The 57,671-nt window shown below is 70.3% G+C and carries 39 protein-coding genes; 26 read left to right on the top strand and 13 right to left on the bottom strand.

What is annotated here, in order from left to right; translation table 11 throughout:
* Positions 1-185: 185 nt before the first annotated feature.
* The 3 genes from ACI2K4_RS02180 to ACI2K4_RS02190 all read left to right on the top strand — a co-directional run bounded on the left by ACI2K4_RS02180 (position 186) and on the right by ACI2K4_RS02190 (position 2,811).
* Positions 186-596: a hypothetical protein gene (locus ACI2K4_RS02180; protein ID WP_404508049.1), complete on the top strand. Its 411-nt coding sequence runs from the start codon at positions 186-188 to the stop codon at positions 594-596.
* A 239-nt stretch (positions 597-835) separates the two neighbouring features.
* Positions 836-1,438 (top strand): hypothetical protein, encoded by a 603-nt coding sequence (locus tag ACI2K4_RS02185; protein WP_404508050.1) that lies wholly within the window; start codon positions 836-838, stop codon positions 1,436-1,438.
* 419 nt (positions 1,439-1,857) lie between these two features.
* Positions 1,858-2,811, top strand: coding sequence for a cyclase family protein (locus ACI2K4_RS02190; RefSeq protein WP_404508051.1), 954 nt, complete (start codon positions 1,858-1,860; stop codon positions 2,809-2,811).
* Positions 2,812-2,939: 128 nt separating this feature from the next.
* Here ACI2K4_RS02190 and ACI2K4_RS02195 read toward each other — a convergent pair whose 3' ends face one another.
* Positions 2,940-5,759: an alpha-amylase family glycosyl hydrolase gene (locus tag ACI2K4_RS02195; RefSeq protein WP_404508052.1), complete on the bottom strand. Its 2,820-nt coding sequence runs from the start codon at positions 5,757-5,759 to the stop codon at positions 2,940-2,942.
* Positions 5,760-5,911: 152 nt separating this feature from the next.
* Positions 5,912-6,946 carry a LacI family DNA-binding transcriptional regulator gene (locus tag ACI2K4_RS02200; RefSeq protein ID WP_404508053.1) on the bottom strand — a complete coding sequence of 345 codons (1,035 nt, stop codon included), beginning with the start codon at positions 6,944-6,946 and terminating at the stop codon, positions 5,912-5,914.
* Positions 6,947-7,160: 214 nt separating this feature from the next.
* Here ACI2K4_RS02200 and ACI2K4_RS02205 point away from each other — a divergent pair, with 214 nt between their 5' ends.
* The 19 genes from ACI2K4_RS02205 to ACI2K4_RS02295 all read left to right on the top strand — a co-directional run bounded on the left by ACI2K4_RS02205 (position 7,161) and on the right by ACI2K4_RS02295 (position 34,784).
* A complete protein-coding gene (locus ACI2K4_RS02205) occupies positions 7,161-9,074 on the top strand; it encodes a glycoside hydrolase family 127 protein (protein ID WP_404508055.1) in 1,914 nt (637 codons plus the stop codon).
* Positions 9,075-9,150: 76 nt separating this feature from the next.
* Entirely contained in the window at positions 9,151-10,443 is a 1,293-nt protein-coding gene (locus ACI2K4_RS02210; RefSeq protein WP_404508056.1) for an ABC transporter substrate-binding protein, read from the top strand.
* A gap of 59 nt (positions 10,444-10,502) precedes the next feature.
* Positions 10,503-11,459, top strand: a complete 957-nt coding sequence (locus ACI2K4_RS02215) for a carbohydrate ABC transporter permease (RefSeq protein WP_404508058.1) — start codon at positions 10,503-10,505, stop codon at positions 11,457-11,459.
* 14 nt (positions 11,460-11,473) lie between these two features.
* Positions 11,474-12,283 carry a carbohydrate ABC transporter permease gene (locus tag ACI2K4_RS02220; protein WP_404508060.1) on the top strand — a complete coding sequence of 270 codons (810 nt, stop codon included), beginning with the start codon at positions 11,474-11,476 and terminating at the stop codon, positions 12,281-12,283.
* A 182-nt stretch (positions 12,284-12,465) separates the two neighbouring features.
* Positions 12,466-14,952: a beta-L-arabinofuranosidase domain-containing protein gene (locus tag ACI2K4_RS02225; RefSeq protein WP_404508061.1), complete on the top strand. Its 2,487-nt coding sequence runs from the start codon at positions 12,466-12,468 to the stop codon at positions 14,950-14,952.
* Between the two features lie 38 nt (positions 14,953-14,990).
* Entirely contained in the window at positions 14,991-16,472 is a 1,482-nt protein-coding gene (locus ACI2K4_RS02230; protein ID WP_404508062.1) for a glycoside hydrolase family 43 protein, read from the top strand.
* 80 nt (positions 16,473-16,552) lie between these two features.
* Positions 16,553-19,870 (top strand): MGH1-like glycoside hydrolase domain-containing protein, encoded by a 3,318-nt coding sequence (locus tag ACI2K4_RS02235; protein WP_404508063.1) that lies wholly within the window; start codon positions 16,553-16,555, stop codon positions 19,868-19,870.
* A 141-nt stretch (positions 19,871-20,011) separates the two neighbouring features.
* Complete coding sequence (locus ACI2K4_RS02240) at positions 20,012-20,293, top strand: hypothetical protein (RefSeq protein ID WP_404508064.1); 282 nt, start codon at positions 20,012-20,014, stop codon at positions 20,291-20,293.
* Between the two features lie 49 nt (positions 20,294-20,342).
* A complete protein-coding gene (fdh, locus tag ACI2K4_RS02245; protein ID WP_404508065.1) occupies positions 20,343-23,597 on the top strand; it encodes a formate dehydrogenase in 3,255 nt (1,084 codons plus the stop codon).
* Between the two features lie 3 nt (positions 23,598-23,600).
* The gene (locus ACI2K4_RS02250) at positions 23,601-24,593 is read left to right on the top strand and encodes a 4Fe-4S dicluster domain-containing protein (protein ID WP_404508066.1); all 993 of its coding nucleotides are present in this window, start codon (positions 23,601-23,603) and stop codon (positions 24,591-24,593) included.
* Positions 24,590-25,645 (top strand): NrfD/PsrC family molybdoenzyme membrane anchor subunit, encoded by a 1,056-nt coding sequence (gene nrfD / locus ACI2K4_RS02255; protein WP_404508068.1) that lies wholly within the window; start codon positions 24,590-24,592, stop codon positions 25,643-25,645. The genes ACI2K4_RS02250 and nrfD overlap by 4 nt, the downstream gene beginning before the upstream one ends.
* The gene (locus ACI2K4_RS02260) at positions 25,642-25,800 is read left to right on the top strand and encodes a hypothetical protein (RefSeq protein ID WP_404508069.1); all 159 of its coding nucleotides are present in this window, start codon (positions 25,642-25,644) and stop codon (positions 25,798-25,800) included. The genes nrfD and ACI2K4_RS02260 overlap by 4 nt, the downstream gene beginning before the upstream one ends.
* Positions 25,801-25,932: 132 nt before the next feature.
* The gene (locus tag ACI2K4_RS02265) at positions 25,933-27,165 is read left to right on the top strand and encodes an acyltransferase family protein (RefSeq protein WP_404508070.1); all 1,233 of its coding nucleotides are present in this window, start codon (positions 25,933-25,935) and stop codon (positions 27,163-27,165) included.
* Positions 27,166-27,278: 113 nt separating this feature from the next.
* On the top strand, positions 27,279-28,754 hold the full coding sequence (locus ACI2K4_RS02270) for a M28 family metallopeptidase (protein WP_404508072.1): 1,476 nt from the start codon (positions 27,279-27,281) through the stop codon (positions 28,752-28,754).
* 191 nt (positions 28,755-28,945) lie between these two features.
* Positions 28,946-29,140, top strand: a complete 195-nt coding sequence (locus tag ACI2K4_RS02275) for a hypothetical protein (RefSeq protein ID WP_404508073.1) — start codon at positions 28,946-28,948, stop codon at positions 29,138-29,140.
* 11 nt (positions 29,141-29,151) lie between these two features.
* Positions 29,152-29,382 carry a DUF559 domain-containing protein gene (locus ACI2K4_RS02280; protein ID WP_404508074.1) on the top strand — a complete coding sequence of 77 codons (231 nt, stop codon included), beginning with the start codon at positions 29,152-29,154 and terminating at the stop codon, positions 29,380-29,382.
* A 160-nt stretch (positions 29,383-29,542) separates the two neighbouring features.
* Positions 29,543-33,253: a M12 family metallo-peptidase gene (locus tag ACI2K4_RS02285; protein WP_404508075.1), complete on the top strand. Its 3,711-nt coding sequence runs from the start codon at positions 29,543-29,545 to the stop codon at positions 33,251-33,253.
* 263 nt (positions 33,254-33,516) lie between these two features.
* Positions 33,517-34,308, top strand: a complete 792-nt coding sequence (locus ACI2K4_RS02290) for a hypothetical protein (protein WP_404508076.1) — start codon at positions 33,517-33,519, stop codon at positions 34,306-34,308.
* A complete protein-coding gene (locus ACI2K4_RS02295) occupies positions 34,305-34,784 on the top strand; it encodes a rhodanese-like domain-containing protein (RefSeq protein ID WP_404508078.1) in 480 nt (159 codons plus the stop codon). The genes ACI2K4_RS02290 and ACI2K4_RS02295 overlap by 4 nt, the downstream gene beginning before the upstream one ends.
* 48 nt (positions 34,785-34,832) lie before the next feature.
* Here ACI2K4_RS02295 and ACI2K4_RS02300 read toward each other — a convergent pair whose 3' ends face one another.
* Positions 34,833-35,894, bottom strand: a complete 1,062-nt coding sequence (locus tag ACI2K4_RS02300) for a winged helix DNA-binding domain-containing protein (RefSeq protein ID WP_404508080.1) — start codon at positions 35,892-35,894, stop codon at positions 34,833-34,835.
* 290 nt (positions 35,895-36,184) lie between these two features.
* Between ACI2K4_RS02300 and ACI2K4_RS02305 the strand changes: the two genes are divergently transcribed.
* Positions 36,185-37,753 carry a condensation domain-containing protein gene (locus ACI2K4_RS02305; protein ID WP_404508081.1) on the top strand — a complete coding sequence of 523 codons (1,569 nt, stop codon included), beginning with the start codon at positions 36,185-36,187 and terminating at the stop codon, positions 37,751-37,753.
* Positions 37,754-37,824: 71 nt separating this feature from the next.
* Here ACI2K4_RS02305 and ACI2K4_RS02310 read toward each other — a convergent pair whose 3' ends face one another.
* Positions 37,825-38,253, bottom strand: coding sequence for a hypothetical protein (locus ACI2K4_RS02310; protein ID WP_404508082.1), 429 nt, complete (start codon positions 38,251-38,253; stop codon positions 37,825-37,827).
* Positions 38,254-38,481: 228 nt separating this feature from the next.
* On the opposite strand from ACI2K4_RS02310, the gene ACI2K4_RS02315 reads away from it, so the two are divergent.
* On the top strand, positions 38,482-40,437 hold the full coding sequence (locus ACI2K4_RS02315; RefSeq protein WP_404508084.1) for an amino acid transporter: 1,956 nt from the start codon (positions 38,482-38,484) through the stop codon (positions 40,435-40,437).
* 163 nt (positions 40,438-40,600) lie between these two features.
* Positions 40,601-40,933, top strand: a complete 333-nt coding sequence (locus ACI2K4_RS02320; protein WP_404508085.1) for a YkvA family protein — start codon at positions 40,601-40,603, stop codon at positions 40,931-40,933.
* Positions 40,934-40,984: 51 nt separating this feature from the next.
* Here ACI2K4_RS02320 and ACI2K4_RS02325 read toward each other — a convergent pair whose 3' ends face one another.
* The 9 genes from ACI2K4_RS02325 to ACI2K4_RS02365 form a co-directional block, all read right to left on the bottom strand.
* Positions 40,985-41,191, bottom strand: coding sequence for a hypothetical protein (locus ACI2K4_RS02325; protein WP_404508087.1), 207 nt, complete (start codon positions 41,189-41,191; stop codon positions 40,985-40,987).
* 645 nt (positions 41,192-41,836) lie between these two features.
* A complete protein-coding gene (locus ACI2K4_RS02330; RefSeq protein ID WP_404508088.1) occupies positions 41,837-42,004 on the bottom strand; it encodes a hypothetical protein in 168 nt (55 codons plus the stop codon).
* 297 nt (positions 42,005-42,301) lie between these two features.
* Positions 42,302-43,789 carry a hypothetical protein gene (locus tag ACI2K4_RS02335; RefSeq protein WP_404508090.1) on the bottom strand — a complete coding sequence of 496 codons (1,488 nt, stop codon included), beginning with the start codon at positions 43,787-43,789 and terminating at the stop codon, positions 42,302-42,304.
* A gap of 115 nt (positions 43,790-43,904) precedes the next feature.
* Positions 43,905-46,745: a PQQ-dependent sugar dehydrogenase gene (locus tag ACI2K4_RS02340; RefSeq protein WP_404508091.1), complete on the bottom strand. Its 2,841-nt coding sequence runs from the start codon at positions 46,743-46,745 to the stop codon at positions 43,905-43,907.
* A gap of 78 nt (positions 46,746-46,823) precedes the next feature.
* Positions 46,824-48,953 (bottom strand): ThuA domain-containing protein, encoded by a 2,130-nt coding sequence (locus tag ACI2K4_RS02345; RefSeq protein WP_404508093.1) that lies wholly within the window; start codon positions 48,951-48,953, stop codon positions 46,824-46,826.
* Positions 48,954-49,111: 158 nt separating this feature from the next.
* Positions 49,112-52,240: a glycosyl hydrolase family 95 catalytic domain-containing protein gene (locus tag ACI2K4_RS02350; RefSeq protein ID WP_404508095.1), complete on the bottom strand. Its 3,129-nt coding sequence runs from the start codon at positions 52,238-52,240 to the stop codon at positions 49,112-49,114.
* A 482-nt stretch (positions 52,241-52,722) separates the two neighbouring features.
* Positions 52,723-52,944 carry a helix-turn-helix transcriptional regulator gene (locus ACI2K4_RS02355; protein WP_404509157.1) on the bottom strand — a complete coding sequence of 74 codons (222 nt, stop codon included), beginning with the start codon at positions 52,942-52,944 and terminating at the stop codon, positions 52,723-52,725.
* Positions 52,945-53,397: 453 nt separating this feature from the next.
* Positions 53,398-54,183, bottom strand: coding sequence for a DeoR/GlpR family DNA-binding transcription regulator (locus tag ACI2K4_RS02360; RefSeq protein WP_404508097.1), 786 nt, complete (start codon positions 54,181-54,183; stop codon positions 53,398-53,400).
* An 86-nt stretch (positions 54,184-54,269) separates the two neighbouring features.
* On the bottom strand, positions 54,270-56,672 hold the full coding sequence (locus ACI2K4_RS02365) for an ATP-binding cassette domain-containing protein (protein ID WP_404508098.1): 2,403 nt from the start codon (positions 56,670-56,672) through the stop codon (positions 54,270-54,272).
* Positions 56,673-56,746: 74 nt separating this feature from the next.
* Here ACI2K4_RS02365 and ACI2K4_RS02370 point away from each other — a divergent pair, with 74 nt between their 5' ends.
* Entirely contained in the window at positions 56,747-57,535 is a 789-nt protein-coding gene (locus ACI2K4_RS02370) for a TetR/AcrR family transcriptional regulator (protein WP_404508099.1), read from the top strand.
* The last annotated feature ends 136 nt before the right edge of the window (positions 57,536-57,671 follow it).

Raw genomic sequence — 57,671 nt, forward strand, 5'->3', positions numbered from 1 at the left:
GTTACCGGGGGTCTTCCTTCCCCGGCACCCCGGGTTGCCCCCCCGGCCACGCCCCCGTTGTGGGGGGCTCCCCCCTCGTGCGTAAACCCCGGCCCCCGGGGGGGGCCCCCCCCCCCCCCCGGCCCCCCCCCCCGCCACGGTCTTCTCGGGCGATCCCGTTGCCCCGCGCACCTACTGTCGTCGATATGTCTACGTCAAGCGCCACCCCGGACCGTGCGCTGATCTCGGCCGTCGCGGTCTCCGGTCTGCTCTTCGGCTGGCTCGCCTTCCGGATCTTCGATGCCCGCGACCAACTCTGGCACTACGGCGTCGACCGCACCCTGGCCGGCGCGGCGGCCGGCTGGCTCGCGGTGGTCACCGCGCTCGCGTACGTGGTGCTCGCGGTGTTGACGGCACGCCGGTTCGGCCAGATCCGCTCGGTCGCGCTGGCCCTGCTGGTGCCCGCCGCGATCTGCGCGGCGTACACGATCATGCTCGGCGGCGCCAACAACGGGAAGGTCGGCTTCTCAAGTGCCTCGTTGATCCTGTTCGCCCTGCTCAGCATGGCCGCCGCCGGGAACGCCACGGTACGGATCATCTCCTACGCCCGGCAGTGACCTGCGGATCGGGGCGCATGCCGGTCCTGGGCACGGCGTCACGGTCCTTACCCACGCCCTGCCACCGCCCGCACCTGGAACCAGCGGCTGCGGGTCGGCGACCTGATCGGGATCACCGCCACCGAACACCCCTGGGCCCTTGCTCGGGGTGCCGGCCCCGCGTGTCAGGCGCCGGGGTGAACCGGTTCGGTGCGTACGCCGTTGGGTCTACAGATCGGCTCACGCCAAAGGAGATCGACATGCCGTCCACTCCGTCGCAAAATCCGCAGCAACCGTCCTACGACCGGCAGATCCTTGAGAGGCTGCGGAGGCCGATACCGGATCCGCAGATGACGCGAGACAGGGAGCAGTTGGAGAGAAGTCAGACGAGCGAGCGCCTGGATCTGTTCAACCGGCAATACAAAGAGATGCGGGACATGCACGCAGATCACGAGTTCGCTCGTCGTGACCCGCCTGCGCAGGATATGGACCCTCAGACGCGGGACGAGATGCTCGACGGCGAGGCTCTTGAGAAATTCGGCCGGGACGACCAGCAGGTCGAGCAGCAGGAGGCTGCGCACGGGCGGCAGCAGGAGGAGTTCCTCCGGCGCGCGGCGATGGGCGCCGAGCAGCGGGAAGAGCTGCTCGCGCGCGGACTGCCGACGGCGATGGCAAAGGTGGTATCCGGTCTTCGGCAGGCGTACTCCGAGGAGCATCAGCGACGGTCGGCCGCCGCGACGCTGACATCGGGCCACACGACGGTGGCGGGCCGCACGGGAGTAGCGCGTGCCGGATCGGGCGGGCCGTCACATCTACCCGCAGCCAAGCAGCAGTCGCAGGCTACCCCAACTCGCCGGTCCTAGCCTGGATGAATCACGCTGATCATCAACTAGCGGATCTGACCGGCGCGTAGATGGAGGCAATGCCCCGCTGGCAAGGGTTATTCAACTCAAAGCCGGTAGCGCCCTTCGGAAGGACGGGCCCGTCAGGGGAATGTTCCGAGCCTGTCTTGCATCTGCTTGTGCCGGCTTCGTAAGGGCATGTCTTGTCCTGGAGATAATCGGGACGACTACGAACCATCATGGGCAAGGGAGGTAGAAGAGATTGAACACAGAAGAAAACTAGGCGCCCTTTTCAGAGGAAGGATCGTGTGTAACTTCTGACCCCTCACAAGGGTCGAGAGAGCCCCCGTTCGAGGACGGGGTTCTTCCTTGCCGTTCGGAGAGGGCGGGATAACCTACCTGCGGTGCTTCGAACGCCGACCGGAGGAGTCGATGCTGGGATGACGGCAGGGCGAACGTTGCCGACGCAGGACGACGTGCTCGGGTATTTTGACACGCTGTCGAACTGGGGACGGTGGGGCGACGACGACGAACTCGGAACCCTGAACCACATCACCGACGACGTCCGGCTGGCGGCGGCTCGGGCCGTGCGCCACGGCAGGAGCGTGTCGTGCGCGTGGGAGGTCGCCGTACCGCAGGAGATGGAGCGGGCGACGACGACCTGCCCGTGCGCGGCCGACATGCCGGGCGCCGAGAACATGCCGTCCGCCTTCCACGCCGACCGACGCTGGGGCTTCTCGTCCGAGCGGCTGGGCATCGCGTTCCACGGCAACACCGTCACCCACGTCGACTCGCCGTGCCACCTCTTCTGGGACGGCAAGATGTACAACGGGCGGTCGCATTCGCTGGTCGACGCCGCCACGGGGTCGACGTGGGGTGCTGTCACCGCGGCGGCGAACGGGATCGTCACCCGTGGTGTCCTGCTGGACATCGCGCGGGTCCGTGATGTGCCCTGGTTGGAACCGGGGCAGGGGGTGTTTCCCGAGGATCTGGAGGAGGCCGAGCGTCGCCAGGGTGTGCGGGTGCGGCCCGGCGACGCGGTGCTCCTCCGGACCGGCTACGGCCGCGCCCGGCACGAGGCCGGCGCGGCCGTCGGTTTCACCCAGGCCGGCTGGCACGCGTCCTGCCTGGCGTGGCTGCACGAACGCGGGGTCGCGCTGATCGGCGCGGACACGCCCCAGGACGTTCAGCCGTCGGGGTACGACGCCGTGTTGATGCCGGTTCACGCCGTGGGTCTCGTCGCGATGGGGCTGTGGCTGCTCGACAACTGCGACCTGGAGTTGTGCGCGACAACGGCGGCCGAACTGGGCCAGTGGGACTTCCAGCTCGCGGTCGCCCCGGTTCGCTTCGCCGGCACCTCCGGCAGCCCGGTCAACCCGATCGCCACGTTCTGACCCGAGCCGCCTTCGGCGCCTCCGGGGCCGCGTCATCGTAGGTTGAGCCAATCCGCTCGACATCCCGCGACCGTCGGGGCCGACCACGTGGGACGGCCCCGACGGGCGGTGCCGGGAGAGCGACGTGCTCAGCGCCCGGCCGGCGGGGCCGAGTAAACCGTCGGGTCGCCCTGGACGATCCAGACCTGGGGCCGGTCGATGGGTACGAACGAACGGTCGCCGCCCGGCTCACGGGTCGACGGCACGCTGTCGCCGTTGGGCAGGTGCACGATGAAGTTGACCGGGCGGGTGTCGGTGACCAGCGGGATGTCGTACTCGGCCCAGCCGTTCTCGATCCGGGTCGGCGGCAGCGGTCGGTCCCAGCCGATGCCGGCCAGGGTCGCCGGGTCGACCGCATCACCCCACAGGTGCAGCCCCCACTGGTCGTAGTCACCGGCCGGACGCAGGTAGTGCAGGGTGGCGGTGGTGATCGGTGGTCCGGCCGCCCGGAGCCGCCGGGTGGCGCTGGTGACCCTGGTCCCGTTCGGCTCGGTCAGGATCGCCCGGTACTCCACGATGGTGTCGGCGGCCAGGTCCAGCGGGGTCAGGTCGTCGAAGACGGTGTAGACCGGCGACGAGGCGTCGGTGCCGACCCGTTGCCACGGGCCGTCGCCGACCCGGCGTTCGACCGCCACCACGTGCGTCGCCCGGTCCGGGTCGGCAACGGTACGCACCTCGACCCGCCCGCGTACGCCACTGCCCTCGGCCGGCGCGGTGATGGTCAGTGCCGGTGCGGGAACGGTGGTGGCACGTACCCGGGTTTGCGCGGTGTGCCGGTTGTTGTCGAGCACCACCGCCCGGTACCGCACGGACGTGCCCGGCTCCAGCCCCGACACGTCGTGCCAGACCCGGTACGGGGCGGTGTCGTCGGTGCCGATCGACTCCCACCGCCCGGTGTTGCCGATCAGGGCCTGGAAGGTGACCTCGTTGAACCCGGAACCGGCCACGTCGGCGGCGACCTTGACCCGTCCGGGCGTCTCGGCGGCGGGCACCGGAGCGGCCAGTGAGATCGCTGGTGCCGCCTGCGACCGGGGGAGTCGCCCGGTCGACCGGTAGACCACGGTGCTCAACGGTGGCACGGTCAGGGTGAGTTTCCGGTCGGCGGCGGTGCGTACCCGGGCGGGGCCGTCGCCGTACACCGGGTTGAAGGTGTGGTCGGCCAGGTAGGTCGGGATGGCCGCGGTCCGGGGCTGCTCGCTGTTGTTCGTCGCCACGACGTATTCGCGCTGCTCGGTGCGGTCGAGCCGGGAGAAGGCGTAGACGCCGGGCCCGTCGGTGGCGTATCGGTGCTGGTGGGCACCGTCGCGCAGGGCGGGGTGCGCCCGGGTGAGGGCGGCGAGCCGGCTGATCGACCGGTAGAGCGGGTGGCCGGGGACAAAGTTGTCCTGCCCGTGTGTCGCGTCGGTGCCGATCAGGTTGTCGTCCAGGTACGCCGGCACCCGGCTGGCGAACATCGTCTGCCGGGCGGCCTGGTCGCCGCCCGGACCGGTGAAGCCCTGCTCGTCGCCGTAGTAGACCACGGGGTTGCCGCGCGACAGGTACATCAGCTCGTGCGCCAGCCGGTCCCGGGCCAGCAGTTCGGCGTCGTCCGCGCCGGGGTTGTCCGCCGCGACGAAGCCACCGATCCGGCCCATGTCGTGGTTACCGAGAAAGGTCGGCAGCTCGTAGACGTTCGAGTCCCGGTCGGTGTACCAGTCGTCATTGACGAAGAAATCGCCGAGTTGGCTGGTCGGCTGGCCGCGCGAGGCGAAGTTGCGGGCCGCCTCCTGGAACGGGAAGTCCAGCACCGCCTGCATCCGGTCGCGGGTGGTGAACTGTGAGGTGAAGGCGCGGGTGGTGTCGAAGACCTCGCCGAACATGAAGAACTCCGACTTGCCGGCCCGGTGGGCGTAGCGCAGCACCTCCGGCCCGAACCGCTGCCAGAACTCGTCGTCCACGTGCTTCATCGTGTCGATCCGGAAGCCGTCGATGCCGAAGTCGCCGATCCACCGCTGGTAGATCTCGATCATCCCGTCGACCACCCGGGGGTTCTCGGTGAACAGGTCGTCCAGCCCGAAGAAGTCCCCGTAGTACGAGTCCTCGCCGGTGAAGGTGGTGTCGCCCCGGTTGTGGTAAAGCGTCACGTCGTTGAGCCAGGCCGGCACCTTCAGATCCCGTTCCGCTGGATCGAGCATCGGTGTGTACGGGAACGAGCCCTGCGCACTCAGCGCCGGGAAGCTCGCGCCGCCCGCGTGGTCCCGGTCGTCGAACGGCACCCCGGCCGAGGTCCGGTACGGCACCGCGTCCTTCCCCGCGTACGCCATCCGGGCACCCTGCTGGTAGCCGATCACGTCGGCGGTGTGGTTGGTGATGATGTCGAAGTAGACCTTCATCCCCCGGGCGTGTGCCGCGTCGACCAGCGCCCGCAGGTCCGCGTTGCTGCCCAGGTGCGGGTCGATCTGGGTGAAGTCGGTGATCCAGTAGCCGTGGTAGCCGGCGGAGGGGCCGTCCTCCAACTGCACCGGCTTGTTCTTGAAGCTCGGGGTCAACCAGATCGAGGTGGTGCCGAGGCCCCTGATGTAGTCGATCCGGTCACGCAGTCCCTTGAGGTCGCCGCCGTTGTAGAAGCCGGTCCGGGTCGGGTCGAAACCGGAGACCAGCGGGTCGTCGCCGAGGCCACCCCGGTCGTTGCCGGGATCGCCGTTGGCGAACCGGTCGGCCATCACGAAGTAGAACGACTCATCGGTGACCGGCCCCCGCAGCGAGTGCGCTGCCCCCGGGTCGTCGTCCCCACCGCCTCCGTGCCCACCGCCTCCGTGCCCACCGCCTCCGTGAGCGGCGCCTCCGTGAGCGGCGTACGCCGGAACGGCGGGCAGGGCCATCGCCAGCAGTACGGACAACAGCGCGGCGGTACGACGACGCAACGACATACTCTGCTCCTCCACGGCCGGCGGTGGCAGTGCTCGCCCCGTACAGGTTGCCCCAACCCATCGACGGACACCAGATCGCCGACGCCGCCCACCGTGCAAGGAAGGGCCCCTTGTTATCGGATTCCGTTGTACAAGGGGCCCTTCCTTACGCCTCAGGGGGTTGGGCGGGGCGGGACGGGGCCGGTGGATTCGCGGATGACCAGGCGGCAGGGCTGGCGCAGTACGCCGGTGGGGCGTTCACCGCCGAGTGCGGCGAACAGGTGCGCGACGGCGGTGGCGCCGAGCTGTTGCAGGTTGAGGTCGACCGTGGTGAGTGGAATCCGGCAGTCGGCGGCGAAGTCCTCCCAGTTGTCGTAGCCGACGATGGCCACGTCGTCCGGGATCCGGCGCCCGTGGTCGAGCAGTGTCTCCACCGCGCCGGTCGCGATCTGGTCGTTGCCGCAGAAGATCGCGTCGATCTCCGGGTCGGCGGCGAGTAGCATCCGGGTGGCCTGGCGGCCCCAACGCTGGGACCACTCGCCGTAGCGTGGGGCGCCGCCGGCAAGCGGAAGCCCGGACTCCGCCAGCACCCGGTGCAGCCCGGTGACCCGGTCACGGGCGGCCCGGTAGCTCTCCGGGCCGGTGATGTGCGCGATCCGGCGCCGGTTGAGCGAGACCAGGTGCTCGGCGGCGAGACGGGCACCGCCCTCGTCGTCGGCGATGACGGAGAGGTCGTCCCGGTCGGTGGACTCGCCGTAGACGTACACCACCGGGACCGGGATGTCCTTGGTGATCGAGGGGCGGATGTCGTTGCTGTCGCCGAGGATGATGAACCCGTCGACCTGCCGGGCGAGCAGCGTACGGATGTAGTGCTGGCGCCGGATGGCGTCGCCCCGGGCGTCGCAGAGCAGGACGGACATCTGCTCGTTGCCGAGCGCGTTCTCCACACCGAGCAGAATGGGGATGGAGAACCGGCCGCCGAGTTCGTCGGTGAGCAGCCCGATGGTGCGGGTACGCCCGGAGATCAGCCCCCGGGCCAGCACGTTGGGCTGGAACGCCAGTTCGGCGGCGGCGCGCAGAACCCGCTCCCGGGTCGCCGGGGCGACCTCGCCGCGCTGGTTGAGCGCCTTCGACGCGGTGGCGACCGAGACGCCGGCCCGGCTTGCCACATCGCTGAGGGTCACTGACTCTGATCGTCGCCTGCCCACGAAAGCCTTTCGAAAGCCATCCGAAACTGGAATCTCGGCCGGGTCTGCTCGACCGCTGCCCGATTCTAACCACGTCGCGCGATCAAGCTCGAAAACAGTTGCGTGTTATCGATCCGTAACGCCGATGGCATCTTGCCGAAAACCTTTTCGTGCGCCAGGGTGAGTGCACACAGGAGTGATCCTGCTCACGTCGAATCACCGGCGAAGGAGCTACATGTCAGTGACGTCCTCGGCCGCCGACCCCACGGGTGGCCGTCCCGTGATCCCGTCCCGGGGAGCCCTGCGTCCGCTCGGTCTGGGCGAGGCACGGATCACCGGCGGATCCTGGGCCCGCCGGCAGCAGGTGAACGGTGGCGCCACCCTCGACCACGGCCGGTCCTGGATGGACAAGCTGGGCTGGACCGGCAACTTCACCACGGTGAAGGACGGCCGGGGGTCGCAGGAGCGGCGTGGCCGCGAGTTCTCCGACTCCGAGGTCTACAAGCTGATCGAGGCGATGTCCTGGGAGGTCGGTCGTAGCGCCGACCCGGTCCGCGACCGCGAGGTGGTCGAACTCACCGCGATGCTCGCCGCCGCCCAGGCCCCGGACGGTTACCTCAACACCGCCTTCGGGCAGCCCGGCCAGCGCCCCCGGTACAGCGACCTGGGCTCCGGGCACGAGTTGTACTGCACCGGGCACCTGTTGCAGGCCGCCGTCGCGCGGACCCGCACCACCGGGCCGGACGACCTGCTCGCCGTCGCCCGTCGCGCCGCCGACCAGGTCTGCGACACCTTCGGCCCGGACGGCGTGTGGGGGCTCTGCGGCCATCCGGAGATCGAGCCGGCCCTGGTCGAACTGGCCCGGCTCACCGGGGAACAGCGCTATCTCGACCAGGCCGCGCTCTTCGTCCAGCGACGTGGTTACCGCAGCCTGCCGATGCAGCAGTTCGGCTGGTCCTACTCCAGCGACGACATCCCGGTCCGCGAGGCCACCGTGCTGCGCGGGCACGCGGTCCGCTCGCTCTACCTCACCAGCGGAGCCGTCGACGTGGCCGTCGAGACCGGCGACCGGGAGCTGCTCGACGCGGTGATCCGGCAGTTCGACCGCACCCTGGCCCGGCGGACCTACCTGACCGGGGGGATGGGCTCGCGGCACGCGGACGAGGCGTTCGGCGACGACTTCGTCCTCCCCGCCGACCGGGCCTACTCCGAGACCTGCGCGAGTGTCGCCGCGGTCATGGTGGCCTGGCGGCTGCTGCTCGCCACCGGGGAGCCGCGCTACGGCGACCTGATCGAACGCATCCTCTACAACGTGCTCGCCACCGCGATCAGCGACGACGGCACCTCCTTCTTCTACGCCCACACCCTGCACCAGCGGACGCCGACCAGGGACCTGCCGCCCGACCGGGAGCAGCTCGACTTCGCCGGCGGGCCGCGCGCCCCCTGGTTCGAGGTCTCCTGCTGTCTGGGCAACATCGGCCGCACCCTGGCCTCGCTCTCGACCTACCTGGCCACCGCCGACGAGCGCGGGCTGCAACTGCACCAGTACGCCGACGCCGAGCTCCGGACCCGGCTCGCCGACGGCCGCCGGTTCGGCGTACGGATGGACACCCGCTATCCGGACGACGGCGTGGTCACGGTCCGGGTCACCGAGACCGATGGCGGCCCGTTCACGGTCAGCATGCGGGTGCCGCACTGGGCCCACGGCGCGGTGCTCGTCGACGGCGACCAGCGCCGTCCCGCCGCTCCCGGCACGGTGACGCTGACCCGGGCGTTCGAGGTCGGCGACGAGTTCCGGTTGGAGTTGCCGGTCCGCCCGAGGTGGACGTACCCCGACCCGCGCGTCGACGCGGTACGCGGCTGCGTGGCGGTGGAACGCGGGCCCGTTGTGCTCTGCGCCGAGTCGATCGACCAGAACACGGCCGACCTGGACCTGCTCCGGGTCGACACCTCGACCGAGCCGCAGGAACTGGCCGACGGCGCGGTTGTCGCCGGCTACGCCGAGCCGCCCGCCGAGGACGGCTGGCCGTACGCGCCGAACCCGAGGGTCGCGGGCGAGTCCGACCTCGCCTCGGTGCGCCTGGTGCCGTACCACCGCTGGGCCCGCCGGGGTCCGTCCACGATGAGGGTCTGGTTGCCGAGGGGCTGACCGGACGGCGCCAGGCGGGGGGAAACGACCGAGCCGATATTCCACCGAATCATTTGATCGCCCCAAGGAGAATCCTGTGCAGCGAAGAATCGGAGTCAGGACGGCGAGTGTCGTCAGCACGGCGTTCCTGGTCGTCGCGATGGCCGCGTGCGGCGGCGGGGACGAGCCGGACGCGGCGGCCGGCGGACCGGCGGGAGTGGACGACGGCAGCACGCTGACGCTCTGGACCCGGGCGGCGACCGAGTCGGTCTCCAAGGCGTACGTCGAGGCGTACAACCGGGCGCACCAGAACAAGGTCGAGGTGACCGCGTACCCGGGGGAGGAGTACCCGGCGAAGCTGGCCTCGGCGGCCGGCGCGCGGGCACTGCCGGACCTCTTCGCCGCCGACGTGGTCTTCGCCGCCCAGTACGCCTCCCAGGGGTTGTGGCAGGACGTCACCGACCGGTTCGCCGGCTCCGGGTTCAAGGGCAGGGTGGCCCCGGCGCACGTCGACGCGGCGACCTGGGAGAAGAAGAACTACGCCGTGCCGCACACCATCGACATGTCGGTGATGCTCTACAACAAGGACCTCTACCAGCGGGCCGGGCTGGACCCGGAACGCGGCCCGACCACCCTCACCGAGTACGCCGAGCACGCCCGGAAGATCGACCAGTTGGGTGGCGACATCAACGGCACCTACTTCGGTGGCAACTGCGGCGGCTGCGTCGAGTTCACCTTCTGGCCCTCGGTCTGGGCCGCCGGTGGCGAGGTGATCGACGCCGAGGGGCGCAACGCCAAGATCGACTCCAAGGAGATGGCCGACGTCTTCGCCCTCTACCGCAAGCTCTACGAGGAGGGCGTGGCCGCACCGGCGTCCAAGGACGAGGCCGGCCCGACCTGGCTCGGCGCGTTGCAGAACGGCAAGGTGGGGGTCGCCCCCGGGCCCTCGGTCTGGCTCGGCCTGATCGAGTCCGCCGGGATCAAGATGGGGGTGGCCCCGATCAGCGGCATCGCCGGTGGGGAGTCGACGTTTGTCGGCGGTGACGCCATCGGCATCAGCGCCAGCAGCAAGAAGGCGGCCCAGGCCTGGCACTTCCTGCAGTGGACGATGTCCGACGAGGCGCAGGTCGAGGTGATCGCGAAGAACAAGGGCGTGCCGACCCGGACCGACCTGGCGAGCAACAAGTACTCCTCGGCCGACCCCCGGATCGTTATGATCAACAATCTGATGGCCAAGGGCAAGACGCCGTACGCGCAGAACTTCAACGCCTCCTTCAACGACCCGCAGAGTCCCTGGCTGGCCACCGTACGGGGAGCGTTGTTCGGCTCGGCCGCGACCGCGTTGGCCGAGGGGAACTCGGCGATCACCAAGTCCCTCCAGCAGAGCTGACCAGCGGTGGCCCGGCCGACGCGAGTGCCGACCGGGCCACCACCCGACGGGAGAGACAGATGGCCACGACGGTGATCACCCGGCGGGACGCCGGCACCGGCACCCCGCCACCGACCGGCACGTCCCTACGGCCCACCCGGACCCGGGCGCGGCGGCGGGCGATCGTCGGCGCGCTCTACGCCGCCCCGAACGCGCTGATGGTCGGCCTCTTCTTCGTCGTGCCGCTGCTGCTCGTGGTCTGGATGTCGCTGCACCGGTGGCCGCTGCTCGGCGAGCCGTCGCTGAACGCGCCGGAGAACTTCACCGACATCGCCGACAACGACCTGATCCGGGCCGCTGTCTGGTTCACCGTGAAGTACACCGTCCTGATGACCGTGCTGCTCTTCGTGGTCGCGTTCGGGTTGGCGCTGCTGGTGCAGCACCGCCGGCCCGGGGTCGGCTTCTTCCGTACCGCGTTCTTCATGCCGATGGCGGTCGGGTTCGCCAGCGCCTCGCTGCTCTTCCTCGGCCTGCTCAGCGACGAGATCGGGCCGGTCAACGACATCCTGTCCTGGCTCGGGCTGGTCGACGGTTACGTCTCCTGGACCAGCGGCAGCGCGGGCACCGCCCTCGGCTCGGCCATCGTGCTCGTGCTGTGGCGCTTCGCCGGCTTCAACATGCTCATCCTGCTGACCGGGCTCCAGGCCATCCCGACCGAGGTCTACGAGGCGGCCAGGATCGACGGGGCCAACCGGTGGCAGATCTTCCGCCGGATCACCCTGCCGCTGATGCGCCCCACCATCGCGCTGGTGCTGACGATGATGACCACCGGCTCGCTGCTCGCCTTCGACCAGTTCTGGATCCTCACCCGGGGCGGCCCGGACAACAGCACCACCTCGCTGGTCATGGTGATCTACCGCGAGGCGTTCATCCGGCTCGACCTCGGGTCGGCCGCCGGGATCTCGGTGGCGCTGCTCGCGGTGCTCGTCGTCTTCAACGTCATCCAGTTCGGCGTCCTGCGCCGTCGGTCCCAGTGAACGAGAGGCCAGCGATGATCGGCTCACGTACCGGCTCGCGGTGGGGTTACTACGTCACCGGCACCGCGCTGGCCATCCTGTTCCTGTTCCCGCTGCTCTGGAGCGGGTGGGCCTCGCTGCGCACCGAGAGCGGCTTCGGCCTGGAGAACTACGGCCGGCTCTTCACCTCGGACAACGGCGTCCGCCCGCAACACGTCCTGAACAGCGTGACGGTCAGCGCGCTGACCGTCGCCGGCACCCTGGTCGTCGCGACGCTGGGCGGGTACGCCTTCGGGCGGTTCCGGTTCCCCGGCCGGGACGTGCTCTTCCTGCTGACCCTGGCGATCCTGATGGTGCCGTACGCGACCATCCTGATCGCCCTCTACGTCCTGCTCGGTTGGATCGGATTGGAGGACTCGCTGGTCGGGTTGAGTCTGGTCCTGATCATGTTCCAGCTCCCCTTCTCCATCTTCATGATGCGCAACTCGTTCGAGGCGGTGCCGAACGAGTTGGCCGAGTCGGCCTCGATGGACGGCTGCAACAGCTTCCAGACGTTGGTCCGGATCATGCTGCCGGCGGTCCGGCCGGGCCTGATCACCGTCGGGCTCTTTGCCTTCCTCACCTCCTGGAGCGAGTTCTTCGCCCCGCTCATCCTGCTCAACTCCACCGACCGGTTCACCACCATGCTGGCCGTGGTCAACATGCGTACGGCCAGCCACGGCTCGATCGACTACGCCGCGCTGGAGGCCGGCGTGGTCTTCATGGCCGTGCCGTGCCTGCTGCTCTTCGGCTTCATGCAGCGCAGTTACGTCCGGGGATTTGTCTCCGGCGCGCTCAAGGGCTGACGGCCCGCCGAACCACCACCACCGGTCCGGCTCGTCGGTCTCCCGCACCACCCGTACTCCGCCCTGCCCCGCCCCCGGGGCGGACCCGACCCAAGTAAATCGATAAAGATCGATCTCTTGGGTGAGTCCCATCAGGGACCACCTGGTCAACCGTTCTCCCCGCCCCCGAGAAGGTGACGTCAATGTCCACATCCTCCGTCTCCCGTCGCGTCCTGCTCCAGACCGGAGTCGCCACCGCCGCCGGCATCGCCGCCGCCGGTGCGCTGCCCGGCCGACCCGCCACCGCCGACCGTCCCGACGTCGGCGTCTCCGCGTACGCCTTCCCGCTGTCGGCGGTACGGCTGCTCGCCGGTCCGTTCCTGGACAACACCTCCCGTACCCACACGTACCTCAGGTTCCTCAACGCCGACCGGCTGCTGCACATGTTCCGGCTCAACGTGGGACTCTCCTCCTCGGCCACCCCGTGCGGCGGCTGGGAGTCGCCGAGCACCGAGCTACGCGGCCACTCCACCGGCCACGTGCTCACCGCGCTGGCCCAGGCGTACGCGAGCACCGGCGACACCGCGTTCAAGACCAAGGGCGACTACCTCGTCGCCGAGTTGGCCAAGTGCCAGGACCGGGCCCAGACCGCCGGCTACAACGCCGGATACCTCTCGGCCTACCCGGAGAGCTTCATCGACCGGGTCGAGGCCCGCCAGCAGGTCTGGGCCCCCTACTACACCCTGCACAAGATCGTCGCCGGGCTGCTCGACATGTACCAGCTCACCGGCAACGCCCAGGCGTTCCAGATGCTGCAACGCAAGGCCGCCTGGGTCAACCTGCGCAACGGCCGGCTCAGCTACACCGCCCGGCAGAACATGCTCGACACCGAGTTCGGCGGCATCGGCGAGACGATGGCCAACCTCTACCAGGTCACCAGCGACCCGAGCCACCTGACCGCGGCGCAGTACTTCGACCACGCCGAGGTGCTCGACCCGCTGGCGGCCAACACCGACGCGTTGAACAACTACCACGCCAACACCCAGATCCCGAAGGTCGTCGCGGCGATCCGCGAATACCACGCCACCGGCACCACCCGGTACCGCGACATCGCCGTCAACTTCTGGAACATGGTGGTCAACCGGCACAGCTACGCCATCGGCGGCAACTCCAACGGCGAGTACTTCAAGCTGCCGAACCGGATCGCCAGCGAGCTGTCGGACAGCACCTGCGAGTGCTGCAACTCGTACAACATGCTGAAACTGACCCGGCAACTCTTCTTCACCAGTCCCGGCCGGGTCGACTACTTCGACTTCTACGAGAAGGCGCTCTTCAACCACCTGCTCGGGGCGCAGAACCCGAACTCGGCCAACGGCCACCACAGCTACTACACCCCGTTGCGGGCCGGTGGGATCAAGTCCTACAGCAACGACTACAACGACTTCACCTGCTGCCACGGCACCGGCATGGAGACCAACACCAAGCACGGCAACAGCATCTTCTTCCACTCCGGCAACACGCTCTACGTCAACCTCTTCATCGCCGCCGAGCTGACCTGGCCGGGGCGGGGCATCACCGTACGGCAGGACACCACCTTCCCGCAGGCCGCCGCGACCCGGCTGACCATCACCGGCTCGGGCGCCATCGACCTGCGCATCCGCATCCCCGCCTGGGCCGCCGGGGCCCAGTTGCTGGTCAACGGCGCGGCCTCCGGTGTCACCCCGACCCCGGGCAGCTACGCCCAGCTCAACCGGACCTGGTCCACCGGCGACGTGGTCGACCTGACCCTGCCGATGGCGCTGACCCGGGAAGCCACCCCGGACAACGCCAGCGTGCAGGCGGTCAAGTACGGGCCGATCGTCCTCGCCGGCCAGTACGGCACCAGCAACCTCTCCAGCATGCCCACGCTCAACCCGTCGACCCTCGCCCCGGCCGGTACGCCGCTGCGGTACACCGCCACCGCCAGCACCGGCACGGTCACCCTGCTCCCCTTCTACCAGACCCACGGCCAGCGCTACACCGTCTACTGGAGCGTGCTGGACGTACCGCCCCCGGCGCCCTTCGCGGCCCACTACCTGTTCAACGAGACCTCCGGCACCAGCGCCGCCGACGCCACCGGCAACGGCCGTACCGCCACCCTGGCCGGCGGCGCCAACTGGACCGCCGGCCGTACCGGCAACGCGGTCAACCTCAACGGCACCGGCGCGTACGTCTCCGTGCCGGCCGGCATCCTCGCCGGTGCCACCGCCTTCACCGTGGCGACCTGGGTGCGGCTGGACGCCATCGGCAACTGGGGCCGGCTGTTCGACTTCGGCACCGGCACCGGTTCGTACCTCTTCCTGAGCCCGCGCAGCGGGTCCGGCACCGCCCGGTACGCGATCACCACCGGCGGCTCCGGCGCCGAACAGCGGATCGAGGCCCCGGCGGCGCTGCCGGTCGGCGCCTGGACCCACGTCGCGGTCACCCAGACCGGCAACCTCGGGGTGCTCTACGTCAACGGGGTCGAAGTGGCCCGGAACAGCGCGTTGACGCTGCGCCCGGCCAGCCTCGGCAGCACCGGGCAGAACTGGATCGGCCGTTCGCAGTACGCCGGTGACCCCTACCTGGACGCGGCTGTGGACAGCTTCCGGATCTACAGCCGCGCCCTGACCGCCAGCGAGGTGGCCAACCTGCACGCGACCGGCCAGTGACCCGGTCGACCCCCACCCCCATCCAGACCGGAGGACCCATGTCCGTTAGACGCTGGTTACCAGTCGTCGCCGCCGCCACCGTCGCCACGGTGCTGGCCGGGGTCGCGCTGACCCCGTCGGCGCAGGCGGCCAACCCGATCATCACGAACATCTACACCGCCGACCCGGCCCCGCTCGTCGTCGGCAACACCATGTACGTCTACGCCGGCCGGGACGAGGCGGCGACCGGCAACAACAACTTCTACATGCGTGAGTGGCGGGTGCTCTCCTCCACCAACGCCGCCACCTGGACCGACAACGGCGTACGGGCGAACGTCGGCACGTTCGGCTGGGCCGGTGCGGACGCCTGGGCCAGCGAGGTCGAGCCGCGCAACGGTCGCTACTACTGGTACACCTCGGTCAACGGCAACGGCGCCGGCTGGATGGACATCGGGGTCGCGGTCGGCGACAGCCCGCTCGGCCCGTTCACCGACGCAAAGGGCGGACCGCTGATCAGCGACAGCACCCCGAACTCGTCCGGCCTCAACATCGACCCGACGGTCTTCGTCGACGACGACGGGCAGGCGTACATCTACTGGGGTGGGTACTGGGGCGCGCGGGCGGCCCGGCTCAAGTCGAACATGATCGAGCTGGACGGCCCGGTGGTCACCCCGACCGGCCTCACCAACTTCTGGGAGGCGCCGTGGATGTTCAAACGCAACGGCCTCTACTACATGATGTACGCGGCCAACGACACCAACGGCTGCGTCACCTCGTCCAGTTACGCCTGCCAGCGGTACGCCACCGCGACCAACCCGATGGGGCCGTGGACGCACCGGGGCGTCGTGCTCGGTCAGGTCTCCTCCACCACCAACCACGCCGGGGTGGTCGAGTTCAACGGCCAGTGGTACATCGTCTACCACAACGCCAACGCCCCCGGCGGCGGTAACTTCCGCCGTTCGGTCGCGGTCGACCGGCTTTACTTCAACGCCGACGGCACCATCCAGCAGGTGGTCCAGACCAGCACCGGACCGCCGCCGAACCCCGGTGGCGGTGGCCCGACCAATCCGCCGACGACGCCACCGACCAACCCGGGGCAGCCGCCGGCCGGCACCAACCTGGCCCCCTCCGCGACCCGCTCCACCTCCTACGTCTCGACCTGGGAGAACCTCGCCGCGATCAACAACGGCGGCGTGCCGGCCAACTCCCAGGACCGGAGCAACCTGGTGTACGGCAACTGGCCCCAGCAGGGCACCCAGTGGATCGAGTACCAGTGGCCGTCGGCCCGGACCGTCAACCGCACCGCCGCCTACTGGTTCGACGACAACCAGGGCATCGACCTGCCCGCCTCCTGCCAGGTGCAGTACTGGAACGGCAGCGCGTACGTGAACGTACCGAACCAGTCCGGGTGCGGGGTCGCGGCGAACGCGTACAACGTCACCACCTTCGGCTCCGTCAGCACCACCCGGCTGCGGCTGAACATCACCTCCCGGACCGGACTCTCCACCGGCGTCCTGGAGTGGATGGCCTTCCAGGCGTAACGCACCGTCCCGCGCCACCGAACCCGCGCCACCGAACCCCGCCCCGCCCCCGTCCCCGCGCACCTTCTGGAGGTGTCGAAGTGTCACCCGTCCCCCAACGCCGCCGCGGACCGCTGGCGTACGCGGTCGCGACCATCCTCTCGGCCTCGCTGCTCGCCGTACCCGGCTCGCCCGCCGTCGCGGCCCAGACCATCGGTTATCCCACCTTCTCCGGCCCGACGATCCCGGCCCCGCCGGTCGGCTACAGCACCGGCAACACCATGCAGGCCATCTACAACGCCGAGTCCGGCGGCACGGACTTCTGGATGGACCGGCTGCTCGCCCGTCCCGGCAACGACCCGGCCGGCACCTGGCTGATGACCCGGGGGCGGGGGTTGTTCATGACCACCCACACCCCGTCGGTGATCGGCTTCGGTGGCCAGGTCGCCTACTGGGACAACATCAGCAGCCAGGCCGCCTACTCGGTGGCGATCACGCCGGGCGCCTTCGCCGAGCAGGTCAGCGGCCGGTGGCAGTCGCCCAGCCACTGGAAGGGCGTCTTCACCAGCGGCTCCGTCCGGGTGGAGATGTCGAAGTTCATCACCCACAACAACGTCGCGGTGACCAACCTGACGCTGGTGAACAACGGCTCGGCCAGCACCACCCTGCAACTGCGGGCCACCTCGCCGTACGCGACCAGTGGCAGCGGCAGCGAACTGACCGGCAGTCGGCAGGTGAAGAACAACCTGACCACGATCTACCCCCGGCTGGCCGGCGACGGGTTCACCGTGAGCAGCGGCGGGCTGAACCGGTCGGTGACCCTGGCCGCCGGGCAGAGCGTCAGCACCAAGGTGGTGATGGGCTTTGTCACCAACGAGATCCCCGAGTCGCTGACCGAGTACAACACCTACCGGGGGTACACCCCGGCCACCGCGTTCGCCACCCACGTCCGGGACTACAACCGCTGGTGGGCGGAGAACATCCCGTACATCGACGTGCCGGACCCGGCGATCAAGAAGAACATCTACTACCGCTGGTGGCTGATGCGGTACAACTACCTCGACGTCGACATCCCCGGCCAGGACTACCAGTTCCCGGTCTCGATCGAGGGGGTGACCGGCTACAACAACGCGATCGCGTTGACCCAGCCGATGCACATCGACGACCTGAAGTACCTGCGCAACCCGATCTACTCGTACGGTCCGTGGCTGTCGGTCGGGCAGTCCTCGCGCAACGGCCGGTTCATGGACAACCCCGGCGACCCGGAGAACTGGTCCAACAGCTACACCCAGTACATCGCCGAGGCCGCCTGGCGGTCGTACCAGATCCACGGTGGGCAGCCGGTGATCGCCGGCAACCTGGCCCGCTACGCCGAGGGTGACGTCAAGGGGCAGCTCGCCACCTACGACACCAACAACAACGGCCTGATCGAGTACAACTGGGGCGCGATGACCGGCAACGACGCCGACGCGGTGTCGTTCCACTGGCGGTCCGGCAACCTCGACCGGGCCGAGTCGGCGTACGTCTACAGCGGCGCGATGGCGGCGGTGCAGGCGTACACGCTGCTGGGCAACACGGCGAAGGCGAACGAGATGCAGGCGCTCGCCGACCGGGTCCGCAACGGCGTGGTCAACGTGCTGTGGAACCCGAACCGGCAGCTACTGGAGCACAAGCACGTCTCCACCAACACGCACGTCCCGTGGAAGGAGATCAACAACTACTATCCGTACTCGGTGGGGCTGATGCCGAACACCGCGCAGTACCGCGAGGCGCTGCGGCTCTACGACGACCCGGCCGAGTACCCGATCTTCCCGTTCTTCACCGCGAACCAGCGGGACAAGGCCGCCGCCGCGGCGGCCGGTCAGCCGGGCAGCAACAACTTCTCCACCATCAACTCCACCGTGCAGTTCCGGCTCTACTCCTCGGTGCTGCGCAACTACCCGAACCAGTGGATGTCGGCGGAGGACTACAAGAAGCTGCTCTACTGGAACGCCTGGGCCCAGTACGTCGGCGGCAACACCCAGTGGCCGGACGCGAACGAGTTCTGGGCGGACTGGAACGCCGGCAGCCGTACCATCACCTACCGGTCCTGGATCCACCACAACATCCTCGGCAGCAGCAACTGGACCGTGATCGAGGACGTCGCCGGCCTGCGGCCACGTACCGACGCCCAGGTCGAACTCTCCCCGATCAACATCAACTGGTCGCACTTCGCGGTCAACAACCTGCGCTACCGCAACGCCGACCTCAGCGTCGTCTGGGACGACCCGGCCGACGGGGTGACCCGCTACAGCGGTGTGCCGCAGGGTTACTCGGTCTACCTCAACGGCACCCGGGCCTTCACCGTCGACCGGCTGACCCGGGTGGTCTACAACCCGGCGACCGGTGCGGTCAGTCTGCCGAGCGGCGGCGTGGTGAACTACAGCACCAGCGTCGCCGGGATGCAGGCGCCGCAGCAGGTGAACCAGAACAGCGCCCGGATGGTGGACATGTTCGCCAAGGCCGGCGCCGACCTCACCGCCACCATCCCCAACCTGGCCCAGGGTGCGACCGGGACCGCCTCGTACACCGCCTCCGGCACCTCCACCGGGGCGGCGCTGGACGGCTTCCCGATCAACGAACCGCTCTGGGGCAGCTACGGCTCGCCCAACACCACCGACTGGTACGAGATCAACTTCGGTCAGTCCCGGGCGGTGGACGAGGCCCGGATCCACTTCCGCAACGACCGGGCCACCAACCGGTACCGGGCACCGGCGTCGTACAACGTGCAGTACTGGAACGGCAGCACCTGGGTCAACGCCGCCGGGCAGGTCAAGACGCCCGGCGTGGCCCAGGCCAACTACAACCGGGTCCGGTTCACCCCGGTCTCCACCCAGCGGCTGCGGGTGCAGTTCACCCACGCCTCCGGGTTCAAGACCGGCCTGACCGAGATCAAGGTCTACAACCGGGGCGGAACCAGTCCCGAGCCCGAGCCCGAGCCCGAGCCCGAACCGGGCACCAACCTGGCCGGTACGGCGACGCCGACCGGCTCGTACACCTCGTCCTGGGAGAGTGTCGCGGCGATCAACGACGGCGTCGACCCCTCGTCGTCGAACGACACGGTCAATCCCCGGTGGGGGACCTGGCCGAACACCGGCGAACAGTGGGCGCTGTTGACCTGGCCGTCGAACCAGACGTTGACGTCGGCCCAGGTCTACTTCTTCGACGACAACGGCGGGGTACGAGCGCCCGCCTCCTGGCGGTTGCAGTACTGGAACGGCAGCGCGTACGTCGACGTGCCCGGTGCCAGCGGATACCCGACCGCGATCAACCAGTACAACCAGGTGACCTTCCCCAGCCTCAGCACCAGCCGGCTGCGGGTGGTGCTCCAGAGCGGGGCGGGATCGGTCGGCCTGCTGGAGGTGAAGGCATTCGGCTGATCGGCGTACCCCGGAAGTGACCTGCCCGTTCCCCGGGCGGTGAGATGCCCGCCACCGAGTCCCCACCGGTGGCGGGCATTTCCGCATTCAGGGACCACCGGCGGGGCGAAATGCGAAACTTGTCGGCAAGTGGAGGTGTGCATGGTCAGCAAGCGACAGGTCCTGCGCCTGGTCGACCTCGGTCACGGCTACCCCGAGATCGGCCGGATTCTGGACATCCCGGCGGGTCAGGCGTACCTCGTCGCGACCGGCATCGCGGCCGACGGAGGCGACACCGTCACCCGTCGGCAGCGGGAGCGGCCGGGCATGCTGTCCTCCCACTCGCAGCGGCTGGTGAACCCGCGCGAGGTGAATCCGCCCTACTCGGAGCGGGTGCACGACTGGATCCGTACCAGAGCGCGGCGCGACCACCCGGCGCGGTAGCACCCGCACGGACTGACCGCGCGAGCGCGGGGGAGGAGGGCAGGCAACGATGCGACAACCGATCTCCATCGACTCCTGGCCGGTCTGGCGCCAGTTGACCGGGCCCGACGTCCTCGGCCGGGCGGCGGCGGCCAAGTCGTCCCGGAGCGCGTCCCTGCACGCGCGCACCGCGACCGCCGATCGCGTGGTCAAGTCGATCTGCCCGTACTGCGCCGTCGGCTGCGGCCAGAACGTGTACGTCTCCGACGAGCGGGTGGTGCAGATCGAGGGTGACCCGGACTCCCCGGTCAGCCGGGGCCGGCTCTGCCCCAAAGGGGCCGCGTCCCTCCAGTTGACCACCGAGTCCGGGCGGCTGGACAAGGTCCTCTACCGCCCGCCGTACGCCCGCGAATGGCGTGAGCTCGACCTGGACACCGCGATGGAGATGATCGCCGACCGGGTGATCAGGACCCGGCGCGACACCTGGCAGTGGGAGTACGACGGGCTCCGGGTCAACCGCACCATGGGCATCGCCAGCCTGGGCGGGGCGACCCTGGACAACGAGGAGAACTACCTGATCAAGAAGCTCTTCACCGGGCTCGGCGTGGTGCAGATCGAGAACCAGGCCCGGGTCTGCCACAGCTCGACCGTCATCGGGCTGGGCACCTCGTTCGGCCGGGGCGGCGCGACCACCTTCATGCAGGACCTCCAACACTCCGACTGCATCGTCATCGAGGGGTCGAACTTCGCCGAGGCGCACCCGGTCGGGTTCCAGTGGGTGATGGAGGCCAAGGCACGCGGTGCCACCGTGATCCACGTCGACCCCCGCTTCACCCGGACCAGCGCGCTGGCCGACCTGCACGTGCCGATCCGGGCCGGAGCCGACATCGCCTTCCTCGGCGGCATCATCAACCACGTCCTGACCGAGGAGAAGGACTTCCGGGAGTACGTGCTGGCGTACACCAACGCCTCCACGATCGTGTCCGAGGAGTTCCGTGACACCGAGGACCTGGACGGGCTCTTCTCCGGCTTCGACGCCACCGTGCACCAGTACGGCGAGGAGAGCTGGCAGTACGAGGGCACCCAGAGCGCCACCTCCTCCGGTGACCGCAACCAGTCGTACGAGCGGCGACTCGCCGCCCGGCGCCACAGCCAGGACTCCGGACGGGGCGAGAAGTTCGGCTCCGGCACCGCCGCGCTCGACGGCGACCCACGTCTGGATCCCACCCTGCGCGACCCGCGCTGCGTCTACCAGATCCTCAAGCGGCACTTCTCCCGCTACACCGCGGAGATGGTCGAGCGGATCTGCGGCATCCCGCAGGACGTCTTCGCCCAGGTCTGCCGGCACCTGGTCGAGGCGAGCGGACCGGAACGCACCAGCGCGTTCGTGTACGCGGTCGGCTGGACCCAGCACACCGACGGGTCGCAGTTCATCCGGGCGGCGAGCATCCTGCAACTCCTGCTGGGCAACATCGGCCGCCCCGGGGGCGGGATCCAGGCCCTGCGCGGCCACGCCAGCATCCAGGGCTCGACCGACATCCCGACCCTGTTCAACCTGCTCCCCGGCTACATCCCGATGCCGCACGCGCACCGGCAGGGCAACTTCGAGGACTTCATCGACGGCGACGCCGCCCGCAAGGGCTTCTGGTCCAACCTGCGCGCCTACACGGTGAGCATGCTGAAGGCGTGGTGGGGTGCGGCGGCCCAGCCGGAGAACGACTTCTGCTTCGACCACCTGCCCCGCATCACCGGCAGCCACTCCGCGTACGACACCACGTTCGAGCAGCTCAAGGGGACCTGCAAGGGCTACTTCCTGCTCGGCGAGAACCCGGCGGTCGGCTCGGCGAACACCCGGATGCAGCGGCTCGCCATGGCGAACCTGGACTGGCTCGTGGTCCGGGACTTCAGCCTGATCGAGAGCGCCACCTGGTGGAAGGACGGCCCGGAGATCGAGTCCGGCGAACTGGTCACCGAGCAGATCGGCACCGAGGTCTTCTTCCTGCCGGCCGCCACCCACACCGAGAAGTCCGGCAGTTTCACCAACACCAACCGGATGCTGCAATGGCACCACCAGGCCGTGGAGCCCCACGGCGACCAGCGCAGCGACCTCTGGTTCACCTACCACCTCGGCCGCATCGTCCGGGAGAAGCTCGCCGGGTCGGACGACCCGATGGACCGGCCCATCCTCGACCTGACCTGGGACTACCCCACCGAGGGGGCGACCCGGGAACCGATGGCCGAGGCGGTGCTGGCGGAGATCAACGGCTGGGACGCCGAGGGTCGGCCGCTGTCGGCCTACACCGAGCTGCGCGACGACGGCTCGACCACCTGCGGCGTCTGGATTTACTGCGGGGTCTACGCCGACGGGATCAACCAGTCGGCGCGCCGTAAGCCCGGCGAGGAGATGAACTGGGTCGGCTCGGAGTGGGCCTGGTCCTGGCCGGCGAACCGCCGCCTGCTCTACAACCGGGCCTCCGCCCGCCCGGACGGGCAGCCCTGGAGCGAGCGCAAGCGCCTGGTCTGGTGGGACGAGCAGGCCGGTCACTGGACCGGCTACGACGTACCCGACTTCGAGCTGACCAAGCGGCCGGACTACCAACCGCCCGAGGGCGCCGAAGGGGTGGCGGCGCTGCGCGGCACCGACGCCTTCATCATGCAGGCCGACGGGCTCGGCTGGCTCTACGTGCCCAGCGGGGTGCTCGACGGCCCGCTGCCCACCCACTACGAGCCGCAGGACTCACCGGTGCGCAACCTCCTCTACGGCCAGCAGCGCAACCCGGCCCGGCTGCTGCGTCCGCACCCCGAGAACCGCTACCAGCCGAGCGGTTCCGAGCCCGGCTCGGAGATCTTCCCGTACGTGGTGACCACCTACCGGCTGACCGAACACTTCACCGCCGGCGCGATGAGCCGGAACACCCCGTACCTGGCGGAGTTGCAGCCGGAGTTCTTCTGCGAGATCTCGCCCGAGCTGGCCACCGAGCGCGGTCTCGAGCACACCGGTTGGGCCACCATCGTCACCGCCCGCAACGTCATCGAGGCCCGGGTGCTGGTGACCGCCCGGATGGCGCCGCTGCGGGTCGACGGCCGGGTGATCCACCAGATCGGGCTGCCGTTCCACTGGGGACCGAACGGCTACAGCGCGGGCGACGCCGCCAACGAACTCTCCTCGATCTCGCTCGACCCGAACTCGCACATCCAGGAGGTCAAGGCGTTCAGCGCGGACATCCGGCCGGGGCGGCGGCCCCGGGGGCCGTCCCGACCGGCGATGGTCCGCGACTACCAGCGCCGGGCCGGAATCACCGAACGCACCGGAACGGAAGCGTGAGCGATGATGTTCGACCTACGTGAGGCGGCCAGCGCCGGTACGGACCCGGCGACCGTCGGCGGGTACGGCGAACACCCCGAGCGGGTCGGCTTCTTCACCGACACCAGCGTCTGCATCGGCTGCAAGGCGTGCGAGGTGGCGTGCAAGGAGTGGAACGCCGTACCGGAGGACGGGCTGCTGTTCACCGGCATGTCGTACGACAACACCGTGGGTCTCGACGCCGACTCGTGGCGGCACGTCGCCTTCATCGAGCAGCCCCGCCAACTCGGCCGGCAGGAGACCTACCTGTCCCCGACCGAACTGCCGGACGAGCTCAAGCGGACGGCGGCCGGGCGCACACCGGTCTCGCTCGGTCTGCCGGCGTCGGCCCCGCCCGACGGCGCCGTCGGCAGCGTACGGGAGATGGACTTCCGCTGGCTGATGTCCTCGGACGTGTGCAAACACTGCACCCACGCCGCCTGCCTGGACGTCTGCCCGACCGGCGCCCTGTTCCGCACCGAGTTCGGTACCGTCGTGGTGCAGCAGGACGTCTGCAACGGCTGCGGCTACTGCGTGCCCGCGTGCCCGTACGGGGTGATCGACAAGCGCCCCTCGGACGGCCGGGTCTTCAAGTGCACCCTCTGCTACGACCGGCTCTCGGTCGGCCAGGAGCCGGCCTGTGCCAAGAGCTGCCCCACCGACTCGATCCAGTTCGGTGAGCTGGGGGAGTTGCGGGAGCGGGCGGCCAAACGGGTGCTGGCGCTCCAGTCGTCGGGGGTCACCAGCGCCCGGCTCTACGGCGCCGACCCCGACGACGGGGTCGGCGGCGCCGGCGCCTTCTTCCTGCTGCTCGACGAACCAGAGGTCTACGGCCTGCCGCCGGACCCGGTGGTCACCACCCGGGACCTGCCCGCCATGTGGCGAGCGGTCGGGGTGGCGGCGGCGAGCCTCCTGGTCGGATTGATCGCGGTGGCCGTGCCGATCGGTGGCCGCCGTCGGACGGGGGTACGACGATGAACCGTACGGGGACGCCGGTGGTCGGCGCCACCATGACCGACGTACGCCTCGACGACGCGCCGGACCTGCCGGCCGAGCGGGACGCGCTGATCGGTTCGGCGGGGCGCAAACGCCGACGGCAGCGCGGCGAGCGGCTGATGGTGCCGAGGGCCGACTTCCGCTCGTACTACGGCCGGCCGGTGCTCAAGCCGCCGACCTGGGAGACCTGGGACATCGCCGGCTACCTCTTCCTCGGCGGGCTGGCCGGCGCCTCCTCCACCCTCGCCGCGGCGGCCGAGTTCACCGGGCGGCCACGGCTGGCCCGCGCGCTCAAGGCGGGAGCCGCCACCGCCATCGCCGGATCGCTCTACAACCTCGTACACGACCTGGGACGCCCGGAACGGTTCCTCAACATGCTCCGGATGGTCAAGGTGACCTCACCGATGAGCATCGGTTCCTGGCTGCTCGCCGGTTACGCCCCGATGGCGTTCGTGGCCGCCGGTGCCATGGTCACCGGTCGCTTCACCGCCGTCGGGCGCCTCGCCACGGTCGGCGCCGGGCTGCTCGGGCCGGGCATCGCGACGTACACCGGGGCACTGATCTCGAACACGGCGGTGCCCGCCTGGCACGAGGGTCACCGCGAGATGCCGCTGCTCTTCGCCGGGTCGGCCGCCGCGGCCGCCGGCGGCCTCGGCCTGCTCGTCACCCCACCCGCCGAGACCGGCCCGGCGCGTCGGGCCGCACTGCTCGGCGCGGTCACCGAACTGGCCATGACCCGGCGGCTGGAACAGCGGCTCGGCCCGCTGGCCGAGCCGATGCAGCAGGACGCCGGTGGGGCGCTGATCCGGGCCGGCAAGGCGTTCACCGGCTCCGCCGCGTTGACCCTGGCGTTGGCCGGACGCAACCCGAAGGCGTCGGTGGCGGCGGGCGCCGCGCTGCTCGCCGGCTCCCTCTGCACCAGGTTCGGCATCTTCCTGGCCGGTGTCGCCTCGGCCCGGGACCCGAAGTACACCGTGGCGCCGCAGCGGGAGCGGTTGGCGGCGCGGGCCGAGGTCGGGCAGGCCCAGCAGTGAACGGCCTGCGAAAATACCTGCCACTGGCCGGCATGGTGGCCGCCACCTGCGTCGCCGCGCTGCTCGCCGCCCGTCGCCACCCGGCCGGGTCGGTCGCCTCCGGGCTCGCCACCCCGGCCCGACGGTTCGCCCAGAGGTGGAGCGACCGCGGGTAGCACGAGGCGGTGGTCACCCGCCTTTGCGTGATCCGGCAACTCCCGCGCCGACGGTGGCGGCCGGTCCCGTCCGGCCCGACACTGGTAACCGCCGTGTGGCGCTGGCCAGCGTGGGCGGTCGGTGGAGGCGGGATGACGGCGGAGCGGATCCGAGCGTCCCGGGTGGCGTACCCGGGACGGCGACCCGAGCTGGACGCGATCCGCACGCTGGTGGTGGTCGGGCTGGTCCTCTTCCACTCGGCGCTGGTCTTCGACAGCCGGGACGACTTCTACGTCAAGAACAGCGAGACCACCGACGTCACCATGGTCTTCGCCAGCCTCGGTGTGGTCTGGGCGATGCCGATGCTCTTCCTCGTCGCCGGCCTCGGGACGTGGCACTCGCTGCGCCGCCGGGGGCCGGCGGGCTTCGCGCTGGAACGGGTACGCCGGCTCGGGGTGCCACTGGTCTTCGCCACCGTCACCCTCGTGCCGCTGCCACAGTGGCTGCGCCTACGCGCCGACCCCGACTACCACGAGTCGTACCCGCGCTTCCTGCCGCGCTTCTTCGACGTACGCCTCTCGCCGGCCGACTTCCCGTTTGTGCTCCAGGGCGAACACTTCGAGACCGGTCACCTCTGGTTCGTCGTGCTGCTGCTCACCTTCTCCCTGATCCTGGCACCACTGGCGGCCTGGTTGCCCGCCGCCCGGATGGCACGACTGCGGGACCGGGCAGCCGCGGCGGTACGGCACCGGGGCGTCGTGCTGCTGCCCGCCGTGGCGCTCGCGACGGTGAGCGGGGCGCTGGGCCTGGAGGAGGGCTTCGCCGCCTGGCACCGCTGGGCGTACCTGCTCTTCTTCCTGCTCGGGTTCGTACTCGCCGCCGACGACCGGTTCCGTACCGCGATGCGCCGCGACGCCGTGCCCGCCGCCGTGCTCGGGCTGCTGCTGTTCGCGGTCGGCCTGCCCGGGTTCCTGGTCGCGGGGGAGAGCGGCGACCCGTTCACCGACCACACCGCGCTCGCGGTCGGCGCCCGCGCGCTCTACGGTGCCACCGGTTGGTGTTGGCTGGTCGCGATCCTGGGCCTGATCGACCGCCCCCGGTCCGCCGCGCCGGCGGCTGACACCTCCTCCCGTGGCCGCCGCGCGTACGCCTATCTCGCCGCCGCCGTGCTGCCGCTGTACGTGCTGCACCAGCCGATCGTGGTGGCGGTCGCGTACGGCGTGGTCCGCTGGCGGGCGCCGATCCTGGTCGGGTACACCGCCGTCGTGGTCGCCTCGCTCGTACTCACCGTCGCCGCGTACGAGCTGCTCGTGCGGCGTACCCGGGTGACCCGGTTCCTGTTCGGCATGCGCCCGGACGGGCACTCCGATCCGCCACGATCTTGAAACCGTGGGTTACCGGAAGCTAGATTCTCGGATGTGATCACCGTCATCGATTCGATGGCGGTGCCGTCCGTACCCACGCCGCCGGCCGATCCCGGCACAACCGGAGGTCCTTCATGGACAACAGCGCCGAGAACCCACCCGCGTCTCTCGTTTCCTCCAACTCGGTCGGGCATCCGGCGCCCGGCTCACTGCCCGCCGGCTCGTTCCTGTCCCGGCGCCGCGCGCTGGCGATCGGCCTCGGCGGGGCCGCCGGCCTGGCCATCGCCTCGCCCGCCTGGGCGGTGACCGACCAGCGGCCGGGCGCCAGCCGTCCACCATCGCTGCACCCCAGCGACCGGGTGATCGCCAGCCGGGTCTCCGCCTGGCGGGCCCTGGGACACCTGCGGGTGCTCTCCGAGCGGATCGGCCCCCGGATCGGCGGCACCGCCTCGGAACGCACCGCGGCCAACTACCTGGCCGACGTGCTCGACGACCTCGGCTACCGTACGACGTTGCAACCGTTCGCCGTCGCGGACAAGTTCCTGGCCCAGCTCAGCTCCCGCCCCGGCCTGCCGGACGACCTGAACTGGCAGGTCGGCGCCTCCCCGCACGCCGCGCTCGACACCCGGGTCAGCGGGCGCGTGGTGGACGTGGGAGCGGGCGCCGCGACCGACTATCCCGAGGACGCGGCCGGCAAGGTGGTCCTCGTCGACTACGTCGCGGCGCAGCGCGAGGCCCTGGTCGCCACCGCCCTGGCGAAGGGCGTCGCGGCGGTGGTGTTCCTGCCGGCCGACCTGGTCGAGCCTCGGCGTGCCTCGGCCTTCGCGCCGACCCTGCCCGGCTCGGCCACCTCGCCGGTGCCGATCCCGGTGGTCGGCGTCGCCCAGGCGCAGAAGCACCGGCTGCGGGAACGCCTCGCCGCCCGGCCGTTCACCCTGACCGTCACCACCTCGGCACACCGGGGGCTCACCTCGCACAACGTGCTCGCCGAGCGTGGCCCACGGCGGGGCGGCCGGACCAGCCCGGTGGTCATGGTGAGCGCCCACTACGACACCGTCATCGGTGCGCCGGGCGCCAACGACGACGGCTCGGGCACCGTACTCTGCCTGGAACTCGCGCGGGTGCTGCGTTCCCTGCCGACCGACGCCACCATCCGGTTCGGGCTCTGGGGTTCGGAGGAGCAGGGGCTGATCGGGTCCCGCTACTACGTCGCCCAGTTGCCGCAGGCCGAACGGGACCGGATCGTCGCGGTCTACCAGAACGACATGGTCGCCACGAGTTGGGACCCGGCCACCCGTTACTGGCTGCTCTCCTTCGACGGCCTGGCGAACCGGGCGACCGACGAGGTCGCCGCCGCCGCCACCCGGCTCGGCTACGACCCGCGCATCTCGCCGGTCACCCTGCGCGGCTCCAGCGACCACCAGTCGTTCCAGGAGGTCGGCATCGCCAGCGCCAACTTCTCCTGGCGGGGCGAGGAGTCCCCGGCGCTGCTCGAACCGCCGTACCACAGCCCCGAGGACACCATCGAGAAGAACGTCAGCGCCGAACGCCTCCAGGTCTCCCTCGAACTCATCGGCTGCGCCGCCTACGCCACCGCCCGCACCCCCTAGCAACTGCTCCCACGATCTATGGCTGTTCAACCCTGTGACTCACCGAGAACGACAGGGTCGAACAGCCATGGATCGGGGTGCCATAGCAGGAGGGGGCGGGTGGGGACGGGGTTTCCACAGGGGATGGGGTTGTGCACAGTTCGGTGTGGGGCGGCTTGACCCGGGTCTCGGCCCAGCGGGACGGTGCCACCGTGAACCCTGTTCTCCGTTCGTTGGTCGACCGTGGTGGCGGTCTGGTCACAACGGCCCTGGTGCGCGAGGTCGTTTCCCGTCAGGTGTTCGAGTGGGCGGTCAAGCGCGGGGAACTGCGCCGCATCCTGCCCGAGGTCTACGCCGACGCTCGGATGATCGGCGGCGGCGGCACGGTCAGGTACGCGTCCGGGTAGCCGACCGCACCATGTACCTCGACGTGTACGCCGAGCGCGAGCGGGTCGCCTTCGAACTCGACGGCGCGGCGACCCACGGCGACCCGCGCCAGCGCGAGATCGACCTGCGACGCGACGCCCTGCTGGCGACGGTCGGCATTCTTGTCGTCCGGTTCAGTCACCGTCGACTGTTACACGAGACCACCGAGGTACGTCGGGAAGTCGTCGCCATCCTCGCCGGGCGCGGTCGCCGGTTTCCCTGATCGGGCGGACTCGTTGATTCACGACACAGTCAGCTCTATCCATGGCCGGGCTCCGGCGCCTATCGTCTGACCAACCGCTCAGGTGATCTCCAGGCGGACCTGGGTGTGCAGACGGTTGCCGATCTCGTCGGGCCGGCGCCCGACTCTCAAGGAGACAGAGTTGACGATCCCCTCGTTACCAAAGGCCGGCCAGGACCAGGCGACGACGCCCCGGTCCGGCCTGGTCACGCTGGTGGTGGCCACCCTCGCCGCCGCGCTACTGCCGGTGCTCTCCGTCAGCGCGCCCGCCTCGGCCGCCCCGGAGAAGCCCACCACCGCATGGGCCAGGATCGACGGCAACCTGAACGCCGCCCGGTCGAGCAAGCCGGTCGACATCCAGGCCGACAAGTTCGCCGCGTTCACCCTGGACCGGGCCATGATCGAGTCGGAGCTGGCGCGGGCACCCCGGGAACGGGCCACGTCGACGGCCCGGGTCGCGCCACTCGTGGTGGCACTGCCCGCACCCGACGGTGCCCTGCAACGGTTCGAACTGGTGGACTCGCCCGTGATGGAGGCCGGGCTCGCCGCGAAGCATCCTGAGATCCGGACGTACGTCGGCCGAGGGCTGGACGACAGGTCCGCGACCGTACGCGCCGACCTCACCCCGCTCGGCTTCCACGCCTCGGTCCGCTCCGAGCACGGCGTCTGGTTCGTCGACCCGTACTACCACCTGGACCAGAGCGTCTACGCCAGCTACTACGGCCGCGACCTGGCCAACCCGGACGAGCTGCCGGTCGAGTCGGAGGACGTCGAGACGGCGGCGGACGAGGTGACGACGGAGGCGCAACCGGCCGTGGCCGGCCCGACGGTGACGCTCCGGACCTACCGGCTCGCGCTGGTCACCGACCCGTCGTACGCCACCTTCTTCGGTGCGGAGAACGTCACCGCGGCCAAGGTGACCCTGGTCAACCGGGTGAACCAGGTCTACGAGGACGAGACGGCGATCCGGCTGGTGCTGGTCGACGAGACCGACCGGACCAATCTGAACACCACCGCCCTCGCCACCGAACCGAACGGTCCCTGCGGCGCGGCGGCCTGCTTCACTCCGGCGCAGATCGCCTCCTGCGGCAGCGGCACGCTGAGCCGGAACCAGATCGTGCTCGGCCAGCTCGTCGGCGCCGGCAACTACGACGTCGGGCACATCGGCCTCGGCGTCAACGGCGGCGGCGTGGCCGGTCTCGGCGTGGTCGGCGGCGCCAACAAGGCGCGCGGCTGCACCGGGCTGCCCACCCCGGTCGGCGACTTCTACGCGGTGGACTACGTGGCGCACGAGATCGGCCACCAGTTCGCCGGCAACCACACCTTCAACGGCACCCAGTACAACTGCTCCGGTGGCAACCGCAGCGCCGCGAACTCGTACGAGCCCGGCAGCGGGTCGTCGATCATGGCGTACGCCGGCATCTGCCAGCAGGACAACCTCCAGCCGCACAGCGACCCGTACTGGTCGCAGCGGAGCTACACCGAGATCACCACGTTCGTCGGCTCCACCCGTCCGGCGATCAACGAGGTGCAGACCGCCGCGCTGCGCGGTTTCGACACCGACGGCGACTCCTTCACGATCACCTACGCCGGCCGTGAGTCGGCGCCGATCGTCCGGGGCACCAACTACACCACCGCCGGCCTCAAGGCCGCGATCGAGGCGATCCCGGGCTGGCCGACCGGCGCGACGGTGGGCATCGCCGCCTTCGGCGGCAGCGGCACCCTGGACGACACCGGCTTCCAGGTGACCTTCAACGGTGGTCCGCTGCTCTCGGTCAACGTGGAGCCGCTGAGCATCACCGCCGCCTCCGGCGCGTCCGGCACCGTCGGCGAGACGGTCAAGGGCGGAGCGGTGGACAACGGCGGCTGGCAGGTCGAGCAGACCACGAACCGGTCCCCGGTGGTCACCGCACCCACGTCGTACACCATCCCGGCCCGTACGCCGTTCGCCCTCACCGGCAGCGCGACCGACGCGGACGGTGACACGGTCACGTACCTCTGGGAGCAGAACGACCGGGGCGGCGCCGCCGGCACCGCGCTGGTCAACAACACCAAGACCGCCGGTCCGCTGTTCCGCCAGTTCGGCACCGCCGCCGTGGTGAGCCCGGAGGACACCCTGGAATACCACTCGCCGGGGCTGAACGCGGTGACGACCGACCCGACCCGGATCTTCCCGGACCCGGCCCAGATCGCCGCCGGTAACACCAATGCCAACACCGGCACCTGCCCGGCGGCACCGCCCGCGCCGCCCACGGGAGGCGCGAGCAACGTGCCGGCGTACGTCGTCGACTGCTTCTCGGAGTTCCTCCCCACCGCCGACTGGGTCGGCTTCGACAACTCCCGCACCATGCACTTCCGGCTCACCGCCCGGGACGGGCACCCGGGCGCCGGCGGCATCGGCAGCGCCGACACGGCACTGACCGTCGCCCCGACCGCCGGACCCTTCCTGGTCACCTCGCACCGGGGCAAGGGCATCGTGGGCGCCGGCTCGACCCAGGACGTGACCTGGGACGTGGCCGGCACGGACGCCGCGCCGATCGGTGTCTCCGAGGTGCGGATCTCGCTCTCCACCGACAACGGCGCCACCTTCCCGTACGTGCTCGCGGAGCGGACCGCCAACGACGGCAACGCGACCGTGACCCTGCCGAACGTCGGCACCAGCACCGGGAAGATCAAGGTCGAGGCGGTCGGCAACGTCTTCTTCGACCTCAACGACGGCAGCCTCCTCATCCGGGTCGGCCCGCAGGTCGGCAACGACGCACCCGGAGGTGTCGCGACCGCGCAGTGGACCGATCACGTGTGGCCGCAGGTCTCGGTCTCGGCGAGCGACCCGGACAGCGACGGCGACGCGCTGTCGGGGAACGCGACCGGACTCCCCGCCGGGCTGTTCCTCGTGCCGAAGGAGCCGTCGGCGCCCGGTGTCCGCCCCGGCACCCGGCAGTGGGGCATTCTGGGGAACGTCAGCGCGCCGCTCGGCGACTACCCGGTGACCGTGACGGTCAGCGACGAGACCGGTGGTACCGCGACCACGAGCTTCCTGGTCCGGGTGTTGGCCGAGGACGCCGAGGTCACGTACACCGGGGACACCCTGGCGTACGGACGCGGCGGCGGCGCGACGGCGCTGCTGCGGGCGACCGTCCGGGACAGTTGGGCGGCGGGCGACGGGCTCGATCCCCGACCCGGCGACATCCGTACGGCGACCGTGACCTTCAGCGCCGCCGGTCGGACACTGTGCACCGGAAATCTCGGGCTGCTCACCGAGACCGACACCGCCGTGGCGTCGGCGAGTTGCGAGGCCACCCTCCCGGTCGGGAGTCACCAGGTCACGGTGACGGTCGGGGGCAACTACACCGGCACCGCCTCGGCCCGGGTGGAGATCGCCCGGCCGGAGACCCGGGCGGTGATCGGCGCGGGCACGCTCACGCCGACCCGTTCCGCCGGTGCCTACCCGGTCGACCCCCGGTCGAAGGTCGACTTCACCCTGCTGGTGGCGCAGGCCCGGGTCGGTGCGCCGACCGGGCTGAGCAAGCTCGGGTTCACCTCCGGAGGCCGGCGCTACGAGATCCGTGGCACCGACATCGCCTCGTTCGGCGCGCGTACCGGCGGCGGGGTGGACGTGTTGGAGTGGCGCGGGCGGGCCGGGCTCTTCGACGTCACCGACGCTCGGCGTCCGGTCGCCGTCGCCAGCGACCTGAGCCTGCGGCTCACCGCGACCGACCGGGGGCTGCTCAGCTCGAAGGACGGTCTCGGCGTCACCCTCTTCGACGGTGAGCGGTTGTTGCTCTCCTCGGACTGGTCCGGCACCCGAACCGGCGAGATCAACCTGTCGGGCGGCACGGTCCTGATCCTGTAACCGACGCCGGTCGGGCGCCCGGAGGCAACGGGCGGCGACGTAACCGGGGGTGGCCGGCACTGCCGGCCACCCCCGGTCGCCCGACCGTGGGCCGACCGGGGCGCCGTTGCCCCAGTCAGCCTCGATCCGGTGAACAGTTGATAACACCATCACAACGGTCGAGTGACCGTGAGCTTACCGAGCGAATTTCTCATAATGGCGGGCTACATTCCCGCGATGCGTGATCCACTCAACCTGGTGACTGCCGGTCACCCGAGCCGATCGTGAGGCTCACCGTTCCCGCCGGTCGGCTGCTGCGTCTGCTGCTCCTGGCGGTGGCGGCACTGCACCTGCTCAGCCTCACCGTCAACGTGGTGCACCGGAGCCTGGAGCGGGCGCCGTTCGTCCACTTCGACTGGCTGCACGCCTTTCTCGACATGGACCAGGAACACAACCTGCCGACCTGGTTCTCGTCGACCCTGCTGCTGCTCAGCGCGCTGATCCTGGTCAACATCGGTGTCACCGCCACCCGGTCGGGTGACCGGTTCGCCCGGCACTGGAAAGTGTTGGCGCTGGTCTTCGTCTTCCTCGCGCTGGACGAGGCGACCCAGATTCACGAGGCGGCCAACGTCCTGCGGGACACCTTCGACCTCACCGGGGTGCTCTACCTCTCCTGGATCCTGGTGGCGGCACCACTGGTGCTCCTCTTCGCGCTGGCGTACCTGAGGTTCCTCGGGCACTTGCCGAGACCGGTGCGGCTGCTGGTCCTCGTCGGCGGCACGCTCTACGTCGGCGGTGCGATCGGGATGGAGGTCATCGGCAGTTTGCTCTGGGACAACGGACCCGGGTACGACTCCATGGCGTACGCGCTCAGCGTCGCGGTCGAGGAAATGCTGGAGATGCTCGGCATCGTCGCCTTCATGTACGGGATCTCGACCTATCTGGAGCGTTACCCGTACGCCGACGAAGGTGGAAGACCCGCCGCCCCGCGGCAGCGAAGTGGCCGGATCTTGATGGCAAGTGGCACCAACGCCACTGTTGCGGGCGCCGGCGGTCGCCCACCATCGTCGTCATGACAAACCTGCTCCCCACCACGTCGAACGTCCTGCGTATCCCACTCGCGTCGGCCCCGGAGGCGGTCGCCCACTTCGGCGCGCGACTCGCCTTCGAGACCGATGTCAGCGACGTGCACGCCGATCTGGAGGCGGGTGTGCCCGGCCTGGTGGTGGTGGACACCCGCGACGAGCGGGCCTGGTGGCAGGGGCACCTGCCCGGTGCCGTACACCTGCCCCGGGCCGAGATCGGTGCCCGCGCGGCGCAGGTCGTCCCGGCCGGCGCCGTCGTGGTCACCTACTGCTGGGGACCGGGGTGCAACGGTGCCACCCGGGCCGCGTCGGAGTTCGCCCGACTCGGCTACCCGGTCAAGGAGATGATCGGCGGCTACGAGTACTGGGTCCGGGAGGGCTTGCCGGTACGGACCGCCGCCGGCCTGGCACGCCGTCCGGTCGACGAGCTCACCGCGCCCGCCGCCGGTGTCGCCTGCGGCTGCTGACCACGGTCCACCCGTCCCGGGCGGGCGGATCTACGGCGGCGGGTGGAGCTACGGCCATGCGGCGTGGAGCGTCGGCAGCGAGTCGAGCACCTCGGCCGGGAAGGTCTCGAACGGGGTCGCGACCAGGCTCCGGTTCGCGCCCCGACCGCTCCGGGCCCAGGTGCCGACGACCTGCCCGTCGCTCACCACGGTCGAGCGGAACACCCCGTTCCCGCCCGGGACGATGTGATCCGCGAACTCGGCCGGAAGTACGGCCGTGCGATCCCGGTAGCCGAGGACGAACTCGTCGAACCCGGGCAGCAGGAACACCCCTCCGGCGGCCGACCGGTGGGCGTCGAGCAGGTCCGGGGTGAGCGGGTCCATCAGGTACTCGACACCGTCCACCTCGACCCGGGCGAGTACGGGTCGGGCCAGCGCCAGCCCGGTCCGTACGTCCGCCGCGAGCAGGTTCGCCCAGCGGGTGAAGTCCGCGACCGTGGCGGGACCGTGGCCGCGGAAGTAACGCAGTGCCAGCTCGCCGAGGGCCTCGTCCCGCTCCGGCCGCCGAGGTCGCGGAATCCACTCGTCGACCAGCACGATCATCTGCTCGCCGTCGCGCACCGGTCCGAAGCAGATCGTCGCGGTCTGGGCAAGATGCCAGATCAGGTGGTAACCACGCTGGCCCGTGGTGGCCAGCCCGGCGCCGCCCCACAGCCCGAGCAGATCGTCGCGACACAGCCGGCGACCTCCGGCGAGCGCCTCCACGGTCAACTCCCGGGCCCGTTCGAGGGTGTCCGGTTCGAGTCCGAGCTGGGCCCGACGGCCGGCGGCTCGGGCCAGGGTCCGACTCGCGGTGAGCCCGAGTATCCAGGACAGGTCCTCGGCGGCCAGCAGGTGCAACGTGCCGCGTATCGGCCAGGTCCTGACCACCTCGCCGTGGTCGAGCGCGCTCTCCACCGTCGACCGGGTGCCGGCGGTGGTCCGCAGCGCGACCGAGGCGAGGGCGCCCGGATAGTCCTGCGCCTGGAGCGCGGTGAGCCAACGCACCACCTCGGTCGCGGTGGCCGGGCGCGGCCCGAGAAGACGCTGCGCGACGAGCCGGAGCAGGCCGATCTCTTGGCGGGTCGTCACGGCCGGGCCGGTGGCGCGGCGCCGCGACGCCCGGCGCGCGACCGGTGGGACAGACGCATTGCCCGAGGATGCCAGAGCGGTCCGACAAAAAGCCGGTGCCGGCCGGGCGACAGGACCAGCGCGTCGCCGGGCCACCATCGGGGGGAGGAGGTGGTGCGCCAGCTCCAACGGCGCTTCGGGTCGACGGCGCGGGTAGGGATCGGCCGATCGGGCACAGGAATGCGCTTTCTCGCGGATGTTCGGGGCCCGCCCCGGTGCACGGATACTGGTCGGGTCGAACGGCCCGGTCGATGAGCCGACCGTCGACGGTGGAGCGGAGGCGGGCCGTGGTGATGCGCGAGAGCAGCCTTCCGGCGACGGCGACGGCGACGGCGACGGCGCCCTTGGTCGACGGAGCCAGGACCGGCTGGGCGAGCGCCCACTTCGTCGGTGACCACAGCCCGCCCGCGCCCCTGACGTGGGGGCAGCGCGCACTCTGGATGGCCACCGAGCGGCACGGGCCGGGCTACGTCATGCTCAGCCTGCGTCGGACCCTGTCGGTGCCGCGCCGAGCGTCGGCGGACGCCGCGAGTGTGTTGCGGTCGGTCGGTGCGCTGATCGGTCGACACAGTTCGTTGCGTACGCGAATGCCGGTCGTCGACGGCGAGCGGTGTCAGGTCGTCGCGGACAGCGGTGAACTCCCGGTACTCCTCGTCCACGCGACCGCGAACGCGGATACGACTTACGTGGACCAGGCCGCGAACGACGTGAACGCGAACGACGTGGACGTGAACGCGAACGCGAACGACGTGGCCGAGGCACGGTCGACGGGCGACGACGGTGCGGCGCTCGCCCGGACGGTGGCCGAGCGGCTGGCGCAACGGCAGTTCGACCATGCCCACGAGTGGCCGCAGCGGGTGGCGCTGGTGCTGGTCGCCGGAAAGGTACGGCAGGTGGTGATCGTCTTCAGCCACACCACCGTCGACTTCCAGGCGGTCGAGATCGTGCTCCGCGACCTTCGACTCCTGCTGCTGCGCGGGTCGATCCCGACCCCCGCCGGCCCACAGTCGACCGACATCGCCCGCCGGGAGCAGGACGACGACCAGCGTCGCCGGGGCGAGCGCGCGCTCGACCACTGGGTCGGGAGCTTCGGTCGGCTACCGTCCGACACCCTGCCCCGGCTGGGACCACCGCTGACGCCGAGGTTCCACCGGGCGGTCCTGGCCTCGGTCGCGGCCGACACCGCGATCCGGCTGATCGCCGACCGCCACCGGGTGACCAGTTCGACCGTGCTGGTGGCCGCGACCGCCGTGGTCGCCGCGACCTGGTCCGGCAAGGAGGTGATCGGAATCCACACGATGGCCGGGAACCGGGCCATGGCGGGGTACCGCGACGCCGTCGCCAAGCTCAACCAACTCGGACTGCTGGTGGTGGACCTGGGCGACCGGCCGGACTTCGCCGACCTGCTGACCCGGGTCTGGCAGGACTCGGTCCGGGCCTACCGGCACGCCTACTACGACCCGACCAGGTTGCGGCAGGCGTTCCAGGAGGCCGGCTACCCGTACGCGGTGGGGGTCAACCCGCACGTCTACCTGAACGACATCCGGCTCTCCACCGACACCGACCTGTTCGGCCGGGCCACCGGCGAGGCCGAGGTACGGGCGACGATGGCCGACACGTCGCTGACCTGGACACCCGGGCTCGACGCGTTCACCTGGCGGACCCGGATCGAGGTGATCGACCAGCCCGGGGCGGTGGGATTCGGGCTCACCGCCGACACCGCCCACCTGCCGCCGTACGCGATCGAACGGTTCCTGCGCGACCTCGAACGGCTCCTCGTCGACGCCGCCTTCACCGACGTACGGTGGCCCTGGCGCTAGACACCGCTCCCGGCCCTGGTGGCGGGTTCCAGGCGCCCTGGATCGGTTCGGGCGGGCGCTCTCGCGGCGGTTCAGGCGCCGTCGCGGCGGGAGACGCCCTCCGGGCGCATGCCGGTCTGCTCCTCGGTCGGGTTGTCCGCCAGCGAGCCGGTCGAGCTCTCGTCGGGAAACGGGTGGCGTCCGGGCGCGTCGGGGGCCAGCCCCGGCCCGGCCTCGGGGTAACGGGTCGGCTCGACCGTACCGATGCCGTCCTCGCCGGCGGCGGCCCCGGGACCACCCTTCGTGCCCCCCGACGACGGACCGGCCCGCCGCTCGCCGCGCCGCCCCTCGGAGACAGCGGTCGGCTCGCTCCCCTCGTCCAGCGGAGAGTCCTCCTCGACCCCCCAGGGGGCGTCCTGGTCGAGCCCCCGGGTGGTGCCCCACGGCCCGACCGATTCCGGTCCGCCCTGTCCGGCTTCGCCCGTCCCGGTGCTCTTCGCGGGCTGCTTCTTCGCTGCCATAAATCTCACCTCGTCGACGGGTCGGTGCGGTACCGGTGATTGCCCACTCCGACACCGGTCATGCCAGTCGGCCCCGGCCCGGCCGGGTGGACCTGGAGTCGCCCGGCCTCCACCGGTCGCCCGGTCGGGGTGGCCCGGACCACCGGACCTCCACCGGCTGCCCCAGCCGAGCCGGACCAGGACGTTTGTCCGTCACCAGGGCGGGTACGGGCGGGCGGGGGCAGCGACGTGGCGGGTCAGACGACGGGGGACGGGGCGGCGGAGCCTGCGGGCCGGGTCCGGCGCTGGCTTCTGCACGGCCTGGAACCGGGCAGGGCGAGCGGGCCCTACACCAAGGAGCGGGCCGAGCACCAACGGCCGTGGTGGCGGGTCATGTGCCTGACCGGCCTGGACTACTTCTCCACCCTCGGTTACCAGCCGGGCATCGCCGCCCTGGCCGCCGGGGTGATCTCCCCGATCGCCACCCTGGTCCTGGTCGCGCTGACCCTGTTCGGCGCGCTGCCGGTCTACCGGCGGGTGGCCCGGGAGAGCCCGCACGGTCAGGGCTCGATCGCCATGCTGGAGCGGCTGTTGCCGCGCTGGAACGGCAAGCTGCTCGTACTGGCCCTGCTCGGGTTCGCCGCGACCGACTTCATCATCACCATCACCCTCTCCGCCGCCGACGCGAGCGCGCACATCATGGAGAACCCCTACCTGCCGGGCGCGCTGGACGGTCTCCAGGTCGAGTTGACGCTGGTGTTGATCGCGCTGCTCGGCGCGGTCTTCCTCAAGGGCTTCAAGGAGGCCATCGGGATCGCGGTGGTGCTGGTCGCCGTCTACCTGCTGCTCAACCTGATCGTGATCGTCGTGTCCCTCGGGCACCTGCTGGAGCACCCCGAACTGGTGTCGCAGTGGCGGCGGATGCTCTCCGCCGAGCATCCCGACCTGCTCGGTATCGCGGTGGTCGCCCTGCTGGTCTTCCCCAGACTGGCCCTCGGCCTGTCCGGCTTCGAGACCGGGGTGGCCGTCATGCCACTGATCAAGGGACGGCCGAGCGACATCGCGCGCCGGCCGGAGACCCGGATCCGGGGCGCCCACCGGCTGCTCACCACCGCCGCGCTCATCATGAGCGCCTTTCTCATCACCAGCAGTTTCGCCACCACCGTGCTCATCCCGCAACACGAGTTCCGGGCCGGCGGCGAGGCGAACGGCCGGGCACTGGCCTTCCTGGCCCACGCCTACCTGGGCAACGGCTTCGGCACCGTGTACGACATCAGCACCGTGTTGATCCTCTGGTTCGCCGGGGCGTCGGCGATGGCCGGGCTGCTCAACCTCGTACCCAGGTACCTGCCCCGCTACGGGATGGCGCCCGACTGGGCCCGGGCCGTACGCCCGCTGGTGCTGGTCTTCACCCTCATCGCGTTCCTGATCACGGTGGTCTTCCGGGCCGACGTCACCGCCCAGGGCGGGGCGTACGCGACCGGCGTCCTCGTCCTGATCACCTCGGCCGCGCTCGCGGTGACCCTCTCCTCCCGCCGACGCCGTCGGCGCGCCTCCACGGTCGGGTTCGCGGTGATCACTCTGGTGCTCGGTTACACCACCGTGGCGAACGTGATCGAGCGCCCGGACGGCGTCCGGATCGCGGTGCTCTTCATCGCCGCGATCGTCGCCACCTCCATCCTGTCCCGGATCCTCCGGGCCACCGAGCTGCGGGTGACCGGCGTACGCATGGACCCGGTCGCGCAGCGCCTCATCGCCGAGGTGGCGGAGCGCGGGGAGATCAACATCATCGCCAACGAGCCGAACGAGCGGGACGAGACCGAGTACCGGGAGAAGGAGGCCGAGGAACGCGCCGACAGCCACATCCCGGCGCAGGACCCGGTGCTCTTCCTCGAGGTGACGGTCCGCGACCCGTCGGAGTTCGAGTCCGAACTGATCGTCACCGGCGAGGAGCGGTTTGGCTACCGGATCCTCCGGATCGAGGGCGCGAGCATCGCCAACACCATCGCGGGGGTGCTGCTGCACGTACGGGACACGACCGGGAAGCTCCCGCACATCTACTTCGCCTGGACCGAGGGGAGTCCACTGCGGTACCTCCTGCGTTACCTCTTCCTCGGTGACGGCGAGGTGGCCCCACTCACCCGCGAGGTGCTCCGCCAGGCCGAGCCGGACCGTCGCCGTCGCCCCCGGGTGCATGTCGGTTGATCGCGGCGACGACCGGAATGGATAGTCTGGACGGCACTCCGGCCGGCGCACCCGTCCCCGGCACCGGCGTATCGATCAAGGAATCGGGGCAGGAGTCATCCCGTACCGAAGAGGTCGCCCGATCAGGCGGATGGCCGCCGGTCACCGAGGTTCAGGAGGACCGATGGACTCGTGGCTCGTCGTCGTGCTGGTGCTGCTCGCCGCGGTGACCCTCGTCGTGGCGGTGGTCCTGGTCATCAGGCTGTTCCGGATGAGGTCGTTGATCCGCGCCGCCGGCATGCCCGTGTCGGGCAAGGCCGCCTTCTGGGCGGCGGTGATCTACAGCGTCTCACCGGTCGACCTGCTGCCCGACCCGATCTACCTGGACGACATCGGCATCCTGCTCGGCGCGATCACCTACGTCGGCCATCTCGCCAAGCGGCACGGGATCATCGGCCGCCGCTCCACCCCGGCGCAGCTGCCGCCGACGCGGACCGACCGGCAGCCCGCCGGTTAGTGGGCTGAGGCTGGCGGCGTCAGCGCCGCTTGGTGGCCTGAGCTGGCGGCGTCAGCGCCGCTGGTCGTGGTCGTCGCGCGGCCGGGTGGTCTCGGTCGTGACCTCGAACGGGGTACGCAGTCGGGTCATCGCGTCCGAACTCACGTCGACGGCCGCTCGTGGGGTGTTCGCCGGATCGCCCTCCGGCTGCTCACCGAACGGGTTCGAGTCATGGATCATCGCACCGGTCAACATCTGCTCCAATGCCTGCCCGCGCAAGCGCGGCTCACCCGCTGGCAGAGGCCGAGCCGGGCGGGAAAACGAGTGGGGGTGGAAAACGAACGGGGTGGATCCGGTCGATCTCGGACTCCACCCCCAAAGCCTACCTCGCCACCCCGACACGATTTTGACGTACGGTCGGTGTCCGCCCTCGGACAGCGGGTAGGGCGACCGGAGCGGTCCGCCGGCTCCGAGCGTGACCTGCGTAAATGTCGACCACCACGGGTCGCGGACGCGCCGTACGGGCGCGGTTCCTCAGACCGGGCGAAAAAGCTGCGGCCGGGGGGGGGGGGGGGGGGGGGGGGGGGGGCGCCGGCCCCGCGGGGGGGGGGGGGGGGGCGGGGGGGGGGGGGGGGCCCGCGCGGGGGGGGGGGGGGGGGGGGGGGGGGCGGTTTCTGTTTTATTTGCCCCGGCCGGGGGGGGGGGGGGGGGCGGGGGGGGGGGGGTCGCCCCGGCGCCGTACGAGGCGGGGGGGGGGGGGGGGGGGGGGGGGGGGGGCCCGCCCCCCCCCCCCCCGGCCGGAGCCGAGAGGGAAGGGGGTGACCAGCGGCGGAACCGCTGGTTCCTGGATCGGCACAGGGGGTGTGCCGTCAGGATCGATGGCGCGGTGCGATTTCCCGCCGCCCGCGCGACCGGCACCGGGCCTCAGGCCCGGGGCGGCCCGTCGTAGTCCGGTGCGACGTAGACGGGAAGGCGTTCGCCACCGCCACGCGCGAACCGGCGGGTGTACGTGACGTGCCCGCCCGGCCGTCGGGGCATCGTCGAGGCCGGGTCGCCGCCCTCGTCGTCCGTCACCGGCACTTTCAGGTACATCGGCAGCGAACGCTCCGCCGCCACTGCCCGAGCGGGCGTTACCTCATGGCGTTGGTCATGCCACGGACCGCCAAGGAATAGGACCTTCATCCGCTTATCGTCTCCTGTTCCCGCCGTCGGCGCCTCATCCGTCGGTCCCGGAATCCCGCGGTATCGGCGATATCCGTACGGCCCGGCGACCGAGAATACGCCACCGCCGCGACGAGGTCTCGGCCTCGCCGCGGCGGCAGCGGCGTGCGGGGTCGGCTGGCCCGCACGGGTCACGGAAATCGGCGGGTCAGCCGCCTGTGAGATCGATCAGCCGCCCATGAGATCGAATCGTTCCCAGGAGCCGATGGCCGGGCGGTTGGCGATCAGTGGTTGGGCGCCGGCGCCTTCGGCGGCGACGTACTGGTTGTTGGCGACGGCGCGCAGGCTCACGCTGCCGTCACTGTTGCGGATGACGGAGAAGGTTTCCCAGGCGCCGATGCTGGTTTTGTTGGCGATCAGGGGTGCGGTGCCGTTGGCGGCGCTGACGATGAGTCCGTTGGCCTTTGCACGCAGCGCGATGTTGCCGTTACCGGCGTCGAGGCGGTCGAACTGTTCCCACGGTCCGACGGTGGCCCGGTTCGCGATCAGGGGTGCGGCGCCCGCGTTGCCGGCACTCACGTACGCGTTGTTCACCCTGGCCCGCAGGCTCACCACCGGGGTGGCCGGCGCGGTGGGGTTGAACCGCTCGGCCCAGTAGCGGGTCCGGTCCAGGTACGCGGTCTCCGACGACGCCCCGGTCCGGCCGTAGGCGCCCGAGTAGGTCAGGTAGCCGTGCCCGGCCGGCGGGGTCGCGCTCGCCGGCTCGATCGTCGACCCCTCGTGCCACTCGTTGAACGAGGTGATCGACACCCAGTCCGGCGGGGTCGGCGTGCCGAGCGCGTTGCTCCACTGCCGGTCGTACGCGGCGCCGTTGTCCCGGTTGAGCGTCGGCGTCGTGTTGCCCGGTACGGCCCGGTCGTCGAGGTAACCCGGCGCCACCGAGGGCGCCCAGACCAGCCCGTTCGCCTCGCAGTACGCCGCCGCGTTCGCCCAACCGGGTGCGGTGGCGCCGGCGATGCCGTCGTAGGTGTACATCCCACCGAAGTTGGCCACCTTCGAGGTGTCGGTGGTCTGCGCCAGCACGATGTTGTTCGCCCGTACCTGGGCGATCGGCGACCAGTCGGTGATCCGCAGGCTCTCGAAGACGTAGAACGCGGGCCGGTTGCCGTGCGCGGCGTCGCGGTAGAAGGCCGGACTGGAGCCGTACCGGGAGTTGATGTAGTTGATGTCGGCGACCGTGCTGGCCGCCGTGCGGCCGTTGTACGGCTCCAGGTGCCAGGCGACCTTGAGGCCGTACTGGGCGGCGGCGGTGAGCACCCGGCTGGTCAGGTTGTCCTCGTACGAGCCCTGACCCCACCAGCTGTACACGAGCACGCCGACACCGGCCTGGCTGATCCACGCCATGTGCTGGTTGATCGTGTTGACGTCACCCGAGTCGTACGCGCCCCGGGTGGGGTAGAAGTTGGCGCCGATGTCCTGCGGCGGGGTGTGGTCGCCCTGCTGCCAGTGCCGGTAGCTGCCGTTGACGGCCGGGTTGCCGTACCAGGAGTAGTAGAAGATGTGGACGTTGGACGCGGGCGCGGCCAGGGCCGCCGCGGGCGGCTCCGCCGAGCGCGGTCGGGCCTGTGCCGTCGGGCCGGGCGCGCTGGCGATCCCGGCCGCGGTCAGCAGCAGGAAGGCCAGGGCGGTGCGTGCCCAGCGGTTGATTCGGTACACGTGTGTCCTCCGTGTCGCTGCGGGGTCCGATCCCCGTGCGCGGGCCCGGGGATCGGCGCCGGCCGTGGCCGGTGCGGGCGGTGGAACGCCCGCACCGGTCACGTCTGACGGCGGGTCAGCCGGCGATGAGATCGAATCGTTCCCAGGAGCCGATGGCGGGGCGGTTGGCGATCAGTGGTTGGGCGCCGGCGCCTTCGGCGGCGACGTACTGGTTGTTGGCGACGGCGCGCAGGCTGACGCTGCCGTCACTGTTCTGGACCAGGGTGAAGGTCTCCCAGGTGCCGATGCTGGTCTTGTTGGCGATCAGGGGTGCGGTGCCGTTGGACGCGCTGACGATGAGGCCGTTGGCCTTGGCGCGCAGTGCGATGTTGCCGTTGCCGGCGTCGAGGCGGTCGAACTGCTCCCACGGTCCGACGGTGGCCCGGTTGGCGATCAGCGGCGCGGCACCGGCGTTGTCGGCACTCACGTACGAGCTGTTCACCCTCGCCCGCAGGCTGATCACCGCGGGTGTGGTGACCGTGCCGGTGGTGAACGTGAACGCGTCCACGTCGAACAGGTTGCCCTGCCCGGTCACGCCCTTGAACACCAGGTAGAGCGAGGTGCTGCCGGTCGGCGCGTTGGAGAGGTTGGCCGAGACCTCGGTGAACGTGTCCCAGCCGCCGGTCGGTGCCACCGCGACGCTGCCCAGCAGGGTGCCGGTCGCCGAGCCGGTCCGTACCTCGATGGTGCCGCCGACACCGCCGGAGGAGACCCGGGCGGTGAACCGGGTCGCGTTGCCCAGCAGGTACGGCTGGTACGAGATCCAGTCGCCGTTGTCGACGAAGCCGGCGGTCCGGCCCCCCTCGGCGGCGGCGTGGTCGGCGGTCTGGATGCCGGACTGGGCGGCGAAGTGCTCACCCTGCCGGTGCTTCGGTTGCAGCGTCTTGGTGCTGCGGGAGGTGAGGCCGCCGTTGTCGGTGTAGGACGCGTCGAAGACACCGAAGATGTTCGCGGCGGTGTCGTGCTCCCCGTCCACCGGCACGGTGATGGTGCCGGAGCAGCCGGTCTTGGAGGTGATCTGGTGGGCGTGGCTGTCGTGCCCGAGGGAGTACGTCACCGTCACCCGGGCGCAGTTGATCGTGCCGTCCTCGGCGTCGCTGGCGCTGACCGTGAACGGGATGGTGTCACCGAAGTTGAAGAGCTGGCCGTCGGCCGGCAGTTGCAGGTTCACCACCGGTGCGGTGTTGCCAACGGTGATCACCAGGCTGGCCGTGCCGGTCAGCCCGGTCGGGTCGGTGACCCGCAGGGTCGGGGAGTAGGTGCCGTTCGCCGTGTACGTCTTGGTCGGGTTGGCCGCCGTCGACGTGGTCCCGTCGCCGAACGTCCAGAGGTAGGAGAGCGCGCCGCCCTCCGGGTCGGAGCTGCCGGCCGACGAGAACCGGACGGTCAGCGGGTTCGCCCCGGACGTGGGGGTCGCCGAGGCGACCGCGACCGGGCTGCGGTTGCCACCGCCGATGTACTCCACCCGGAACAGCGCCTGGTTGTTCGACCCGGTGCCGTAGTCGAGCACGTAGAGTGCCCCGTCCGGGCCGAAGGCCATGTCCATGACCTGGGTGCCGGTCCACGGGAACGCGGAGATCTCACCGGGGGTGCCGTTGGCGTTGACCGCGATCGCCTTGATCCAGCGGCGGCCGTACTCGCCGGCGAAGAACTGGCCGTCGAGCGACTGCGGGAACTTGACCGAGGAGTTCAGCGCCGCGTTGTACCGGTAGACCGGGCCACCCATCGGCGACTCCGAGCCGCCACCGAACTCCGGCGGGGAGCCCGCGTCGCCGTACTTGATCCAGCTCGGCTTGGCCGGCGGCAGGGTGGTCTGGCCGGTGTTGCGGAACGAGTTGTTGGTCGGGCCGGCGGCGCAGTTGTACTTCGCCTGGGACGGGCCCGAGGGGAAGGTGTACTCGTTGTACGTCTCGGAGGTGGTGTTCGTGCCGGTGCAGTACGGCCAGCCGTAGTTGCCCGGCGCGGTGATCCGGTTGAACTCCACCTGCCCGCCCGGCCCCCGGTTGGCGTCACCGGTGCCGGCGTCCGGTCCGTAGTCGCCGAGGTAGACGATGCCGGTCGGCTTGTCGACGCTCATCCGGAACGGGTTGCGGAACCCCATGGCGTAGATCTCCGGCCGGGTGTTCGCCGTACCCGGCGCGAACAGGTTGCCGGCCGGGACGGTGTACGTGCCGTCCGGCTGCGGCTTGATCCGCAGCACCTTGCCACGCAGGTCGTTGGTGTTGCCCGAGGAACGCTGGGCGTCGAACTGCGGGTTGCGGTTGGTCCGCTCGTCGATCGGGGTGTACGAGTTCGACTCGAACGGGTTCGTGTCGTCGCCCGTGCTGAGGTAGAGGTTGCCGGCGGCGTCGAAGTCGATGTCGCCGCCCACGTGGCAGCACTGCCCCCGGTCGTTGTTGACCTGGAGCATGATCCGTTCGCTGCCCATGTTGAGCGTGTCGTCGGCGTTCAGGGTGAACCGGGACAGCCGCAGGTGACCCTTCCACCGGTCGAAGTCGGCCGCCGTACCGGTGGTCGGGGCGTCACCGGCCGGCGTGCTCAGGGTGGGGGAGTAGTACAGGTAGATGAAGCGGTTGCTGGCGAAGTTCGGGTCGGCCGCGACGCCCTGCAACCCCTCCTCGTCGTGCGTGTAGACCGGGATGGTGCCGGCGACCTTGGTGTTGCCGGCCGCGTCGGTGACCCGGACCGTGCCGTTGCGGGCGGTGTGCACCACCGTGCGGTTCGGCAGCACCGCCAGGGACATCGCCTCGCCGATCTCGGCGGAGCCGGTGGCCAGGGGGACCTGCTGGTAGTCGGCGGGTGGGATCACCGCGGCCTGGGCCGCGCTCGGCGCGGCGGCCACGGCGAGCGCGATGCTCGCGGCGGCGACCGTGGCCGCGACGAGCAGGCGCGACCAGCGGTGGAGGGTGGGGGTCATCGGTTTCCTTTCCGGGGGTGGTGCCGGGGTGGGGAAGGAGCGGGGTCGGCCGCCCGTGGACCCGCCGACGCTGGCGGGTCAGGCGCCGTAGACCTCGAACTCCCACAGCGAGTAGCCGTAGGGGGCGAGGGCGCGCTGGGTGCCGTACATCCGGACGTAGCGGCCGGTGCCGGTGAGGGTGAGGTCGTCGATCCCGCCGTCGGAGGCGGTGGCGGTGTGCACGGTGGTCCAGGTGGTGTTGTCGGGCGAGGTCTGGATCTGGTACGCCCGGCCGTAGGCCGCCTCCCAGTTGAGCCGGACCCGGCTGATCGAGCGACTGGCACCGAGGTCGACCGAGATCCACTGCGGGTCGGCGTACGCGCTGCCCCAGCGGGTGCCGGTGTTGCCGTCGACCGCGTTCGCGGCCACGTGCCCGCTGCCGGTCTCCACGCTGGAGGCCGCCGTGGGCCGTCCGGCCGAGAGCAGGGTCGGGGTGCCGGTGACCGGGGTCCCGTACACGTTCAGGTCCCAGAGCGAGTAACCCCAGGCGGTGGCGCGCTGGGTGCCGTACACCCGGAGGTAGCGGCCGGTGCCGGTGAGGGTGACGTCGTCGACCCCGCCGTCGGAGGTCGTGGTGGAGTGGACGGTGGTCCAGGTGCTGCCGTTCGGCGAGGTCTGGATCTGGTACGCCCGGCCGTACGCCGTCTCCCAGTTCAGCCGGACCCGGCTCAGGTTGTACGTCGCACCGAGGTCGACCGAGATCCACTGCGGGTCGGCGGAGAGGCTGCCCCAGCGGGTGGCGGAGTTGCCGTCGACCGCGTTCGCGGCCACGTGCGGGCTGCCGGTCTCCACGCTGGAGGCGGTGACCGGCCTGCCCTGGGCCAGGTCGGTGGCGGGCTGTGGCGGGTTGCCGCCGTCGGCCTTGATCCGGATGTTGCGGTAGTTGATGTCCATCCCGGCGCCGTCGTTCTGTACGCCGATGTAGCCGTTGGCGATGTTCCGGGTGCTGGTGTAGTCGTTGATCTTCACTCCGTTGAGCCAGATCTCCACCCGCTGCCCGTGCACCCCGATCTCGTAGGTGTTCCACGAGCCGGGCGGGTTCAGCGCCGCAGCCCGCGCGGCGGTGTCCGGCGCCTTGAAGCTGTACACGCTGCCGGTGGTCCGGGACGGGTCGGCGTCGGTCGCGTCGATCTGGATCTCGTGACCGGCGTCGACCGGCTGCCACGGGTCGCCCTGCGGGTCGGGGAAGCCGATGAAGACACCGCCGTTGTCGTCGCCGGGCATCATCCAGTCGAGCTTCAGCGAGTAGTTGGCGAACGTACGGACCGGGTACCAGAGCAGGCCCATCCCGCCGACCGAGGTGAGCGTGCCGTCGGCCAGGGTGAAGCCACCCGGCCCCGCCTGGCGCCACTGGTTCAGGCTGGCCTGGGTGCCGTCGAACAGCGGGGTGTAGCCGACCTCGGGCCGGCAGTCGGCCGGCTTCGCCCCGGCGGCGATCTGGATGCCGCCGAGTAGCATCCGGGTGAAGTTCGCCTCGGTGTAGGTCTGCTCGGTGTGGCCGAGACCGGTGTACCAGGCCCGCCCGCCGCCGTAGTTCTGACACCAGGTGATCGGGTGGTCACCATTCATCGTGCCCCCGCTGTACGACGACTCGTCCAGGTTGGAGAGCACCTTGACGTTCGCCCGGGGGTTGGCGCGGTAGTTGTACCACTCGTCGGTGCGGGTCCAGTTCTGCGGCAGGTGCGCGGTGGAGACGTTCGACCGGTCCTCGGTGCGCACGGTCGCCTGCTGGGTCGCCGGGTGCGAGCTGAAGTAGCCGCCGACCAGGCCGCCGTACCAGGCCCAGTCGTACTCGGTGTCGGCCGCCGCGTGCACCCCGACGTAGCCGCCGCCGGCCGCGACGTACGACTGGAACGCGTTCTGCTGGGCGTTGTCGAGCACGTCGCCGGTGGTGGAGAGCCAGACCACGGCCTGGTACTGGGCGAGGTTGGCGGTGGTGAACTGGGCCGCGTCCTCGGTCGCGGTGACGGTGAAGCCGTTCGCCGCGCCGAGTTGGGTGATGGCGGAGATGCCGTTCGGGATGGAGGAGTGCCGGAAGCCGGCGGTCTTGGAGAAGACCAGCACCTTGGTCAGCGGTGCCGCCGACGCCGCCGGTGGGGTCACCCCGACCAGGGCGGCGGTCGCCACCAGGGCGAGGCTGAGGACCGTGGAGAGCGCACGGACGCGCATGGCTGTGCTCCTTCGCGCGGATGTCGAGGGGCCGGGAGTCCGCCCGGGACGGGCGGAAAGGGTTCACGGCACCCCGGGCCGGAGCGGTCGGCCGCCATCCCCCCTGGTGGGCGGTGGTCGGGCCGGCTGCCCCGGACCCGGGTGCTGGCGTGGGCGCGCTAGCTGGTGACGAGGGTGAACTTCTCCCAGGGGCCGATCGTGGCGCGGTTGGCGATGAGCGCCCCCGCACCACCGTTCTCGGCCGACACGTAACTGTTGTTGACCGTGGCCCGGAAGCTCACCGTGCCGTCCGAGTTGTTCACCTGGGTGAACGTCTCCCACGACCCGGCGGTCGGCCGGTTGGCGATCAACGCCGCCGCGCCCGCGTTCTCGGCACAGACGAACATCGAGTTCGCCCGTGCCTTGAGCGCCACGTTGCCGGAGCCGAGGCTGACCAGCTCGAACTGCTGGGCGGTGCCGACCGTGCCGGAGTTGGCGATCAGCGGGGCGGTGCCGGCGGTGACGTACTGGTTGTTGGCCTGGGCCCGCAACGCGGTGCCACCGGTCGGCGGGGGTGTGCCGCCGGTGAGGATCCGCAGCGCGTCGATCATGCCGACCGAGGTGGTCTTGTTGACGATGCGGATGGTGTGCGAGCCGTTGCTCAGCCCGGTCCGGCTGAAGACCACCGCCTGGGCCTGCCGGGGGCCGCTGACGTAGAGGTTGACGTTGGCCTGGAGCACGTTGTCGATGTACACGTCGACGTTGCCCATGTCGCTGTTGCGTTCGGAGAGGTATTCCACCCCGGTGCCGGTGAAGGTGTAGGAGGCGGTCGCGCCGACCGTGGTGGAGTGGTGGGTGTCGTCGTTGAAGTCGCCGTAACCGCGCCCGGTGGTGAGGTGCCAGTTGCTGTCGTAGGTGAGCAGGGTGTTGTTCACCAGGCCGCCGCCACCGGTGCCGCCGCCGAGGCCGAGCGTCGAGGCGGTGTTCAGCAGGCTCTTGGCGCCCTGGTTGGCGGTGCCGGTGAGGGTGGTCGAGGTGTAGTTGGCCAGCGGCTTCGCGGTCCGCTCCAGCACGTACACCGCGTTCGCCGCCGTGGCGAAGGTGATCTCGCCGGCCGTGCTGGTCGTCAGAACGGCGTTGTCCGACGTACGCCGGACCCGGACCTCCTGGTTGCCCCAGGGGTTGACCACCCGGGCCTGCTTGCCGTACAGGCTCTTGATGCCGACGTACTTGGTCTCGTTGGCCTCGCGTTCGGAGCTGACCAGGAAGCCGTCCTTGGCCAGCAGGGTGAACTTGCCGACGAAGTTGGACGGGATCGCCGGGAAGACCCGGATCTTGTCGTTGTAGCTCTGCATCAGCGACTCGTTCATCGCCGCCAGGTGGATGCCGAGGTACTCGAACACCCCGTTGGTGTTGTTGGTCATGCCGTTGGGGTAGTTCTGGTACTTCTGCAACATCGTCCGCATGCCCTGGAACGCCTGGTCGGCCAGGCCGAGCCGGGCCGCGTGCACGTGGTCGTTGGCCCAGACGTTGCCGTACGGGTGCGGCCGGACGTTGAACGTGTTGATCGCGGTCTGCTGGTCCGGGTAGCCGATGCCGGTCAGGTCGTACGGCCAGACCAGTTCCAGCGCGACGTTCTCACCGTTGCGGGTCGGTGAGGTGGGCGGGTCGTGCGGCAGGTAGGCGCCGTTGGAGATCTGGTACGGGACCAGGTTGTTCACGATGTTCTGCCAGTTGGCCCGCAGCCCACTGTCCAGTCCGAGCTGGTTGCTGACCGCGATGGTGAGCGGGAAGAGCAGCCGTACGGCGGCCAGGTCGGTGATCGCGTTCTTGACGTCCCAGTACGTCTCGTGCGCGTTGGAGCTGGCCATGTAGTAGCGCCCGTTGCCGTCCACCGAGAGCCGGTCCTCGTAGAACTTCACCGCCTCCCGCATGTACGGGTACGCCGTGTTGCGCAGGTAGTTCTCGTCGTTGGTGTACCGGTACTGGAGGTACATGTTGTAGGCGGCCTCGGTGCCGGTCGAGTAGAGGTCGTTGACGTAGTCGCTGTTGATCGTGCCGCGCGCGTTGCCGTCCCAGCCCATCGTCTCCGGCACCCAGAGGCCGTCGCTGCCGTACCGGGTCGTGGTGTACGACTTCAGCGCGGCGTAGTTGCGGCTGTAGAGCCGGTTGAACCCGCTCATCAGGTCGACGTGGTTCGAGGCGTAGAACGAGTTGTAGACGTCGCGTTGGTTCCAGTACCAGTAGCCGTTGCTCCACTTGCTCTGGTCCTGCGTCGCCCGGAACACACCGTTGATGAAGTGCACCGGGTAGTTCCCGAAGCCACCGGCGGCGATCATGTACGTCGCCAGGTAGTAGACGTTCTCCAGGTAGTCGGCGTCACCGGCCGAGTTGGAGTACTGGACGAACGACTTCTCCCAGAACGCGTGCCACCAGTTGCGGTAGTTGTTCAGCGTGGTCGCGTACCCGGTGTTCTTGACCGAGGCGAGCTGGTTGCGCGCCTGGGTGACCGAGTTCAGTCCGGGCGAGTTGATCCGGCTGGCCGCGGTGAACCAGACCGTGTAGCTCGACGACGGGGTGATGTTGAGCCGGACCTGCCGGCCGTTCACCACCTGGGAGGTGTAGCTGGCGCCCTCGACCGTCGCGGCCAGGGTGTAGCCGAAGTTGTTCGGGTCGCTCTGGCCCCGGCTGATCCCGACGCCACTCGCGTCGGCGAAGGTGGAGTACGTCCGCCAGGTGTTCAGGTCCGGCACGTCGGCGATGTTCTGGACCGTGTTCGGGTCCCAGAGGCTCAGGTCCAGCCCGACGCTGGTGACCCCCGGCCGGCTGTCCTCGACGTGGATGCCCATCACCTCGGAGTTGGGCGAGCCCATCACGGTGACGGTGCGGTTGTTGTCGTACTTCGTGGTGAGCGTGCCGTCGTAGAGCGACAACCGTTGCTGGAACGTCGTGTAGCCGGTGTCCATCTGCGGGTTGCTGAACAGGTTCACCATCCCGGCCGCGTACGTCGACTGCTGCGCCAGGTCGACCCCGGAGACCTGCATGGTCAGGCCGTTCTGGTTCCAGGCCATCGCGCCGGTCCGCCCGTTGCCGACGGTCAGGCCGTGCAGCGGATTGGAGTTCGGGCGGTTGTAGACGATGTCGTGCTTGGACAGGTAACTGGCGTAGTTGACGTTGAGCGTCCCGGTGCCGGAGTTGAAGGCGGCGTCCGTGGGCGCCGCCACGGCCGGACTGCTCGGACCGCTGACCGCCATGCCCACCAGCAACAGGGCGGCGGCGACGATACGGGTCGGCGTGGTTGTCTTCATCGACACGATCCCCTCTAGATCGCTCGTACCGATGTGGCTCGTGCCACGGGACGCGGGTGCGACCGTGCACTCCCCATCCGCCGAAGAGGGGAGCTACCACGAGCCTTTTTATGGGTGGGTCCGCCGGCACCGCGCGACATGAAGATCCGACCGAGATGTCCAACCGACCCACATCTGTCACATGCAGTTAACATCGGATGTCTTGGCGAGTCAATCCTTGGCTGTCGATGTTTTGTCGGCCCAGCTCAGCCGTGGTGCCGTGACCGGGGCCGCGATGATCCTCGGTAGTGGAGCGGGTACCGCACGCCACCAGGGGCGGTACGGGAGGGCGCTGCGGCGGATCCGGGGCTCCTGCCCGCGGGCGCGAATACATCGGATGACGTGGACCTGCCGGCCGTACCCGCCAAGGCTTCCAGCGCACCCGGGGCGACCGCGTCGCGGACGGCTGACCGGGCTCACGCGGCCTGCCCCGGTCGGCTCCCTCAGGCAGTCTGTTCCGGTGACTCGTCGGTCGGGTACTGGAACACGTCGATCAGCGAGACCCCGAACACCGCCGCGATCTGGAACGCCATCTCCAACGACGGCGAGTAGCGCCCCTGCTCGATGGCGATCACGGTCTGCCGGGTCACACCGACGCGGCGGGCCAGGTCGGCCTGCGTCATCTCGCCGTGGGTGAACCGCAGCGTACGGATCGAGTTGGTGATCCGGGTCGGTTTGACCACGACCCCTCCTGTGTAAAAGATCCTTGACATTGCCAAGGTAGGCTCGGTATCGCGCGATGTCAAGGATTCTTTACTTCGTGGCGACACAGACCGGTCCGGCCCCGACGGTCCGGGGTGGAAAGCCCCGCCGTCACCGCGCGTCCGGAATCTGGTCGAGGTCCAGGTGGACGGCCTTGCCTTCGCGTCGGGCCAAGTCGACCATGGCGTCCGCGCCGGCCGAGGGGCCACCGATCCGCAACACCGCGTCACAGCGGGCGACCAGCCGTTCGGCGTACGGGTGGAAGATCTCGCTGAAGGCGGGGTCACCGATCCGGGTGGAGCCGGCCAGCGTGGCGAGCGGCAGCGCGAGAGGGGGCGCCGCGCGGTGGCGGGAAAGACGGCGGTCATGGCCTTCCTTTCCGATGGTGGGATGGGGCGCGAGTCGAACGGCGCGGATCAGGCGAGGTGGATCTCGGTGCCGGCGGCGCGCAGCGCGGCCAGTGTCTCCGGTCCGAGGGGATGGGTCGCCTCGTCCCCGGCGGCCAGGTCGGTGACGAAGTCACCGGCGGCGTCGAGCCCGGCGATCCGGCTGAACGCCCGGGTGCCGAGCTTGGTCGCGTCGGCCACCGCGATGCTCCGCCCCGACCGCTCCAGCGCGACCTGCTTGACCGCCGCGTCGTCCAGCGAGAACTCGGAGTAGCCGTCCTCGGCGTGCACCCCGCCGAGCGAGAGCACGAAGCAGTCGAACGCCAGGTCGCGCAGGGCGCGCAGGGTGAGCTGGCCGACCATGGAGCCTTCCGCCGGGCGTGGCTCGCCGCCGACCACCAGCAACCGGATCCCCGGTTGGTCGACCAGTTGGGCGGCCGCCTGCAGGCTCAGCACCCCGACCGTGAGCGGGGCGCGCAGTCTCAGGTGGGTGGCGACGTGGACGGTGGTGGTGCCCGCGTCGAGCAGGACCGTCTCGCCGGGGCGGACCAGGGCGGCCGTGGCCGCCCCGATCCGGTCCTTGGTCGCCGACTGCCAGGCGGCCCGGGCGGCGAAGCCGGACTCGGCCGCGACCGGTCGGACCGCGACGGCGGCGCCCCGCACCCGCTGCACGAGCCCGCGTTCCTGTAGTGCGTCCAGGTCCCGGCGGGCGGTCATCTCGGACACCCCGAGCCGGCTGGCGAGGTCCGGTACGGCGATCCGCCCGGCCGCCTGGACCAGGCGCAGGGTCACGTCCAACCGATCGGCGACGGGCATCCGCCATTTATACCATCAGCGTGTGCGGAGTGTTAGATCAGTGTTCGAAGGAAGGGGTGGGGCGGTCCACCCTTCCCGTCGTCCGATCAGGCGCGGTCCGGCATTCCCAGGTAGCCGCGCAGGTGTCGGGCGGTGCGTGAGTCGCCGCCGCCGACCAGGTCGGCCGGGGTGCCGGTGAACACCACGCGACCACCGTCGTGACCGGCTCCCGGGCCCAGGTCGATGATCCAGTCGGCGTGGGCCATCACCGCCTGGTGGTGCTCGATCACGATCACCGTGTTGCCGCCGTCGACCAGCCGGTCGAGCAGGGCCAGCAGGGTGTCCACGTCGGCCAGGTGCAGACCGGTCGTCGGCTCGTCCAGGACGTACGTGGTGGCCTTCTCGGCCATCTGGATGGCCAGCTTGAGCCGCTGCCGCTCGCCCCCGGAGAGGGTGGTGAGCGGTTGTCCCAGACCGAGGTAGCCCAGGCCGGCGTCGGCGAGCCGGTCGAGGATCGCCCGCGCCGCTCCGCCGGTGAAGAAGTCGCGCGCCTCGGTCACCGACATGGCCAGCACCTGGCTGATGTCCTTGCCCCGCAGCTTGTGGGTGAGCACCTCGGGGGTGAACCGCTTGCCCTCGCACTGCTCGCAGACCGTCGCCACCCCGGCCATCATGGCCAGGTCGGTGTAGACCACGCCGATCCCCTTGCAGTTCGCGCAGGCGCCCTCGGAGTTCGCGCTGAACAGGGCGGCCTTGACCCCGTTGGCCTTGGCGAAGGCGGTGCGGATCGGGTCGAGCAGACCGGTGTACGTGGCCGGGTTGCTGCGCCGCGAGCCCCGGATCGCCGACTGGTCGACCACCGCCACCCCGTCCCGGCGCGGCAACGAGCCGTGGATCAGCGAACTCTTGCCCGACCCGGCGACCCCGGTGACGACGGTCAGTACGCCGAGCGGAATGTCCACGTCGACGTCCTTGAGGTTGTGCAGGTGGGCGCCGGTGATCCGGAGGTGCCCCCGGGGCTGGCGGACCAGCTCGCGCAGTCGGGCCCGGTGGCCGAGGTGCCGGCCGGTGAGGGTCTCCGAGCGGCGCAGTCCGGCCACGTCCCCGGTGTAGCAGATCTGGCCACCGCCCGACCCGGCGCCCGGCCCCAGGTCGACCACGTGGTCGGCGATCTCGATCACCTCGGGCTTGTGCTCCACCACGAGCACCGTGTTGCCCTTGTCCCGCAGCCGCAGGTCGTTCATCCGCTGGATGTCGTGCGGGTGCAGGCCGACGGTCGGCTCGTCGAAGACGTACGTCACGTCGGTGAGGCTGGAGCCGAGGTGCCGGACCATCTTGACCCGTTGCGCCTCGCCGCCGGAGAGGGTGCCCGACTCCCGGTCCAGACTGAGGTAACCCAGGCCGATCTCCACCAGCGAGTCCAGGGTGTGGCGCAGGGTGTCGACCACCGGCCCGACCGAGGCGTCCGTGATCCCGGCGACGAATCCGGCCAGGTCGCTGATCTGCATCGCCGCGCACTCGGCGATGTTGCGTCCGTTGAGCGTCGAGGCCAGCGCCGCCGGGTTGAGTCGGGCGCCGCCGCAGCCGGTGCAGCCGGTGAAGGTGAACGCGCGGTCCACGAAGGCCCGGACGTGCGGCTGCATCGACTCCCGCTCCTTGGACAGGAAAAGCCGCTGCACCTTGACCACGAGACCCTCGTAGGTGGTGTTGAAGTTGGACGCCTTGATTTTGGTGGCGGGCTTGTGGAGGAAGTCCTCCCACTGCTGCGGGGTGTAGTCCGCGAGTTTTGTGTCCGGGTCGAAGAGACCGGACTGGGCCATGGTCTGCCAGTACCACGAGCCGACCGTGAAGTTGGGCGCGGTGATCGCCCCCTCGTTCAGACTGAGCTTCCGGTCCACGAGCTGGTCGATGTCGAGGGTGGAGACCCGGCCGAGGCCCTCGCACTCCGGGCACATGCCCTCCGCGCTGTTGAAGCTGAACGCGGTCGAGGTGCCGACGTGCGGCGTGCCGAGGCGGCTGAAGATGATCCGCAGCATGGTGTGCGCGTCGGTCGCGGTGCCGACGGTGGAGCGGGAGTTGGCGCCCATCCGTTCCTGGTCGACCACGATCGCCGCGCTCAGGTTGTGCAGCGCGTCGACGTCCGGCCGACCCTGGTTCGGCATGAACGACTGGACGAACGCGGTGTAGGTCTCGTTGATCAGTCGCTGCGACTCGGCGGCGATCGTGCCGAAGACGAGCGACGACTTTCCCGATCCGGACACGCCGGTGAAGACCGTGAGCCGGCGTTTCGGTATGTCCAGCGACACGTTGGCGAGGTTGTTCTCCCGGGCACCCCGCACCTGGATCACCTCATGGCTGTCGGCCGCGTGCCGAGGCCCGGCGTCTCCACGCCGGGCAGGGGCGATGTCCGTGTCGACACGAGCGTGCCGCCGCTCGTCGTCGGCCAGCAGCACCCCGCCGTCCGGCCGGTCGCCGTTGCCCGACGGATGACTGACGCGCTCGGAGCCCATACCGTTCCCCCTGATATCCTTACGGCATAAAAAGATAACCTGACGAGGTTACTTTATGTGCTAAGGAGTTGCAAGTGGTAATTTTTGCCGGTCAGGGGGACGCGCGTCGTTCGATGGCCCTGCTGTGGCGTACGCCCGGCTCCGCAGACGTGCGGAGCGGACCGGGCCCCAAGCCCGGACTCAGCGTGGACCAGATCGTCGACGCCGCGATCGAGGTGGCCGACCGGGACGGGATGGCCGGGCTCTCCATGCGCGCGGTCGGCGAGCGGTTCGGGCGTACCGCGATGGCGCTCTACACCTACGTGCCGAACAAGGCCGAACTGCTCGACCTGATGTACGACCGGGCGCACGCCGAACTCCCCGCCGGGTACGACGACATCGTCGACTGGCGCGCCGCCGTCACCGCCTGGGCGGAGGACATGTGGGCCTTCTACCTGCGGCACCCCTGGGTCCTCCAGGTGTCGCAGGCCCGACCGGTGCTCGGACCCAACGAGTACGTCGTACTGGAGACACTGCTGCGGATCCTCTACCGCACGGGGCTGGCCGGGCCGGCCGTGCGACGTACCGTCGGCACCCTGTTCCAGTTCGTGCGCGGCACCGTCCAGACGGCCGCCGAGGCCCGCCAGGCGCGGGCCGCCACCGGCATGTCCGACGAGGAGTGGTGGTACGCCCGATCGGCCCTGCTCACCGAGGTCGCCCCGGACTTCGCCCGACGGTTCCCCACGGTGATCCGACTGGAGAGCGAGCGCGGGTACCACCTGGACGACGAGACCGTCCCCTATCTCGAACAGGAAGCGAAGGAAACCCTCACCTTCGGCCTCACCATCCTCCTCGACGGCATCCACTCCGCCCTACCGGAGTAAGGAAGGGCCCCCTGTTATCGCTTTTGGTAGAGGAAGGGCCCCCTGTTAACACCGCTTCGGCGTAGCGGGGGATGGGCGGCGGCGGCGCGCGACGTACGCGGAAAATGGGTTGGCGCGGGCGGAGGATGTGGTGACC

This window comes from Micromonospora sp. NPDC050397, from assembly GCF_044901685.1.
Classification (GTDB): Bacteria; Actinomycetota; Actinomycetes; order Mycobacteriales; family Micromonosporaceae; genus Micromonospora_G.

What these genes read in the sequence shown, in the direction of transcription:
- ACI2K4_RS02340 (WP_404508091.1), bottom strand. Translation starts at nt 46,745, where the DNA reads ATGACCCCCACCCTCCACCGCTGGTCGCGCCTGCTCGTCGCGGCCACG.
- ACI2K4_RS02190 (WP_404508051.1), top strand. Translation starts at nt 1,858, where the DNA reads ATGACGGCAGGGCGAACGTTGCCGACGCAGGACGACGTGCTCGGGTAT.
- ACI2K4_RS02365 (WP_404508098.1), bottom strand. Translation starts at nt 56,672, where the DNA reads ATGGGCTCCGAGCGCGTCAGTCATCCGTCGGGCAACGGCGACCGGCCG.
- ACI2K4_RS02320 (WP_404508085.1), top strand. Translation starts at nt 40,601, where the DNA reads ATGGACTCGTGGCTCGTCGTCGTGCTGGTGCTGCTCGCCGCGGTGACC.
- ACI2K4_RS02270 (WP_404508072.1), top strand. Translation starts at nt 27,279, where the DNA reads ATGGACAACAGCGCCGAGAACCCACCCGCGTCTCTCGTTTCCTCCAAC.
- ACI2K4_RS02295 (WP_404508078.1), top strand. Translation starts at nt 34,305, where the DNA reads ATGACAAACCTGCTCCCCACCACGTCGAACGTCCTGCGTATCCCACTC.
- ACI2K4_RS02185 (WP_404508050.1), top strand. Translation starts at nt 836, where the DNA reads ATGCCGTCCACTCCGTCGCAAAATCCGCAGCAACCGTCCTACGACCGG.
- ACI2K4_RS02345 (WP_404508093.1), bottom strand. Translation starts at nt 48,953, where the DNA reads ATGCGCGTCCGTGCGCTCTCCACGGTCCTCAGCCTCGCCCTGGTGGCG.
- ACI2K4_RS02215 (WP_404508058.1), top strand. Translation starts at nt 10,503, where the DNA reads ATGGCCACGACGGTGATCACCCGGCGGGACGCCGGCACCGGCACCCCG.
- ACI2K4_RS02350 (WP_404508095.1), bottom strand. Translation starts at nt 52,240, where the DNA reads ATGAAGACAACCACGCCGACCCGTATCGTCGCCGCCGCCCTGTTGCTG.
- ACI2K4_RS02360 (WP_404508097.1), bottom strand. Translation starts at nt 54,183, where the DNA reads ATGCCCGTCGCCGATCGGTTGGACGTGACCCTGCGCCTGGTCCAGGCG.
- nrfD (WP_404508068.1), top strand. Translation starts at nt 24,590, where the DNA reads ATGAACCGTACGGGGACGCCGGTGGTCGGCGCCACCATGACCGACGTA.
- ACI2K4_RS02225 (WP_404508061.1), top strand. Translation starts at nt 12,466, where the DNA reads ATGTCCACATCCTCCGTCTCCCGTCGCGTCCTGCTCCAGACCGGAGTC.
- ACI2K4_RS02305 (WP_404508081.1), top strand. Translation starts at nt 36,185, where the DNA reads ATGAGCCGACCGTCGACGGTGGAGCGGAGGCGGGCCGTGGTGATGCGC.
- ACI2K4_RS02265 (WP_404508070.1), top strand. Translation starts at nt 25,933, where the DNA reads ATGACGGCGGAGCGGATCCGAGCGTCCCGGGTGGCGTACCCGGGACGG.
- ACI2K4_RS02205 (WP_404508055.1), top strand. Translation starts at nt 7,161, where the DNA reads ATGTCAGTGACGTCCTCGGCCGCCGACCCCACGGGTGGCCGTCCCGTG.
- ACI2K4_RS02250 (WP_404508066.1), top strand. Translation starts at nt 23,601, where the DNA reads ATGATGTTCGACCTACGTGAGGCGGCCAGCGCCGGTACGGACCCGGCG.
- ACI2K4_RS02220 (WP_404508060.1), top strand. Translation starts at nt 11,474, where the DNA reads ATGATCGGCTCACGTACCGGCTCGCGGTGGGGTTACTACGTCACCGGC.
- fdh (WP_404508065.1), top strand. Translation starts at nt 20,343, where the DNA reads ATGCGACAACCGATCTCCATCGACTCCTGGCCGGTCTGGCGCCAGTTG.
- ACI2K4_RS02195 (WP_404508052.1), bottom strand. Translation starts at nt 5,759, where the DNA reads ATGTCGTTGCGTCGTCGTACCGCCGCGCTGTTGTCCGTACTGCTGGCG.
- ACI2K4_RS02330 (WP_404508088.1), bottom strand. Translation starts at nt 42,004, where the DNA reads ATGTACCTGAAAGTGCCGGTGACGGACGACGAGGGCGGCGACCCGGCC.
- ACI2K4_RS02240 (WP_404508064.1), top strand. Translation starts at nt 20,012, where the DNA reads ATGGTCAGCAAGCGACAGGTCCTGCGCCTGGTCGACCTCGGTCACGGC.
- ACI2K4_RS02180 (WP_404508049.1), top strand. Translation starts at nt 186, where the DNA reads ATGTCTACGTCAAGCGCCACCCCGGACCGTGCGCTGATCTCGGCCGTC.
- ACI2K4_RS02280 (WP_404508074.1), top strand. Translation starts at nt 29,152, where the DNA reads ATGTACCTCGACGTGTACGCCGAGCGCGAGCGGGTCGCCTTCGAACTC.
- ACI2K4_RS02230 (WP_404508062.1), top strand. Translation starts at nt 14,991, where the DNA reads ATGTCCGTTAGACGCTGGTTACCAGTCGTCGCCGCCGCCACCGTCGCC.
- ACI2K4_RS02310 (WP_404508082.1), bottom strand. Translation starts at nt 38,253, where the DNA reads ATGGCAGCGAAGAAGCAGCCCGCGAAGAGCACCGGGACGGGCGAAGCC.